52 protein-coding genes (2 of these 52 only partly in view) are annotated in these 57,671 nt (G+C 43.5%); 29 read left to right on the top strand and 23 right to left on the bottom strand.

Annotation, left to right across the window (positions count from 1 at the left end; genetic code table 11):
- From H8Z77_RS06955 to H8Z77_RS06815, 29 genes are all read left to right on the top strand, one after another.
- Nucleotides 1-275, top strand: the end of a protein-coding gene (locus tag H8Z77_RS06955; protein WP_186996586.1) for a PD-(D/E)XK nuclease family protein. The gene continues 3,103 nt to the left of window position 1, outside the view; only the last 275 of its 3,378 coding nucleotides appear in the window; its start codon lies off the left edge, out of view; the stop codon is at nucleotides 273-275.
- Entirely contained in the window at nucleotides 268-3,843 is a 3,576-nt protein-coding gene (gene addA, locus H8Z77_RS06950) for a helicase-exonuclease AddAB subunit AddA (RefSeq protein WP_186996585.1), read from the top strand. Before H8Z77_RS06955 ends, addA begins: the two co-directional genes overlap by 8 nt.
- A gap of 19 nt (nucleotides 3,844-3,862) precedes the next feature.
- On the top strand, nucleotides 3,863-4,381 hold the full coding sequence (locus tag H8Z77_RS06945; protein WP_186996584.1) for a hypothetical protein: 519 nt from the start codon (nucleotides 3,863-3,865) through the stop codon (nucleotides 4,379-4,381).
- Nucleotides 4,382-4,648: 267 nt separating this feature from the next.
- Nucleotides 4,649-5,173: a translation initiation factor IF-3 gene (infC, locus tag H8Z77_RS06940; protein WP_069987224.1), complete on the top strand. Its 525-nt coding sequence runs from the start codon at nucleotides 4,649-4,651 to the stop codon at nucleotides 5,171-5,173.
- 19 nt (nucleotides 5,174-5,192) lie between these two features.
- Nucleotides 5,193-5,390: a 50S ribosomal protein L35 gene (gene rpmI, locus H8Z77_RS06935; RefSeq protein ID WP_069987223.1), complete on the top strand. Its 198-nt coding sequence runs from the start codon at nucleotides 5,193-5,195 to the stop codon at nucleotides 5,388-5,390.
- Between the two features lie 65 nt (nucleotides 5,391-5,455).
- The gene (gene rplT, locus H8Z77_RS06930) at nucleotides 5,456-5,809 is read left to right on the top strand and encodes a 50S ribosomal protein L20 (protein WP_069987222.1); all 354 of its coding nucleotides are present in this window, start codon (nucleotides 5,456-5,458) and stop codon (nucleotides 5,807-5,809) included.
- A gap of 137 nt (nucleotides 5,810-5,946) precedes the next feature.
- Entirely contained in the window at nucleotides 5,947-6,732 is a 786-nt protein-coding gene (locus H8Z77_RS06925; RefSeq protein ID WP_186996583.1) for a TrmH family RNA methyltransferase, read from the top strand.
- A 4-nt stretch (nucleotides 6,733-6,736) separates the two neighbouring features.
- Complete coding sequence (gene dprA / locus H8Z77_RS06920; protein ID WP_186996582.1) at nucleotides 6,737-7,867, top strand: DNA-processing protein DprA; 1,131 nt, start codon at nucleotides 6,737-6,739, stop codon at nucleotides 7,865-7,867.
- Between the two features lie 43 nt (nucleotides 7,868-7,910).
- On the top strand, nucleotides 7,911-9,992 hold the full coding sequence (gene topA / locus H8Z77_RS06915; RefSeq protein WP_186996581.1) for a type I DNA topoisomerase: 2,082 nt from the start codon (nucleotides 7,911-7,913) through the stop codon (nucleotides 9,990-9,992).
- Nucleotides 9,989-11,299, top strand: a complete 1,311-nt coding sequence (trmFO, locus tag H8Z77_RS06910; protein ID WP_186996580.1) for a methylenetetrahydrofolate--tRNA-(uracil(54)-C(5))-methyltransferase (FADH(2)-oxidizing) TrmFO — start codon at nucleotides 9,989-9,991, stop codon at nucleotides 11,297-11,299. The genes topA and trmFO overlap by 4 nt, the downstream gene beginning before the upstream one ends.
- Nucleotides 11,296-12,279 (top strand): phosphate acyltransferase PlsX, encoded by a 984-nt coding sequence (gene plsX / locus H8Z77_RS06905; protein WP_186996579.1) that lies wholly within the window; start codon nucleotides 11,296-11,298, stop codon nucleotides 12,277-12,279. Before trmFO ends, plsX begins: the two co-directional genes overlap by 4 nt.
- A 29-nt stretch (nucleotides 12,280-12,308) precedes the next feature.
- Nucleotides 12,309-12,992, top strand: coding sequence for a ribonuclease III (gene rnc, locus H8Z77_RS06900; protein WP_186997121.1), 684 nt, complete (start codon nucleotides 12,309-12,311; stop codon nucleotides 12,990-12,992).
- Complete coding sequence (locus tag H8Z77_RS06895) at nucleotides 12,979-13,992, top strand: elongator complex protein 3 (protein WP_186996578.1); 1,014 nt, start codon at nucleotides 12,979-12,981, stop codon at nucleotides 13,990-13,992. Before rnc ends, H8Z77_RS06895 begins: the two co-directional genes overlap by 14 nt.
- Entirely contained in the window at nucleotides 13,983-17,555 is a 3,573-nt protein-coding gene (gene smc, locus H8Z77_RS06890; RefSeq protein WP_186996577.1) for a chromosome segregation protein SMC, read from the top strand. Before H8Z77_RS06895 ends, smc begins: the two co-directional genes overlap by 10 nt.
- A gap of 13 nt (nucleotides 17,556-17,568) precedes the next feature.
- Nucleotides 17,569-18,477, top strand: coding sequence for a signal recognition particle-docking protein FtsY (gene ftsY, locus H8Z77_RS06885; protein WP_186996576.1), 909 nt, complete (start codon nucleotides 17,569-17,571; stop codon nucleotides 18,475-18,477).
- 11 nt (nucleotides 18,478-18,488) lie between these two features.
- A complete protein-coding gene (gene rdgB / locus H8Z77_RS06880; protein ID WP_186996575.1) occupies nucleotides 18,489-19,091 on the top strand; it encodes an RdgB/HAM1 family non-canonical purine NTP pyrophosphatase in 603 nt (200 codons plus the stop codon).
- Nucleotides 19,078-19,365 carry a YhbY family RNA-binding protein gene (locus tag H8Z77_RS06875; RefSeq protein WP_069987212.1) on the top strand — a complete coding sequence of 96 codons (288 nt, stop codon included), beginning with the start codon at nucleotides 19,078-19,080 and terminating at the stop codon, nucleotides 19,363-19,365. Before rdgB ends, H8Z77_RS06875 begins: the two co-directional genes overlap by 14 nt.
- A complete protein-coding gene (nadD, locus tag H8Z77_RS06870; RefSeq protein ID WP_069987211.1) occupies nucleotides 19,365-20,540 on the top strand; it encodes a nicotinate (nicotinamide) nucleotide adenylyltransferase in 1,176 nt (391 codons plus the stop codon). The genes H8Z77_RS06875 and nadD overlap by 1 nt, the downstream gene beginning before the upstream one ends.
- Nucleotides 20,540-21,694: an LCP family protein gene (locus tag H8Z77_RS06865; protein WP_069987210.1), complete on the top strand. Its 1,155-nt coding sequence runs from the start codon at nucleotides 20,540-20,542 to the stop codon at nucleotides 21,692-21,694. Before nadD ends, H8Z77_RS06865 begins: the two co-directional genes overlap by 1 nt.
- Entirely contained in the window at nucleotides 21,691-22,056 is a 366-nt protein-coding gene (gene rsfS, locus H8Z77_RS06860; protein ID WP_186996574.1) for a ribosome silencing factor, read from the top strand. Before H8Z77_RS06865 ends, rsfS begins: the two co-directional genes overlap by 4 nt.
- A 48-nt stretch (nucleotides 22,057-22,104) precedes the next feature.
- Nucleotides 22,105-24,510, top strand: coding sequence for a leucine--tRNA ligase (gene leuS / locus H8Z77_RS06855; protein ID WP_069987208.1), 2,406 nt, complete (start codon nucleotides 22,105-22,107; stop codon nucleotides 24,508-24,510).
- Between the two features lie 161 nt (nucleotides 24,511-24,671).
- Nucleotides 24,672-24,848 (top strand): 30S ribosomal protein S21, encoded by a 177-nt coding sequence (rpsU, locus tag H8Z77_RS06850; RefSeq protein WP_069987207.1) that lies wholly within the window; start codon nucleotides 24,672-24,674, stop codon nucleotides 24,846-24,848.
- 155 nt (nucleotides 24,849-25,003) lie between these two features.
- Complete coding sequence (locus H8Z77_RS06845) at nucleotides 25,004-25,501, top strand: YqeG family HAD IIIA-type phosphatase (RefSeq protein WP_186996573.1); 498 nt, start codon at nucleotides 25,004-25,006, stop codon at nucleotides 25,499-25,501.
- A gap of 3 nt (nucleotides 25,502-25,504) precedes the next feature.
- Nucleotides 25,505-26,362, top strand: coding sequence for a TIM barrel protein (locus H8Z77_RS06840; protein ID WP_186996572.1), 858 nt, complete (start codon nucleotides 25,505-25,507; stop codon nucleotides 26,360-26,362).
- Nucleotides 26,363-26,379: 17 nt separating this feature from the next.
- Nucleotides 26,380-26,814, top strand: coding sequence for a type II 3-dehydroquinate dehydratase (aroQ, locus tag H8Z77_RS06835; RefSeq protein WP_186996571.1), 435 nt, complete (start codon nucleotides 26,380-26,382; stop codon nucleotides 26,812-26,814).
- Between the two features lie 13 nt (nucleotides 26,815-26,827).
- On the top strand, nucleotides 26,828-27,895 hold the full coding sequence (locus H8Z77_RS06830; protein ID WP_186996570.1) for a M24 family metallopeptidase: 1,068 nt from the start codon (nucleotides 26,828-26,830) through the stop codon (nucleotides 27,893-27,895).
- Nucleotides 27,896-27,963: 68 nt separating this feature from the next.
- Entirely contained in the window at nucleotides 27,964-28,521 is a 558-nt protein-coding gene (efp, locus tag H8Z77_RS06825; protein ID WP_069987202.1) for an elongation factor P, read from the top strand.
- A gap of 107 nt (nucleotides 28,522-28,628) precedes the next feature.
- Nucleotides 28,629-29,060, top strand: a complete 432-nt coding sequence (locus H8Z77_RS06820; protein ID WP_186996569.1) for a CD1247 N-terminal domain-containing protein — start codon at nucleotides 28,629-28,631, stop codon at nucleotides 29,058-29,060.
- A gap of 683 nt (nucleotides 29,061-29,743) precedes the next feature.
- The gene (locus H8Z77_RS06815; RefSeq protein ID WP_186996568.1) at nucleotides 29,744-34,357 is read left to right on the top strand and encodes a family 78 glycoside hydrolase catalytic domain; all 4,614 of its coding nucleotides are present in this window, start codon (nucleotides 29,744-29,746) and stop codon (nucleotides 34,355-34,357) included.
- 301 nt (nucleotides 34,358-34,658) lie between these two features.
- Here H8Z77_RS06815 and H8Z77_RS06810 read toward each other — a convergent pair whose 3' ends face one another.
- From H8Z77_RS06810 to H8Z77_RS06700, 23 genes are all read right to left on the bottom strand, one after another.
- The gene (locus H8Z77_RS06810; RefSeq protein ID WP_186996567.1) at nucleotides 34,659-35,420 is read right to left on the bottom strand and encodes an RES family NAD+ phosphorylase; all 762 of its coding nucleotides are present in this window, start codon (nucleotides 35,418-35,420) and stop codon (nucleotides 34,659-34,661) included.
- Between the two features lie 253 nt (nucleotides 35,421-35,673).
- Nucleotides 35,674-35,865, bottom strand: coding sequence for a hypothetical protein (locus H8Z77_RS06805; RefSeq protein ID WP_186996566.1), 192 nt, complete (start codon nucleotides 35,863-35,865; stop codon nucleotides 35,674-35,676).
- Between the two features lie 208 nt (nucleotides 35,866-36,073).
- Nucleotides 36,074-37,705, bottom strand: a complete 1,632-nt coding sequence (locus tag H8Z77_RS06800) for a recombinase family protein (protein ID WP_186996565.1) — start codon at nucleotides 37,703-37,705, stop codon at nucleotides 36,074-36,076.
- Entirely contained in the window at nucleotides 37,677-38,570 is an 894-nt protein-coding gene (locus tag H8Z77_RS06795; protein WP_186996564.1) for a recombinase family protein, read from the bottom strand. The genes H8Z77_RS06800 and H8Z77_RS06795 overlap by 29 nt, the downstream gene beginning before the upstream one ends.
- Nucleotides 38,567-40,126, bottom strand: coding sequence for a recombinase family protein (locus H8Z77_RS06790; protein WP_186996563.1), 1,560 nt, complete (start codon nucleotides 40,124-40,126; stop codon nucleotides 38,567-38,569). Before H8Z77_RS06790 ends, H8Z77_RS06795 begins: the two co-directional genes overlap by 4 nt.
- A 113-nt stretch (nucleotides 40,127-40,239) precedes the next feature.
- Nucleotides 40,240-40,383 carry a hypothetical protein gene (locus H8Z77_RS06785; protein WP_186996562.1) on the bottom strand — a complete coding sequence of 48 codons (144 nt, stop codon included), beginning with the start codon at nucleotides 40,381-40,383 and terminating at the stop codon, nucleotides 40,240-40,242.
- On the bottom strand, nucleotides 40,376-40,738 hold the full coding sequence (locus tag H8Z77_RS06780; protein WP_186996561.1) for a type II toxin-antitoxin system PemK/MazF family toxin: 363 nt from the start codon (nucleotides 40,736-40,738) through the stop codon (nucleotides 40,376-40,378). The genes H8Z77_RS06785 and H8Z77_RS06780 overlap by 8 nt, the downstream gene beginning before the upstream one ends.
- 839 nt (nucleotides 40,739-41,577) lie before the next feature.
- Nucleotides 41,578-41,820, bottom strand: a complete 243-nt coding sequence (locus H8Z77_RS06775) for a hypothetical protein (RefSeq protein ID WP_286165501.1) — start codon at nucleotides 41,818-41,820, stop codon at nucleotides 41,578-41,580.
- A gap of 32 nt (nucleotides 41,821-41,852) precedes the next feature.
- Complete coding sequence (locus tag H8Z77_RS06770; RefSeq protein WP_186996560.1) at nucleotides 41,853-42,593, bottom strand: YjfB family protein; 741 nt, start codon at nucleotides 42,591-42,593, stop codon at nucleotides 41,853-41,855.
- Nucleotides 42,580-42,933 carry a hypothetical protein gene (locus tag H8Z77_RS06765; protein WP_186996559.1) on the bottom strand — a complete coding sequence of 118 codons (354 nt, stop codon included), beginning with the start codon at nucleotides 42,931-42,933 and terminating at the stop codon, nucleotides 42,580-42,582. The genes H8Z77_RS06770 and H8Z77_RS06765 overlap by 14 nt, the downstream gene beginning before the upstream one ends.
- A 72-nt stretch (nucleotides 42,934-43,005) precedes the next feature.
- A complete protein-coding gene (locus H8Z77_RS06760; RefSeq protein WP_186996558.1) occupies nucleotides 43,006-43,869 on the bottom strand; it encodes a CbrC family protein in 864 nt (287 codons plus the stop codon).
- A gap of 16 nt (nucleotides 43,870-43,885) precedes the next feature.
- The gene (locus tag H8Z77_RS06755; RefSeq protein WP_186996557.1) at nucleotides 43,886-48,319 is read right to left on the bottom strand and encodes a suppressor of fused domain protein; all 4,434 of its coding nucleotides are present in this window, start codon (nucleotides 48,317-48,319) and stop codon (nucleotides 43,886-43,888) included.
- 40 nt (nucleotides 48,320-48,359) lie between these two features.
- Complete coding sequence (locus H8Z77_RS06750; RefSeq protein WP_186996556.1) at nucleotides 48,360-48,929, bottom strand: hypothetical protein; 570 nt, start codon at nucleotides 48,927-48,929, stop codon at nucleotides 48,360-48,362.
- 14 nt (nucleotides 48,930-48,943) lie between these two features.
- Complete coding sequence (locus tag H8Z77_RS06745; RefSeq protein ID WP_186996555.1) at nucleotides 48,944-49,903, bottom strand: NTF2 fold immunity protein; 960 nt, start codon at nucleotides 49,901-49,903, stop codon at nucleotides 48,944-48,946.
- 58 nt (nucleotides 49,904-49,961) lie between these two features.
- The gene (locus H8Z77_RS06740) at nucleotides 49,962-50,210 is read right to left on the bottom strand and encodes a hypothetical protein (RefSeq protein ID WP_186996554.1); all 249 of its coding nucleotides are present in this window, start codon (nucleotides 50,208-50,210) and stop codon (nucleotides 49,962-49,964) included.
- Between the two features lie 9 nt (nucleotides 50,211-50,219).
- A complete protein-coding gene (locus tag H8Z77_RS06735; protein WP_186996553.1) occupies nucleotides 50,220-51,224 on the bottom strand; it encodes a hypothetical protein in 1,005 nt (334 codons plus the stop codon).
- Nucleotides 51,225-51,265: 41 nt separating this feature from the next.
- Nucleotides 51,266-51,643, bottom strand: a complete 378-nt coding sequence (locus H8Z77_RS06730) for a hypothetical protein (RefSeq protein WP_286165500.1) — start codon at nucleotides 51,641-51,643, stop codon at nucleotides 51,266-51,268.
- Nucleotides 51,644-51,652: 9 nt separating this feature from the next.
- Complete coding sequence (ybiA, locus tag H8Z77_RS06725; protein ID WP_186996551.1) at nucleotides 51,653-52,513, bottom strand: riboflavin biosynthesis intermediates N-glycosidase; 861 nt, start codon at nucleotides 52,511-52,513, stop codon at nucleotides 51,653-51,655.
- A 41-nt stretch (nucleotides 52,514-52,554) separates the two neighbouring features.
- A complete protein-coding gene (locus H8Z77_RS06720) occupies nucleotides 52,555-53,178 on the bottom strand; it encodes a hypothetical protein (protein WP_186996550.1) in 624 nt (207 codons plus the stop codon).
- 15 nt (nucleotides 53,179-53,193) lie between these two features.
- A complete protein-coding gene (locus tag H8Z77_RS06715; RefSeq protein WP_186996549.1) occupies nucleotides 53,194-54,219 on the bottom strand; it encodes a hypothetical protein in 1,026 nt (341 codons plus the stop codon).
- 9 nt (nucleotides 54,220-54,228) lie between these two features.
- Nucleotides 54,229-56,661 carry a DUF6892 domain-containing protein gene (locus H8Z77_RS06710; RefSeq protein WP_186996548.1) on the bottom strand — a complete coding sequence of 811 codons (2,433 nt, stop codon included), beginning with the start codon at nucleotides 56,659-56,661 and terminating at the stop codon, nucleotides 54,229-54,231.
- A 23-nt stretch (nucleotides 56,662-56,684) separates the two neighbouring features.
- Nucleotides 56,685-57,359 carry a hypothetical protein gene (locus H8Z77_RS06705; RefSeq protein ID WP_025543808.1) on the bottom strand — a complete coding sequence of 225 codons (675 nt, stop codon included), beginning with the start codon at nucleotides 57,357-57,359 and terminating at the stop codon, nucleotides 56,685-56,687.
- Nucleotides 57,360-57,378: 19 nt separating this feature from the next.
- Nucleotides 57,379-57,671 carry the 3' portion of a hypothetical protein gene (locus H8Z77_RS06700; RefSeq protein ID WP_186996547.1) on the bottom strand. It continues 172 nt past the right edge of the window, so the window shows 293 of its 465 coding nt (coding positions 173-465); its start codon lies beyond the right edge, outside the window — the gene reads right to left on this strand; its stop codon occupies nucleotides 57,379-57,381.

Genomic DNA, 57,671 nt, shown 5'->3' with positions numbered 1-57,671 from the left:
AGTCTTTGGAGTTTCTTGTGACAATGGATGAAATGGCGGAAGTAAAAGATTTTGTTCGTTCGGAAATTCTTTCCCTTTGCGAGCGGCTTTTGGATGGGGATATTCAACCTGTGCCGTTGAAAGGATATGGAGAACAAAAAAATGGTTATGCTTGTACGTACTGTGCCTATCAGTCGGTATGTGGACATCAGGACAATGATCCATGCAACGAAGTGAAAACCACCAAAAAGAAAGAATTTTTAGAACAGATTCGAGAGGAGGGGGAGCATGAATGAGTTGACTCAACAGCAGCTGGATGAAATCTTATTGCCGGAATACCTCACCCCAGAGCAGCGTGCAGCAATTGTCAGCGACCAGGGCAGCCTATTGCTCTCTGCTTCCGCTGGTAGTGGGAAAACTTTTGTATTGGCAACCCGTGTGGTGTATCAGCTCTCCCACCGGGAAAAGAATATTTGGGCAGATCAACTATTAGTAGTTACTTTTACTCGTGCCGCTGCCAAGGAGATGAGGAAAAGGATTTCCGATCAATTGAATGGTTTAGTGGCAAAATTTCCAGAGGATGAAAAACTTCAAAGACAAAAATTGTTATTGCAACGGGCGAAAATTACCACGATTGACGCTGTTTGTTCGGATTTTGTCAAAGACCACTTTGAGGAACTGGGGCTTTCCCCTGATTTTTATATTGGGGATGAAATCGCTTTAAAACAGCAGGAAGACCAGGTGCTCTCTGATTTGTTTGAGGAACAATACGCGGTGCAAGACCAGGAGTTTTTGCGGTTGTCCGCTTATTTCCATCCGAAAAATGATCAGAAATTACATCAGGCAATTATTGAGATTTACCACTATATGCGTACTTATCCATTCCCCTTACAATGGTTACAGAACAATCTGCAAAATTATGAACGGGAGAGTTGTTTGGCAGATAGTCCATGGGGAAAGAAAATTTTAGAATATGCTGATCAGACTATAGAATATTGCATTTCTCTGTTTCAGGATGGGTATCAGGCATTGCAACAGAGTCCGGTAACCTATCAATTTATGGAGGGATACTGCCAACAAACTATTTTCGCTTTGCAGGCGTTAAACCAGCAATTACAGCAGTCAGATTGGGATACTTGTTGCTCCCTGATTTCCAGATTTAAATTTCCTGCAAAATCCCGTAAAAAGAAGCCAGAAGGATTTGAGGCGAACTTGGTGTCCAATCAGGATAAGTTTTATTGGGAAGTGGCAAGAAAACAACTAAAAGAGCTGAAAGATGCCTATTTTTGCTGTACTGAAGCGGAATTTCAGCAGGATTGCAAGGAACAGCTTCCTTATCTCCAAAAGTTGTTTGGGATGGTGGAAGAATTCTATCACCGGATGAACCAGTCAAAATTAGAACGGAACATGCTGGATTTTACCGATTTAGGGCTGTATACCATCTCATTGTTGTTTGAAAAAAAGGATGGCAGCTACCAACGGACAGAGGTTGGGGACCGCATTGCTGCCCAATTCCGTGAAATTTTAGTGGATGAAGTACAGGATATCAATCCATTACAGGATATGTTGTTTCAGGCTCTCTCCTTCCATGGGGATAATCTATTTATGGTAGGGGATGTAAAACAGAGCATCTACCGGTTCCGTTTGGCAGACCCTTCTATTTTTATTAGACGGAAACAGGAATATTACCCTTATGGGCAAGGAAAATTTCCTGCTACCATCCTGTTGGCGGAAAATTTTCGTAGTAGGAAAGAGGTTACCAATACGGTCAACTATCTATTTGAGCAGTGGATGACTCCTGGAATTGGAGGATTGGACTATACTCAGGAACCGTTGCGAGCTTCCGCTATGTATCCTGAAAATCCCCAAAGTTGTGCCGAACTTCATTTTGTTGACCTATCCAAATTGGAAAAGACGGAACGGATAGAGGAAGAAGCGGAATACATCGCAGGCTTAATTCATCGGATGTACCGGGATGGATATCAGGTGAAAGGGGAAGATGGAACCTTACGTCCCTGCAAATTAAGCGATTTTGCTATCCTGTTGCGAAACTCTAAAGGGAATGCCAGTGTTTTTGCCAACAAGCTGGCAGAATATCAACTGGATTGTAGGACCGAAAACAGCCAGGGGTATCTCCAAACCAGAGAGATTTCTTTGCTGTTAAACCTGTTACGTGTAATTGATAATCCATTACAGGATGTTCCTCTGCTTTCTATTTTATTATCTCCGGTATTTGGGTTTACGCCGGATGATCTGGCAGAAATCCGGGCAGTGGACAAAAAAATCCCCCTTTACCGATGTGTTGTATTACTGGCGGAACAAAAACAAAAATGTAAAGAGTTTTTAGATCAGCTATCTGAATTGCGCCAAGCAGCGTCTTTGTTAAGTGTAGAAAAACTGATTCAAAAGATTTATGATGAAACTTTGTTTTATTCCCTGTTTGGGGCGGAGGATTCCAGTGAGCAAAGGCTGGCAAATTTACGGTTAATGCTTTACTATGCTTCTCATTATCATAATAGCCATGGGCAGGGGCTGTCCGGATTTTTGCGCTATATGGATACTGCGGAACAATCCCAAAAGGAGTTGAAATCTGCCAATATGTTGACCGAGGAGAGTTCTGCTGTGCAGATTATGAGCATCCATAAAAGCAAAGGGCTGGAATTTCCCATCTGTATTTTGGCCAACTGTGTGGGAAAATTTAATTTTCAGGATATGAAGCAAAGCTTTTACATCGACCATGATTTGGGATTTACCATGAAACATGCTGAGCCGGAATTATTAAAGCAATATGAAACAATCCCATTTTTAGCATCCTGCCTTTCTGGAAAACAGGCGGTTTTAAGCGAGGAATTGAGGATATTATATGTTGCTATGACCAGGGCAAAGGAAAAATTGATCCTTACAGTTACCTCAAAATACTTGAACAGCTTGGTTTCTAAAGCCGTGGCGCAAGCGGGAAGGTCATCTACTATTCCGGTACCTTCTATGTTACAGGCGAACAGTTTCGCAGATTGGATTTGTATGGGATTCGTCCGCCATCCATCCTTGGATGGGTTACGGAATTTCGCGGGACAGCATTGCGAAGTGTTGGAATGTTCAGATAATAGCAAAAGCCAGATCAAATTTGTAGTAGCCCATCCTATTTCTCAGAAAGAGCAACAGGAAGAGGCAGAAAAAGAGTGGGAAGAACTTCACCCCGATCCACAGATATTGGAGCAAATCAAACAACAGCTTTCCTGGCAGTATTCAGATGCCGCTTTAACCCAAATACCAGCCAAATTATCAGTCACCCAGATTGTAAAATCCCAGGGGGAAAATCGAAAGTTAAAATTGCGCCGTCCGGATTTTGTAGCAAAGAAGGGGCTGACTCCAGCGGAAAAAGGGACGGCTACCCATTTATTTGTGCAGTTTGCGGATTTTGAACGAGCAAAGCAGGATTTATCCCAAGAGATTAATCGGATGGTGGAACAGGGATTTTTGACCCAATTACAGGCAGATAATCTGGATATTACTGGCTTGAATCGTTTATTCCACTCTGAATTATGTAAACGGATGGAGCAAGCTATATTTTGTTACCGTGAGCTGGATTTCTTTTATGAAATTGATAGTACCGAAGTGTTTTCAGATAGTGGCGTAGCAGGGGAAAATATCCTCATTCAAGGAATTGCTGATTGTGTTATAGAGGAATCAGACGGTCTTGTGCTGGTAGACTATAAGACAGACCATGCCACGAAACAGCAGATAAAAGAGAGGTATACCCCACAATTGGAGTTGTATCGTAGGGCAATCCAGGAAAAGTTAGGCAAACCGATAAAAGAATGTATTCTATACGCTATCTCCTTAGGGGAAGAAATCAAACTATAATGGATTAGGAGACATAACAATGGCTTCGTACGAAAAATTACATGATATATTGGACCACGTGGAATTAGAAGATGAGGATTTACTGACACATGTGGAAGAAGAAACAGAATCCATGCTGGAACCCTCCGATGATTTGTTTTACCAAGAAGAGTTAGAGGATTTGGGAACAGGGATTATTGTTGAGTCGATGCAGAGCCAACCTTCTACAAAGCAGCAATCCAGTACGTTGCAGGATGCAGAATCCATGGTAACTGCAATTGCAGGGGATGGCATGCCAGATTTTAACCATTATGAATCCGATATCACTCCAAAAGTAAAAGGTAGGACGGTAGTCCTGCTTTGGGGTTTGACAGTGATAGTTTTTGTACTTATTTGTCTTTTTGTAGCTTGGATACAGCCGATGGGTGCCATTGGAGCATTTTTGGGAATGAATTTGGTTTTCAACTTGCCGTGTTTGATTGCAGCAATCACCCAGACAAGGCGGTATAAGGAGTATAGAATGGTGCAGAAATGGAAAGAAGAAAAAAAGAAAAAATAAGGGGTTGACAGAGCTGCTGCTTTCTGGTAAACTATATGAGAAAACAAAGTAGAACACACCGTTCTCACCCTGTTGCAAAGGTATTCAGGGTCAATACATTCCCCCTTTTCTGGATGGAAAAAGGTTATTTTGTATTGAAAGCGTAGACGGTTGTCTGCGCTTTGTTTGGTTTTAAAAGAAATAGTATGGAAAACAATACTATTTATCTTATCCATGTACACCTATGAGTGTAACACAATAAAAAATTTCTATATGGGTCGGAGGTGCTTGACCATTAGCAACAAAGAACTGCTCATTAACGAGGAGATCCGCGACAAAGAAGTGCGCGTAATCAATGACGATGGGAGCCAGCTTGGCGTACTAACCGTAAAAGAGGCTCTGGAAATCGCCTATTCCAAAGATTTGGATTTAGTAAAAATTGCCCCTCAGGGGAATCCGCCAGTTTGCCGTATTATGAACTATGGTAAATATAAGTTTGAACAGGCAAAGCGGGAAAAAGAAGCCAAAAAGAACCAAAAGACAATCGAAGTAAAAGAAGTTAGAATGTCTTTGAATATTGATACCCACGATTTTAATACAAAAGTAAATAACGCGATTAAGTTTTTAAAATCTGGGAATAAGGTAAAGGTTTCTGTAAGATTCCGCGGCCGTGAAATGGCGCATACCAACTTGGGTAACGATTTGCTGGATCGTTTTAAAGATGCTTGTGAAGAGTATGGTTCTGTTGACAAGATGCCTAAAATGGAAGGCAGAAGTATGGTCATGTTCATTTCTTCCAAACCCAAGAAATAATTTATAGGAGGAACAAACAATGCCAAAGCAAAAAACGCACAGTGGAGCAAAAAAACGTTTTAACCTCACCAAAAACGGTAAAGTAAAACGCGCTCATGCTTTTAAATCCCACATTTTGAACAAAAAGTCTACAAAACGCAAAAGAGGCTTGAGAAAAGGCACATATGCTGATGTATCCAATGCACCAGTAATCAAAAAACTCATCCCTTATAAATAAGAAATTTACTGCCATCCCCGATTTTATGTGGGATGTAACATCATAAATGTTGGAGGTTGTATACTATGGCTCGTGTAAAAAGAGCGATGATGACTCGTAAGAGAAGAAAAAAAGTCCTCAAATTAGCAAAAGGCTATTTTGGTGGTAAGAGTAAATTATTCCGTACAGCAAAAGAAGCTGTTATGAAATCCGGCCAATACGCTTATATTGGACGTAGACAGAAAAAACGTGACTTCAGACGTCTGTGGATTACAAGAATTTCTGCTGGCTGCAAAATGAACGGCATGAACTATTCTACATTCATGAATGGCCTGAAAAAAGCAGGCATCACATTAAACCGTAAAATGTTGTCTGAGATTGCAATCAACGATCCTGCTGCATTTACTACTTTGTGTGAGAAAGCAAAAGCTGCTTTATAATTGTAAGAAAAACGCCCTTTTGTTATTCTTGTCAAAGAATGGCATAGGGCATTTTTAATTCTAGAAGAGGTAGACAACCTTGCCTGATCTTATGATCGGACAAGGTTGTCTGCTCCTGCTGAAAAGGAGGGTTCTTATTGGTCATTACAAGCCGGGAGAATGAATTAGTCAAACAATATTGTAAAATTTCTTCTCAAAAAAAATATCGGGAACATACTGGATTGTTTTGTCTGGAGGGTGTCCGTTTAGTATGCGATGCCATAAAAAGTGGTGTGGTTCCAGAAAAAATTTTAATTACGGAAAAATGTTTACAAAAATATCATGATGAGCTCGGAAATTTATTGAAAACCCATGATATGATAATGATATCGGATGCGGTAGCGCAAAAAATGGCCAGTGTTGAACATACCCAGGGTGTCTTTGCGTTGGTCAAAATGCTTGACAAAACGCTGGACATTGATACAATAAGGAAAGGTGGCCAATTTCTCTGCCTATGCCAGTTACAAGATCCAGGTAACTTAGGAACGATTATTCGGACAGCGGAAGCCTTTGGAATCAATGGGATGATTTTGCATCAAACCTGTGACCTTTATAGTCCAAAAGTGGTGCGTTCTACTATGGGTTCTTTATTCAGGATGCCATTTATGGTTTGCCCTGACTTGATTTCTTTTACAAAGGAATTACAGCAAAATAGAGTAAAAACATTTGCAACCGTGGTGAATCCTAAAGCCAATTCTCTGGTAAACTGCGATTTTTCAGGAGCCTCTGTTTTGTATATTGGAAATGAAGGCAATGGTTTGCCAGAACAGATTGTAGCTGCATGTGATTTCCCAGTGACTATTCGAATGAAAGGAAATGCGGAATCTTTGAATGCAGCAGTAGCCGCTCAGATTTGTATGTGGGAGATGACGAAAGAAGGATAAAAGAATGGAAGAATTGCTGACTTGGATTTGGTTTGCAGAATGTTTTCCATATGGCAGTATCAAACCGGTACAGGTATTATCCCAATTTCCTGATTTGGAAGAATTTTATCAAAATAGGAAAGAATGGAGCAGGGAGCTTTCTTTTTTGACCTCTGCGGACCGAAAACGGATACTTGCCTACCAAAGGGAGGAGTATCTTCCTTTAGTGGAGGAATGTCAGCGGAAAAAGATTCATATTGTAACATATCAGGAGGAAGCATATCCAGTCCGTCTAAAACATATGGATGATCCCCCAATGGTGCTATACTATTGTGGTAATTTGGATTGCCTTAGAAAAAAATTGTGTATTTCCATTGTAGGGACCAGGAAGTGTTCTACCTATTCCCAAAAGGTTGCGATGGTGTTGTCTAGAGATTTATCTTTACACGGTACTGTGGTGATCAGTGGCTGTGCTATTGGGATTGACAGTTGCGCCCACCGTGGTGCATTAGAGGGAAACAGCCCCACTGTAGCTGTATTAGGAACGCCATTGGATGTGGATTATCCTGCCTCCAACCATGGGTTGAAACAAAAAATCCTGTCCCAGAGTGGGCTTTTACTTTCAGAATATCCTCCTGGTACGCCGGTACAGAAAAACCTGTTTCCCATCCGGAACCGATTGATTTCCGGCTTGTCCGACGGTACAGTGATTGTAGAGGCAGCAGAAAAAAGTGGTTCTTTACACACTGCAAATAGCGCGATAGAACAAGGAAAAGAATTGTTTTGCGTACCCCCAGCAGATTTATTTGATTCAAGGTATTATGGGGTAAAAAAATTGATTCGGGATGGTGCGACTGTTGTTTTTTCTTCTTGGGATATTGTAGAAGCATTTCGGTTTTCTCCTCCAGTACAGGAGTTTACCCAGCTGGATTTTAATACAGTTTCCATCAAAAACTTTACACCGCAACAACCAGAAGGTTTAACAGATGAGGAGCTACAAATCTGGAAAAGTTTAAAAGAACAACCTATAACAGTAACAGAATTAGCACAAAAAGCGAACCTACCCATCTATCAGTTAATGTCCTCGCTGACAAAATTAGAACTGTCAGGTATGATTCAAAAGGTAGAGGGAAATAAATATGAAATAAAACGATGATCCATTGGGATTATTTTAAGATAGAGTATTAGGAGGAAATAAATTGTCTAAATTGGTAATTGTGGAATCTCCGGCAAAAGCGAAAACAATTAAAAAGTATTTGGGGAGGGGCTATGACGTGGTTGCTTCTGTTGGCCATGTCCGTGACCTTCCAAAATCCAAAATGGGGATTGATATTGAAAATAATTTCGAGCCGCAGTATATCAATATTAAAGGAAAAGGCCCATTAATTAAAGAACTAAAAAAAGCGGCGGCAAAATCAGATAAAGTGTACCTTGCAACTGACCCTGACCGGGAGGGAGAGGCGATTTCTTGGCATCTTGCCTATATTTTAGGGTTGGATTTAAAAGATGAAAACCGTGTTACTTTTAATGAGATTACTAAAACTGGAGTAAAATCTGGGATGTCTCATCCTCGTGCTATTAACATTGATTTGGTGGACGCACAGCAAGCTCGCCGTGTGTTAGATCGCCTTGTAGGCTATAAACTCAGCCCATTTTTATGGAAAAAAATTAAGCCAGGTCTTTCCGCTGGACGTGTACAGTCTGTAGCAGTCCGCTTGATTGTAGACCGAGAAGCGGAGATTAAAGCGTTTGTTCCAAAAGAGTACTGGAGTATTGATGCGGTATTCCATAAAGAAGGGAATCCAAAGACATTTAGCGCGAAACTGCACAGCAAAAATGGCGAGAAATTAGAAATTGTAAACAAAGAACAGTCCGATCAGATTTTAGCGGATTTGGATGGTGCTTCTTATATTGTTGGGGATGTGAAAAAGGGTACCCGGCAGAAATCTCCGTCTGCTCCATTTACCACTTCCACCATGCAACAGGAAGCTTCTCGGAAACTTGGATTCCAGGCTTACCGCACCATGAAAGCCGCTCAGGAACTTTATGAAGGTGTCACAGTGGAAGGCTTAGGGGCTGTTGGTCTGATTACTTATATGAGAACAGATTCCACGAGGATTTCTGATGAGGCAAAACAGGCAGCAGCGGAGTTTATCACTAACCGTTATGGGGAGAAATATTTGCCAGAAAAACCACGGGTTTATAAAAGTAAATCTAGCTCCCAGGATGGGCATGAGGCAATTCGCCCAACCATGCCAAACGTTGTCCCACAGGATATTAAAGCGAGCTTGACATCGGACCAGTATAAACTGTATAAGCTGGTTTGGGAACGTTTTATCGCCAGCCAGATGGCAAATGCTATTTTAGATACTGTATCTGCTGATATTAACGCAAAAGAATATACCTTTAAAGCGTCTGGATATACCGTAAGGTTTCCAGGTTATACGGTGTTGTACGAAGAAAGCAAAGATGAGGAAACTGAAAAACAGGGCAGTTTACCAGATTTGAAAAAACAAGATCCTGTACAGCTGGACTCTTTGTCTGGAAACCAGCACTTTACCCAACCTCCTGCACGATATACCGAAGCTTCTTTAATTAAATCTCTAGAAGAATTAGGAATTGGACGTCCAAGTACTTATGCTCCAACCATTACTACTATTGTGATGAGGAATTATGTGGAACGGGATAACAAACAGTTAAAACCCACCTTTTTAGGGGAAGTGACCACCCAGTTGATGAAAGACCATTTTTCTAATATTGTGGATGTGGATTTTACTGCGAATATGGAAGAAGATTTGGACGAAATTGAGGAAGGAAAACATCCTTGGAAGGACACCATTGTGAATTTCTATGGTGGTTTTGAAAAGAATCTGGAGAAAGCCGAAAAGGCAATGGAAGGTCAGAGAATCCATATTCCAGATGAGCCAACCGATGAGGTATGTGAAAAGTGTGGAAAACCGATGGTCATCAAAATGGGGCGTTTTGGCAAGTTTATGGCTTGCAGCGGCTACCCGGATTGTAAAAACACCAAAAAGATTGTTGTCACCACACCGGGAATCTGCCCAACTTGTGGTGGAAAAATCCTTCAGAAAAAATCCGCAAAAGGGAAAATTTATTATGGTTGTGAACACAATCCAGAATGTGGCTTTATGAGTTGGGATGAACCGGTAAAAGATGTTTGTCCAAAGTGTGGTAAAACCATGTTTAAGAAAAAAGGTAAATCTGGAAAGATTTACTGTGCAACCGAAAACTGTGGCTATGTGAAAGGGAAAGAGGAATGAATCCAGTTTCCGTAATTGGCGCAGGATTAGCAGGCTGTGAGGCTGCTTGGCAGTTGGCGCAGGCTGGTATCCCTGTAAATTTATATGAAATGAAGCCGGAACGCTATACCCCGGCACATAAATATCAGGGCTTTGCAGAATTGGTTTGTTCCAATTCCTTAAAAGCCGCTAGAATTGGTTCCGCTGCTGGAATGTTGAAAGAAGAAATGCGGATTTTAGGTTCATTGACCATGGCATGCGCAGCAAAATCTTCGGTTGGCGCTGGCGGTGCGTTAGCAGTAGACCGAAAATTATTTTCCGATTTGGTGACTGAACAGATTACTTCCCATCCCAATATTCAAGTCATTACAGGGGAAGTAACTCAAATACCAGAAGGATATGTGATCATTGCCACAGGACCATTGACATCCGATGATTTTGCGGATTGTATTTTTCAACTAGTTGGAGGAAAGCGGTTGAGTTTTTACGATGCCGCTGCTCCAATTGTAACCGCGGAAAGCATTGATATGGAAAAAGCTTACTTTGCTGCCCGATATGGGAGAGGGGATGCGGATTATATCAATTGCGGTATGAATGAACAGGAATATAAAGCATTCTATCAAGAATTAATCCACGGGGAAGTTGCTCCGTTGCATGAGTTTGACCGACGGGATTTTAAAGTATACGAAGGATGTATGCCAGTAGAAGTGATGGCAAAGCGTGGGGAGGATACCCTGCGTTTTGGTCCATTAAAACCGGTAGGATTGAATCATCCAGAAACTGGACAAAAATACTATGCTGTTTTGCAACTGAGGAAAGAAAATACCCAGGGTAGTATGTATAATCTGGTTGGATTCCAGACGAACCTGAAGTTTGGGGAACAAAAGCGTATTTTTTCTATGATACCCGGTTTGGAAAACGCGGAGTTTGTTCGGTATGGGGTAATGCACCGGAATACCTTTTTGGATAGTCCCCGACTATTGGACAACCATTTTCGTTTGAAGCAGAATCCACGTATTTTATTTGCAGGGCAGATTACCGGTGTAGAAGGCTATGTGGAATCTGCTGCGTCTGGTATTTATGCAGGACTTACCTTGGCGAACCAGCTGAACCACAAGTCGGAAATTACTCTGCCTCAGGATACCATGTTAGGGGCGTTATCCGCCTATATCAGTAATCCTATGGTAGAGGACTTTCAACCAATGGGGGCAAATATGGGAATTTTACCGCCATTAACGGAAAGAATTAAAAATAAGCAGTTGCGGTATGAAACAATTGCAGCAAGAGGCTTAGAATCTTTACATAGATGTTTGGAGGAATCAGTTTGAGAGTAATTGTAGACGCGTTTGGAGGAGATGATGCTCCATTAGCAGTGCTGCAGGGATGTGAACTGGCACTGAAAGAATATGATGGAGTAGAGATTACATTGGTGGGAGATATTCCTACTATGAAAAAAGTGGCTTCTGAACATCAAATTGACCTATCGCAAATGGAACTAATCCAAGCGGATGATATTTTTGATATCCATACTGATCCAGTTGAAATCCGCCGTTCCATGTCTAATAGTTCTATGGCAGTTGGCTTAAAAGAACTGGCAGCAGGTAATGGAGATGCCTTTTTAAGCGCAGGAAGTACAGGGGCTTTATTGGTAGGAGCCACCGCTTTTGTCAAACGGATTAAAGGGGTAAAACGTGCAGCTTTGGCGCCGATTATGCCCTCTGCCACTGGTTGTTTTATGCTGATTGATGGCGGAGCAAATTTGGACTGTCGTCCAGAAATGTTGCAACAGTTCGGACTAATGGGTTCTATTTATATCAATAAAATTATGGAAGTACCTTCCCCTAGGGTCGGCCTTGCTAATATTGGCGCTGAGGAAACCAAAGGTGGGGAATTGCAGCTAGAAGCGTACCAATTGTTAAAACAAAGCAATATCAACTTTATTGGCAATGTAGAAGCAAGGGACATTCCTTTGGGTGCTTGTGATGTTGTGGTAGCAGATGGTTTTGCTGGAAATATGATTTTAAAATCAGTAGAAGGCATGGGTGCGTTGATGATTAAAGAGCTAAAGGATATGTTTTTTGCTTCTACCAAAACAAAAATAGCGGCATTATTATTAAAAGGCCAATTAAAGCAGTTTAAAAAGCGAATGGATTACACAGAATATGGTGGGGCGCCTTTGATGGGAATTGCGAAACCTGTGATTAAAGCCCATGGCAGTTCCAACCCAAATGCATTTAAAAATGCTATCCGACAGGCAAAAGAATTTGTACAGAAAGAAGTTATTCATGAAATTATAGCCAATTTATAATGGAGGTAAAATCAACATTGGAACATACCATGAAAGATTTTCAACAAATAATTGGATATCAGTTTAAAAAAGAACATTTATTACGGGAGGCTCTAACCCATTCCTCCTATACCAATGAAGGAAGAAAGAGACATAAGAACAACGAACGCCTAGAGTTTTTAGGGGATTCTGTTTTATCCGTTATTGTGGCTAACTATTTATTCCTTCAATTTCCAGATCTTCCAGAAGGAGAACTGACTAAAACCAGGGCTGCTTTGGTTTGCAGCCGAAGTTTGGCAAAATTTGCCCAATCTATCCATTTGGGGGATTATTTGCTCATGGGCTGTGGAGAAGAGAACTCCGGTGGCCGGGAACGGATCTCCAATTTGGAGGATGCTTTTGAAGCCCTGGTTGGAGCGATTTATTTGGATAGTGGCTTGGAGCAGGCAAGGGTATTTGTCTTAAAATTTATACCAGAAAATTTAGACCCTTCTAAAATCAGGGTAACCAGTGATTTTAAAACGACCCTGCAGGAAATTATCCAAAAAAATCCAGAAGAAAAGCTAACTTATGTGTTGGTAAGCGAGAGTGGTCCTGACCATGATAAATCCTTTGAAGTTGAAGTCCATCTCAATTCCAATATTATTGGAACAGGGATTGGAAAAAGCAAAAAGCAGGCGGAGCAAGCTGCCGCACAAAAGGCGCTGGAATTGATGGGCTATGAAACATGCTAATATTTCGATTTTCGTCCCCCACCTGGGATGTCCTTACCAGTGTAGCTTTTGTGACCAACATGTGATTTCTGCTACCCATGTAGAGCCAGATGGGACAACTGTGCAAAAGGTTTGTGAACAAGCATGTAGGGAAATACCAAAATCACAGTGGGCAAAGACTGAGATCGCGTTTTTTGGGGGAAGCTTTACGGCCATTCCGCAGCCGAAAATGCTGGCATTATTGCAGGCAGCACAGCCCTTTCTTGGAAAAGATGGTTTTTCTGGAATCCGGATTTCCACCCGTCCAGACTGTGTGCCGGATGATATGTTGCAACTGTTACAGCAATACAGTGTAACGGCAATTGAGTTAGGCGCACAAAGTATGGATGACAACGTGCTGGCACTCAATGGGCGTGGTCATACCGCCCAGCAGGTGCGGGATGCCAGCAGTCGGATTCGTTTTTATGGATTTTCTTTGGGTCTTCAGATGATGGTAGGATTATATGGAGAATCGGAAGAAAGTGCATATAAAACAGCGGAGCAACTCATTGCGTGTAGGCCTGACACAGTTCGGATTTATCCAACAGTGGTATTGCCCAACACCCGTTTGGCGGAATTGTTGCAGCAGGGGGAATACCATCCTTTCTCTCTGGAAAAGGCGGTGGATATCTGTGCTGATTTGTTGGGAATGTTTGAGGACAACCATATCCGTGTTATTCGTCTGGGACTACATGCCCAGGATGAAATGCAACAAAAAATGGTTGGTGGGATATATCATCCTGCTTTCCGAGAATTATGTGAAAGCAAACGGATGCTCAAAAAGGTATTGCGCCAATTGGAAACAATGCAATCGAAACAGATTACCATTGAGGTAAACCCTAGATGGGTATCCCAGCTGATTGGACAGAAAAAAAGCAATATACATATTTTAGAGCAGATGGGATATCAAGTTACCGTAGTACAAAATAAACAAATTGAAGGAAATGAGATTATAGTAAAGGATGTGTCGGGTTGCTGTTAAAATCTTTGGAAATGCAAGGCTTTAAGTCGTTTCCAGATAAGACAAAACTGGACTTCCATCAGGGCGTGACTGCGGTTGTAGGCCCAAACGGAAGTGGAAAAAGCAATATCAGTGACGCGGTGCGTTGGGTATTGGGAGAAACCTCCTCGAAAAGTTTGCGTGGCAGCAAAATGGAGGATGTTATTTTTGGCGGTACGCAGGACCGCAAGCCACAGGGATTTGCACAGGTCTCGTTGGCGTTTGATAATACTACCCATCTATTGGATTGGGAAGGGGACGAAGTAGTTGTTACCAGAAAGTATTACCGTTCTGGTGAGAGTGAGTATTTCATTAATGGAAAACCTGTTTTACTAAAAAATATTGTAGAACTTTTTATGGATACTGGACTTGGCAGAGATGGATATTCCATCATTGGACAAGGGCGTATTGATGAAATTGTTTCTGCCCGTTCCGGTGACCGCCGTGAAATTTTTGAGGAAGCAGCTGGAATTACAAAATACCGTTACCGCAAACAGGAATCCGAACGGAAATTGCAAAAGGCAGAAGAAAACTTGGTGCGTTTGAGGGATATTTTAGGGGAATTGGAATCCCGTATTGGACCGTTAAAAGAGCAGTCTGAAAAAGCAAAACAGTTTTTGGAGTTGGCAGACCAGAAAAAAACACTGGAAATCTCTTTATGGGTGCATACATTGGAATCCTCCAAACAAAACCTGCGCCAACAGGAAGATGAGCTATTATTGGCACGCCAAAATTATGATACTGTTGTACGGGAATTGAACACAATCGAAGAACAAACCCAAAAGGTATATGAGCAAATCCAGCAGTTGCAAATGCAAACAGAACAATTACGTTTGCAAAAAGAACAGAATGAACAAACAAGTTCCCAGCGCATTGCCAAAATAGCGGTATTGCACAACGATATTGAACATAACCAGGAGACGATACAACGTTTCCAAGAGGAAATTCGGGCGTTTTCCGCAACATCGGAACAGTTGGAACAACAAAAACTGCAAAAAGCAGAAGAAATCCAAACCTTGCAAACCGCAATGGAAGAACTACAAATAAAGCTGGAGCAATTAGAACAACAGTTATTGCAGTTGTCTCAACAGGGTTCTGATTTTTCTGATTATTATGAGCAATTAAACCAGCGTTTAAACCATTTAGTATTGGAACGCTCTAAAAATAAATTGGGGATTGTTACAAAACAGGACCAGCTTCAACAGCAGTATCATCAACAGGAATTATTACAACAGAGCTATTCCCGTGGACAGTCTGAAGCCAATGCCAATCAGGAAGAACTGATGGAAGTAAAACAGCTGTTGGAACAGTTGGAAGAAAACCGAGGTAGTTTGTCCAATTCCAAACAAGGATACCAGTTAAAACTGGAAAGCCGTAAGAAAAAACAGCAGGAATTAAACGATTATCTCGACAGGCTGAATACAGAGATATCTAGCTATCAACAGCGGATTAAAATCCTTTCTGATTTGGAAAATAGCCTAGAAGGATTTGCCTACAGTGTAAAAACAATTATGAAGGAAAGCCAACATGGGCAGCTCCCTGGAATTCATGGGACAATTGCCCAGTTGATTGAGCTTCCTTCTAAATATGCCATTGCGATCGAAACCGCTTTGGGCGGTTCGTTGCAACATGTTGTTGTGGAAAATGAAAACGCGGCAAAACGGGCAATCCGTTTTTTAAAGGAAAAAAAAGCGGGGCGTGCAACCTTTTTACCATTGACATCAATAAGAGGCAACAAGTTACAGCAGAATTTACAGAATGAAGAGGGATATTTGGGGCTTGCTTCGGATTTGGTCCATTATGACCCTGCTTATGAACAGATTATCTTAAATGCGTTAGGACGCACTGTTGTGGTAGAGGATTTGGATGACGCCACAGTAATTGCGAAGAAATACCAATATAAATTCCGGATTGTCACATTAGATGGACAATTGGTAAACGCAGGCGGTTCGTTTACAGGCGGTTCCCAAAACAAAAACGCAGGCTTGCTCAATCGAAAAAATGAAATTTCAGAGCTGCAACAAGGGGTAGAACGCTTGGTTGAAAAACAGGAAAGTTATCAAGGAACCAAACAGCAGTTAGATTCCCAGGTGTCCCAACTGGAAGCACAGCTACAGGGCATTGACAGTGAAATGACCGTCTTGAATGAGGATATGATCCGTTATACTGGGGAGCAAAAACGTCTTTCTCAATTGGAGGAACAACAACAACAGCGTTTGCGGGACATACAATCACAAACTGATCGGTGCGCTTTGGAAATCGAACGTTTCCAGCAGGAAATCAAGCAGGCGGAGCAGGTTGTGGAACAGTCGGAAACCGAGATGAAAGCGGTGGAACAGGAGCTTTCTGGCTTGAAGGAATCCCGTGATGACCTGGTCGGACAACGAAAAGAACTGGATGACCAGATGAACCAATTGCGGATTCAACGTGCGGAACGTGGAAAAGAGCTGGAAAACGCCCAGATGTTTTTGCAGGAGTTGGAAAACCGTTCCCGTTCTGCTCAGGACCGTTTAGGGGATTTAGAGCAAAACATCCAAACCCACCAACAGCAAATCAAACAGTTAGAGCAGCAAATTGTCCTGTTGGAAGAAGAATCCAACAATTTTACAGAACAGCAGGCTATTTTAACCTCTAAAATCGAACAGTCTATTCTGGATAAAAATCAATTGGAACAACAGACAACCGAGTTGCGTCGGAAAGAGCAAGAACAAACCTCTTCCCGTGAAAAAATCGGACAAAATCTAGCACGCTTAGAGGAACGGAAAACTTCTATGCAAAAAGAGTATGATTCGATTATTTCTAGGATGTGGGAGGAATATCAGGTTGCCCCAACAGAAGCACAAGAAATCGCGGTGTCATTTGATGACCCATTCCAATTCCAAAAAGAACTGAATTTGGTAAAATCGAAAATTAAAGGGTTGGGTTCAGTCAATGTTGGCGCGATTGAAGAATATCAGGAAGTATCAGAACGGTATGAATTTATGAACAGCCAAGTTCAGGATGTGGAACATTCCAAACAGGAACTGGAACGTTTAATCCGGGATTTGACTAGCGATATGACCATGATGTTCCGGGCTACCTTTGACCAAATCAACCATCATTTTCGTGAAATTTTTGTAGAATTATTTGGTGGCGGTACAGCTAGTTTAAACCTAGATGATGAGGAAAATATTCTGGAATGTGGGATCGAGATTCAGGTACAACCTCCAGGGAAGATTATTAAAAATCTATCTGCTCTATCCGGTGGTGAAAAGGCGTTGGTAGCGATTGCTATTTACTTTGCCATCCTGAAAGTAAATCCATCTCCATTCTGTATTTTGGATGAGATTGAAGCGGCACTGGATGATGTTAACGTTGCAAAATTTGCGTCCTATTTAAAAACAATAGATGATAAAACCCAATTTATTGTTATTACCCACCGTCGTGGTACTATGGAACAGGCTGATGTTTTATATGGCGTTACCATGCAGGAGCAGGGGGTTTCTAAATTGCTGGAGTTAAAAGTGACAGAGATTGAACAAAAAATGCAGTTGCAGAATGCTTAGGAGGGAGATTTCCGTGGGCTTTTTTGATAAGATTAAAAACGGATTAAAAAAGACAAAAGAGAACATGGTAAAACAGATGGAACATGTTTTCCATTCTTTTACCAAGATTGATGAAGAACTATTTGAAGAACTGGAAGAAATTTTGATCATGTCCGATGTTGGGGTAAATACCTCTATGCGGATTTGTGAACAACTCCGCAAAACCGTAAAAGAACGTGGAATAAAAGACCCTGCACAAGTAAGGGAGCTGTTAAAAGAAATTATGATTGATATGCTTTCCGGTGGGGAAGAATTGAATATTTCCACACAGCCATCCATGATATTAGTCATTGGTGTAAACGGGGTAGGCAAAACAACAACGATTGGTAAATTGGCAGCCCATTTAAAATCACAGGGGAAAAAGGTAATTTTAGGTGCAGCAGATACTTTCCGTGCAGCAGCTATCGACCAGTTAGAAATCTGGGCGGAACGCAGTGGGGTACAAATGGTGCGCCATGATGAAGGATCTGACCCAGCAGCTGTGGTATTTGATACTATTGCAGCAGCGAAAAGCAGAAATATGGATGTTGCCATTTGTGATACTGCTGGGAGGTTGCATAACAAGAAAAATTTGATGAACGAGCTGAACAAAATCTCCCGTGTCATTGAACGGGAGGCAGAAGGCTGCGATAAAGAAGTATTGCTAGTAGTAGACGCTACTACAGGGCAAAACGGTGTCAACCAGGCAAGGGAATTTAAAGAAGCAGCTGGTATCACTGGAATTATTTTAACCAAATTGGATGGTACTGCTAAAGGTGGTGTTGTGATTGCCATCAAGGAAGACCTTGGCTTACCAATTAAATACATTGGCGTTGGGGAACAGATTGATGATTTACAGCCATTTAATCCAACCGATTTTGTCAATGCACTGTTTGAAGAATAGGAGGGTTAGCTGTGAAAGTTATCATTGCAACAGGAAATCCAGGAAAGTTACGGGAATTTTCTCGCATTTTAAATCCATTAGGGTTTGAAGTCTGTTCCCAATCCGAAGCGGGTTTTACCGGTTCGGTAGAAGAAACAGGCACAACCTTTGCAGAAAATGCTTTTTTAAAAGCGGATGCTATCTATCAACAATTTCACTGCCCTACCATTGCGGATGATAGCGGATTGGAAGTAATGGCTTTAGATAACCGTCCAGGCGTCTATTCTGCCAGATATTCGGGGGAACATGCTACCGATGAACAGAACAATGATAAATTGTTGGAAGAATTACAGGGAAAATCCAACCGTGAAGCCCAGTATGTCTGCTGTATCTGTTATCTTGACCAACAGGGACAAGCCCATTATTTTACTGGAACCTGTAAGGGAGAAATTGGATTTGAGCGGAAAGGGACAGAAGGCTTTGGTTATGACCCTCTGTTTATGATTGGCGACCGAAGCTTTGGACAATATACGGCGGAGGAAAAAGACGCTATTAGCCACCGTGGTAAAGCGTTGCGGGCAATGGCGGAATATATCCAACAAAATGAAAAGGAGAACCATCATGCTGACAAGTAAACAACGAGCAAAATTGCGGGGAATGGCAAACCAGCTGCCAACCTTATTTCAAATTGGAAAAAACGGTATTACTCCAGAGGTAGTGGCACAAGTAGAAGAAGCGCTGTTGCCAAAAGAGTTGATTAAGCTGAGTGTATTGGAAACTGCCCCTGTCTTTGCCAGGGAAGCGGCACAGCAACTGGCTGAGGCGTTAAATGCGGATGTTGTTCAGGTCATTGGAATGCGATTTGTGCTATACCGTCCAAATCCAGAGGAGCCGGTGATTGAATTATAATGGCTAAGATTGGAATTTTTGGCGGCACATTTAATCCTGTCCATTTAGGGCACCAGCAGATGGTCCAACAAATCAAGGAGAAAAAAGGACTGGACCAAATTTTGGTTATTCCCACGAATCGTCCCCCACATAAAACAGCAGAGGATTTGGTGGATAACCATCATAGGCTTGCCATGTGTCAACTGGTCTTTCCTGAAACAGAAGGCTATACTGTTTCGGATGTGGAGTTTCAACTGGGTGGGCAGAGCTATACCATCCGCACCTTGGAATATTTAAAACGGCAATATCCAAACGACCAGTTGTTTTTAATTGTGGGAAGCGATATGATTCTTACCTTTGACCAGTGGAAGGATTACCAAAAAATATTACAGCAAGTGATTGTTTTCGCTGGAGCTAGAGGAGAAAACGAATACCAAGCCATGCAGCAAAAAGCTAAGGAGTTAATGCGGGTGGCTGGTACTGTAGAAATTATATCCACAGATATATTGCCAATGTCTTCTACAGAAATTCGTAGAAAAATAAAATCAGGAGAATCTTGTGAAAAGTTATTGGACGTAAAAGTTCAGGAGTATATTCAGCATCACCATTTATATCAAACAATATCCTTTCCCGAATTACAGGATATTGTGCAACATGAACTGACGCCGGAGCGTTACCATCATACATTATGTGTTGTAAAAAAAGCAGTAGAGTTGGCGGAAATCCATCATGGCGATAAACAAAAAGCAAAACTGGCTGCATTATTGCATGATGTGATGAAAAATAAGGAACCAAATTATTTATTGCAATATTTTTTAACAAATGGTATAATACTAACTGATATTGAAAGAAATAGTCCTCCATTATGGCATTCCATTGCTGGTGCGGCATATATCCAAACCGAGCTACAAATCCATGACCAGGATGTGATCAATGCGGTGCGTTATCATACTACTGCCCGGAAAGGCATGTCTTTACTGGAAAAAATCATTTATATTGCGGATTGTACCAGTGAAGAACGTAATTATGATGGAGTGGAGGTTCAACGGAAGTTAGCAGAAAAAAATTTGGATTACGCTATACTATACAGTTTAAAATATAATTTGGGGATGCTCATACAAAAGCAGAAGCCACTTCATCCTGACAGTGTACAAGCTTATCATGATTTGATCAAGAAGATACCGGAGGTTTTATAATGGCAAAAGATATTTACAGCAATTCAAGACGTGTAAGAAAACAAGCGGCTTCCCCTACAAAAGGAAAAAAACAATATAAAAAGAAAAGGCGGAAAAGCCCTTTAATCGCAATTTGTATCGTCCTAATTGTGATTTCCGCTTTATCGATTGCGGGGATGGCATTTTGGAATTCCAGCTTGTTTGCCAATAATACGGATACTAATGGAGCAGGATTGGATGATTCCATCAAAAACGTGGAAGAGGATGTTATCAACTTTTTAGTGGTGGGGATTGACCAGGATGATGGACGGGAAACTAACCAATTGACGGATACTATTTTGGTGGTTAGTTTCCATGTAAAAGATAAAAATGTGACGGTATTGCAAATTCCAAGGGATACCTATATTGGAGAAGAATATACTAGTACAGGTAAAATCAATGCCCTATATGCCTCTTCTCATGTTGAGGAATATAAAGGGATTGAGGGGTTAGCACAGTTTATTTATGATAAGCTGAATATCCCAATTGACCATTATGCTACTATTACGATGAAAGGTTTCCGCCAGGTAATTGACCAAATTGGCGGCGTTGAAGTAGATGTTCCAAATCCAATTAATTTGGATGGGGTAGAATTAGACCCTGGTAAACAAGTGCTAAATGGAGACCAGGCAGAAAAATTTGTACGTCAACGACATGGGGAAGGCTATAGTAACGGTGATATTGACCGTTTGGAAATGCAACGTCTGTTTATGGCCTCTTTGGTAAATAAATTGCTTAGTACCAGCAAAACACAGTTAGTTACCATGCTTCCTGGTTTGGCAAAAGAAATGACAACTGATATGACAGTAGGAGATATGGCTTCAATTGGGTCAGAAGTATTGAAATTAAATTCTTCTAATATCACATTTACTATGGTACCAGGGGAAAGCGCTACGGTAAAAACCAGCTCTTATGGCAATCAGTCGGTATATAGTATCCATGCTCAACTGTTGGTAGACTTAATTAACCAGAATTTCCGTTATGGCTTGGCTCCAATTACGGTGGATGATTTGGGACTTGAGGAAATTGCGAATACGGTTAGCTATTTGGATAATGTTGGAGGAAGTGCAAATGAGTTGACCGGAGGAACGGATGATACATCTTCCGGAACTACAGAAGGGGGTAGTGACGAATGACTACTTTAGAATTAGTAAAAAAGGTTGTAAAAACCTTAGATGATAAAAAAGCAGAGGATATTCAGGTAATCCGTGTAGGGGATCTTACAATTTTAGGGGAATACTTTATCATTGCGGATGGTACGAACAGCACCCATGTAAAATCTTTGGTAGACGAAGTAGAATACCAAACCAAACAGGTGGGAAAAACACCAACTCGAATTGAACGGGATACTTCTGCCAACTGGATTATTTTGGATTACACCGATGTAGTAGTACATGTGTTCTACAAAGAAGCACGGGAATTTTATGACTTAGAACGTCTCTGGAAAGATGGCGAACAGATTTCTGTATCAGAATTATTAGAAGAAACAAAAGATTGATTAAGAAACATTTGGTTTTTACCAAAATAAATATGGGAGTTGAAAAAATTGACGTACGATTTTGCGAAAATCGAAAAAAAGTGGCAGGATATTTGGGATAAAGAAAATACCTTTGCCGCAAAAAATGACTATTCTTTGAAAAAATATTATGCTCTGGTAGAGTTCCCTTATCCATCTGGACAAGGTCTACATGTAGGGCATCCACGTTCTTACACCGCTTTGGATATTGTTGCGAGAAAACGCCGTTTGGAAGGTTACAATGTGCTGTATCCAATGGGCTGGGATGCTTTTGGTTTGCCAACCGAAAACTTTGCGATTAAAAACCACATCCATCCGGAAATTGTAACAGAAAAAAACGTAGCCCGTTTTAAATCCCAGTTAAAATCTTTGGGATTGTCCTTTGACTGGAACCGGGAAATTAATACAACAGATCCAGGCTATTACCATTGGACCCAGTGGATTTTCCTCCAGCTGTTTAAAAAAGGTTTGGCTTATAAAAAAGAAATGGCTGTTAACTGGTGTACTTCCTGTAAATGCGTGTTGGCGAATGAAGAAGTAGTCAATGGTGTTTGTGAACGCTGTGGCAGTGAAGTGGTACATAAGAAAAAATCTCAGTGGATGTTGAAAATTACCGCTTATGCGGACCGTTTGATTGACGATTTAGACGATGTGGATTATATTAACCCAGTTAAAATTCAGCAACGCAATTGGATTGGGCGTTCCCACGGTGCGGAAGTGACCTTTACCACTACTCAAGGGGATGACCTGGTGATTTATACCACTCGTCCAGATACCCTGTTTGGTGCTACCTATATGGTTATTGCTCCAGAACATCCTATTATTGAAAAATATAAAGATGTCCTCACTAATTATGACGAAGTAAAATCTTATCAGGATGCTGCTGCTAAAAAATCTGATTTTGAACGTGCAGAAGTCAATAAAGATAAAACTGGCGTACAACTACAGGGTGTACGTGCTATCAATCCAGTAAACAATAAAGAAATTCCTATTTTCGTGTCCGATTATGTATTGATGAGCTATGGTACTGGTGCAATCATGGCAGTACCTGCCCATGATACCCGTGACTATGAGTTCGCAAAAACCTTTGATCTGCCAATTATTGAAGTAGTCGCTGGTGGTGATATTACCAAAGAAGCCTTTACCGATTGTGCAACTGGCACAATGGTAAACTCCGGTATGTTGGACGGCTTAAGTGTAGAAGAAGCTAAAGTGAAAATTGTGGACTGGTTAAAAGAAAACGGAAAAGGCGAACCAAAAGTAAACTTTAAGCTGCGTGACTGGGTATTTGCCCGTCAGCGTTATTGGGGGGAACCAATTCCAATTGTTCACTGTGAACATTGTGGTGCTGTTCCAATCCCAGAAGACCAATTGCCTTTGAAATTGCCTGAAGTAGAATCTTATGAACCTACTCAAGATGGAGAATCCCCACTGGCAAACCTTCCGGAATTTGTGAATACAACCTGTCCAGTTTGTGGAAGACCTGCAAAACGTGAAACCGATACCATGCCACAGTGGGCTGGTTCTTCCTGGTATTTCCTCCGTTATTGTGATCCACACAATGTCAATGCCTTGGCAGCAAAAGAAGCGTTGGATTACTGGTTGCCGGTTGACTGGTATAATGGTGGTATGGAGCACACTACCTTGCACTTGCTTTATTCTCGTTTCTGGCATAAATTCCTGTATGATATCGGCGTGGTAAGCTGCAAGGAACCATACCAAAAACGTACTAGTCATGGTATGATTTTAGGTGAAAACGGCGAGAAAATGAGTAAATCCCGCGGCAATGTGGTAAATCCAGATGATATTGTGAAAGAATATGGTGCAGACACCATGCGTCTGTATGAAATGTTCATCGGTGATTTTGAAAAGGCAGCTCCATGGAGTTCTGCCAGCATCAAAGGATGTAAACGTTTTCTGGACCGTGTTTGGAACCTACAAAACAGCGTGATTGACCAGGATGGTTATCGCAAAGAAGTAGAAAGTGAAATGCACAAAACCATCAAAAAAGTATCTGAAGATATTGAAAACTTAAAATTCAATACTGCTTTGGCTGCTATGATGTCCTTGTTAAATGTAATTACTGCTACAGATGGCATTACCAAAGGGGAATTAAAAGCATTTTTGATTATGCTGAATCCATTTGCACCTCATATTACAGAGGAAATCTATCAGCAAGTAGGATTTGAAGGAATGTTGAACCAGCAGAGCTGGGTGACTTATGATGAAGCAAAATGTAAAGATTCCCAGGTAGAAATTGCTGTACAGGTAAATGGTAAAATCCGTGATAAGATTGTCATTGATGCGGAATCTTCCAAAGAGGACGCCTTAAACGCTGCAAAATCTTCCGAAAAGGTAGCAGCATCAATGGACGGCAAACAGATTGTAAAAGAAATTTATGTTTCAGGTAAACTAGTAAACATCGTAGTAAAATAATCTGGATAAATTTTGTATCTTTTTTTGTATAAAATGTCAATTGTCAGATTTGAACTTGACTTATTGATGGTAATAAGATATAATATACCTATGCTTTTTATTGGCATGTCTTTCTTGATAAAATAACACCTCTGTCTGTGTGGCAAAGGGAGGGAAATAAATTGGCAGAAATTCGTGTAAAAGAAAACGAGTCTTTGGACAGTGCGTTAAGAAGATTTAAAAGATCTTGTGCAAAATCCGGAATTATCTCCGAAGTTCGCAAAAGAGAACACTACGAAAAACCTTCTGTAAAACGTAAAAAGAAATCCGAAGCAGCACGTAAACGCAAATACAGATAATATTTGCACACAGAACCGTGTAATACTAAAAGCCCGATTTTTTCGGGCTTTTGTGTTTTTATGGGCTGACAAAAAGCCAAAGGTAGAAAAATTGTTTTGCCTTTGGCTTTTTTGTTGTGGTATAATAATAAAATAGATGGATAAGGAGGGATGGTATGTCTTTATTTTTACCTGAAATCGCAGTAAAGCATGTAATGGATATCGATTATAATCTATTGCAGCGTTTTGGCATTAAAGGGCTGATTTTGGATGTGGATAATACATTAACCACACATGGCCATCCGGAGCCGTCTCAAGGTGTGATAGAATGGTTGGAGCAGATGAGGCGGGACGGTATACAGTTGATGATTCTTTCCAACAATACTACCGAACGGGTTCAGCCCTTTGCAAAAAAACTTGGTTTAGAATTTATTTCTAGGGCATGTAAGCCCATCCCAATTGGATTAAACAAGGCAGTAAAGAGATTTGGCTTACAAAAAGACCAGGTTGCCTTGGTGGGAGACCAGATTTATACAGATATTTTAGGTGCAAATCTGGGAAAAACCCACAGTATTTTAGTGGAACCATTTTTACTGGAAGATGGAATCTTATTCCGTATTAAAAGAAAGTTGGAACAACCTTGGTTAAATAAATATAAAAAGAAAGGAAATTGATATATGCCTGCTCTATTTGGACCTGCTGGGAACAGCGAGAGTTTTAAAGCACGAGGACATAAACATCTGCACGAAGTGCCTGATTATTTACTTTCGTTTGGCTTGGATTGTTTTGAATACCAATGTGGACGTGGTGTAAAAATTTCGGAGGAAAAGGCAAAAGCGTTTGGGGAACTGGCAAAGGAAAAAGGTATCCGTTTATCCATCCACGCCCCCTACTATATTTCGCTGTCCAGTGTTGAGGAAGAAAAACGAGACAATAGCATCCGTTATTTGGTAGACAGTGCGAAAGCAGCCAAAGCGATGGGCGCAACCCGGATTATAGCCCATTCTGGTTCCTGTGGAAAAATCACAAGGGAACACGCTTTAGAGTTGGCAAAAGATACTTTGTCTAGGGCGCTGGTTACCTTGGATGAACTGGGGCTTGGAGAAATTACAGTTTGCCCTGAAACTATGGGAAAAGTAAACCAACTTGGAAATTTAGAGGAAGTGCTGGAACTTTGCTCGTTGGATGAAAGGTTGGTTCCCTGCATTGATTTTGGCCACTTAAATGCCAGGACTTTTGGTGGAATCGCAACCCAACAGGATTACGTAGCTATTTTGGATGCCATTCAAAACAAATTAGGAAACGACCGTGCAAAAAGATTTCATTCTCATTTCAGCAAGATTGAATATACCTTAAAAGGAGGAGAAAAGGCACATTTAACCTTTGAAGACCAAACTTTTGGACCAGAATTCGAGCCTTTGGCAGAATTGATTGCTCAGCGGGATTTGTCCCCCACCTTTATCTGTGAATCCGCTGGTACACAGGCGGAAGATGCCAGCAGTATGAAACAAATGTATCAAAAATATTTAAAATAAATGGAAGGAAGTCAAACATGAAGAAAAAAATTATTGTCATCCATGGGCCAAACATCAACCTGATTGGCGTACGTGAAACTGGGATTTATGGAAAAGAAAGCTTTCAAAGTATTAATGAGCAGATTTCCGCAAAAGCTGCTGAATTGGGTTTGGATTGTTCCATTTATCAATCCAACCATGAGGGGGATCTGATTGACACCATCCAACAGGCTAGGGAACAATTTGATGGTGTTATCATCAACGCAGGTGCTTATACCCATTACAGTTATGCTATTCGAGATGCCATTGCTGCCATTAAAATTCCTTGTGTAGAAGTACATTGTTCCAATATTCACGCCCGGGAAGAATTTCGTCACAATTCTGTTATTGCACCTGTTTGTGTTGGACAGATTGCGGGGTTTGGAAAATACAGCTACATTCTTGCGTTGTACGCAATTAAAGAATTAATTTAGGAAGTGATGAATAATGTTGCGTTTAAACCAATTGATGCAACAATTGCCACGAGAAATTGACTGTGGGGTCATTATGTCTCCTACCAATCGGCAGTATTTTACTGGATTTTCGTCCAGTGCGGGGATGCTAGTAGTAACCAAAGAGCAAGCTTATTTGATTATTGATTTTCGGTATTATGAAAAAGCCGCCCGTGAAATCCAAGGGTGCCAGGTGGTTTTACTGGAAGACTACAATAAACAATTGGAAGAAATTTTGAAAAAACACCAGTGTAAAACTATTGCGGTGGAGATCGAACGGGTTACATTGGCGGAATATCTCCGTTTAAAGGATTATTTTACCGACTATGCTTTTGATACTACATCCGCTTTTAGTGATTTAATTAATCAGCTACGGATGGTCAAAACACCGGATGAAATTTATGAGATTTTAGCGGCGCAGGAAATTACTGAAAAGGCTTTTGACCATATTTTGAATTTTATCAAACCAGGGGTTACAGAAAAACAGGTTGCATTTGAGCTTGATCAATATATGCGTTCTCATGGAGCAGATGATATCTCGTTTGAAACAATCGCAGTATCGGGAAAAAATTCCTCTTCCCCTCATGGTACCCCAACCGAAAAGCCTTTGGAATCCGGTGATTTCCTCACCATGGATTTTGGGGCTATGGTTCACGGATACCATAGTGATATGACCAGAACTGTAGTAATTGATAAACCCACTGAGGAAATGGAACATTTGTACCAAACTGTCTTGGAAGGTCAAAAAATGGGGTTGGAAGCAGTCTGCGCTGGAAAGAAAGGTCAGGAAGTGGATAATGTAGTTCGGGAATATTTTGATCAGCAAGGTTACCAAGGAGCTTTTGGACATAGTTTAGGGCATGGCGTTGGAATGGAAATCCATGAACAGCCCAATTTAAGCCCCCGTTCTCAAACTATCTTACAAAAAGGGATGGTAGTAACAGTGGAACCAGGTCTATATCTCCCGGGAAAATTTGGTGTAAGAATTGAAGATATGGTTGTTGTAACCGAAAATGGATGCCGTAACCTTACAAATTGTAAAAAAGAATTGATTTGTTTATAAATAGGGGTTGCAAATTGTTTGATTTTAAGATAAAATGGTTAAAGATAAGAACATTATGGAGGTAGTATATGATTTCAGCTGGCGATTTTAAAAATGGTGTTACTTTTGACATGGACGGCAACGTTCTTCAAGTTGTTGAGTTCCAACATGTAAAACCAGGGAAAGGTGCTGCTTTCGTTCGTGCTAAAGTAAAAAATGTTATTACAGGTAGCGTAATCGAAAGAACCTTTAACCCAACAGAAAAATTCCCAACAGCATATATTGAACGCCGTAACATGCAATATGTGTATGCGGATGGTTCCCTGTATTACTTTATGGATATGGAAACCTACGAACAGGAACCTATTGATGAAAGCAAACTGGGTCCAGCGTTCAAATTTGTAAAAGAAGAAATGGAAGTAAAAGTATTGTCCTACAAAGGCAATGTGTTTGGGGTAGAACCTCCAAACTTTGTAGAACTGGAAGTTACTGAAACTGACCCAGGCTTTAAAGGCAATACTGCAACAAACGCAACCAAACCAGCTACACTGGAAACTGGTGCGGAAATTAAAGTTCCTCTGTTTATTGAACCAGGCGATAAAATCCGCATTGATACAAGAACAGGCGAATATATGGAAAGAGCATAATCTTTTCTTAAAATATCCGTCATAAGGGGCTTTTATCAGGGGAATAATAACACAGGTAAAAGTTTTAGATACCATGCAGGTTTTTCTGCATAAGGGAGGTAAAAGGTATGAATTTAACAGAAAAAGTGGCATACATTAAAGGCCTGAGCGATGGCTTGAAATTAGATGACAATAAAGATGAAGTAAAAGTACTCAAAGCAATTACCGATTTGCTGGAAGACCTGGCATTGACTGTGGCGGATTTAGAAGACGCTGCTGATGAAACAACAGAACTGTTGGATGTTCTGGATGAAGATTTGGGTGCAGTAGAAGAAGTTGTCTATGGCGAAGATTGTGGTTGTGGCTGTGAAGAGGACGACTGTGATTGTTGTGATGATGACGAAGATTTATATGAAGTAACCTGCCCAACTTGCGGTGATACAATCTGTGTCAACGAAGAAATGTTGGATGAAGGTGCAATTGCATGCCCAAATTGCGGCGAAAATTTAGAGTTTGATTTCGGTCCTGATCTGGATATGGAAGAAGAACCAGCAGAATAATGTTTGTAATGAATAGGCCTTGCGAAATTAGCAAGGCCTATTTTTCTATTTATTCCATTATGGATCATGATTTATCTGATATATAAGCATAAAAATTCGATTTGAATATAATAAGCCAAAGGAAATTATATCAACTTATTATTGGGATTAAGGTTTTCATTCGGTGTGCTAACATAGCAGATATTCATTAATAGGTACGATTCTCCTATAAAATAAAAACAAATGGTCTGATTGTAATATAGAATTTTCTTTTATTCTCATTTAAAATAGAATTATTCCAATTACTGTTTATTTCATAATAGGTTTGGATTTTTCTTCTTTTCTCTTTTCCTTTTTAATAGAGCCTTTTAGTAGTGTCAATAAGGCACTCATGGAGTAAAACTCTTGTTACGTCAAAAATAATAGAACGTAACAAGGGTTTTACTTTTTGGTTTTTCAAATTGATAAAACGATTATCTTCAGTAAAAAAGTACGATTTGCCTATAAATGAGGAATTTCTAATACGATATTATTATATTTTTCGCATCAAAATCATGCTAAAATTTAACTATGCTCAACAAAGTTAAGTTGAGAGAGGAGATTGATATCAGCAAATATAACGAAAGGAGGAAAGTAATTATGGGTTCTGCTGATACAATCAAAATAAAAATCAAAAGATGAAGATAATTGAGGAGAGTATGACCATGAAATCAAAATTATTCATGAAAATTGCTGCGGTATGCGTCTCCACAGCCTTACTGGCAACAGTGGCTGTCCCTGTTGCATCAGCGGTAAATGCTGCTGCTGTTTCCAGTACATACAGCAGGGCAACCGAGATTTTAAACCTTAAAACCAATGATTATGATGTTCCTTTAGCTGTGGAAGATGAAAAACCTGTTTTTAGTTGGGAAATGGATTCTACTGTTATTGGGCAACAGCAAACCGCTTATCAAATTATAGTTACCAGGGATTCTGATGGTGCTACTATGTGGGACAGTGGTAAGGTTGAGAGCAATGAAAGCACTGATATTTACTACGAAGGGGAAGCATTAACAGCGGAAACAGCTTACAGTTGGGATTTGACTGTTTGGGATGCTTTTGGACAAAGCTATACCCAGGAAAGCAAATTTGAAACAGGTTTGATGAATCCAGACATCAGCGCTTGGGGTGAAAACGCTCAGTTTATCGGTACCAATGAAATGACATTGGATGCCGCAAGCGCTTGTGTATATGCGATTAACGCTGATGTTGAATTGACACAGGGTACAAAAGCAAGCTTGGTATTTGGTGCGGACGATTACCGTTTGAACGATCAATTCCAGAATGTATGGAACGCAGAAGGTGAGAACTGGGTTCGCCTGGAATTGGATGTAGACGGTGTACAGGCTGATGGTACCGGCGCTAAACTGAATGTTTATAAACAAGGTTATGATTATAAAGAAAACGATGGTACTGAAATTTTAGACCAAACCATTGATATTAAAGCTGGTATCTTTACTCCAGAAAATATGTATGGACCACATAACATCAATATTGATGTTTCCACAGGTTCTATTACTGTAAAAATTGATGGCCAAGCGATTAAAGAAGGATCTGGCAGAAATAGTTCCTTCTCTATCAGTGCAATGAGTACAGGCAACAACTACAATACTTTCCCAAACTTGGCATCTGTTGGTTTTGCCGCGAATCCAGGGGAAGAATTTGAAGTTACCAACTATGTAATTCATACTACTGGGAAAACGGATGAAGCGCATAAAGTAGTATTTGGCAAAGATACTGGTGCTACCTATGATATTTTTAGAGGCTTGAATGGTGTCAGCATTACTAATAATAAGGCGATCCGTGTATCCGGCGGTGCGGAAGGGATCTTGTCCTATGCGGATCCAAGTTATGGCTCTTTGAATATGGTTCGTACTACATTTAGTACAGATACTAGCAAAAAAGTAAAGAGCGCTAAAATGTATGCTACTGCAATGGGAATTTATGAAATGTACATCAATGGTGGACGTATGGGAGAAGATTGGTTTAATCCAGCGGATAGCCAATACCGTGATACTTTGACTTACCATGCTTACGATGTTACCGATATGATCCAGGATGGGGAAAATGCGATGGGCGCTATCCTTGCAGGCGGATGGTACACTGGCTATATGACATTCTCTCCTGGTAATATGAACTTCTTTGGTGATACAGAAGGACTATTATCCAAACTGGTTATTACTTATGAAGATGGTTCCACTCAGGTAGTATCCTCCAATCCTGACGATTGGAAAATGTTCAACGACGGACCAATTGAGTATTCTAGTTTCTTCCAAGGAGAAAGATACAATGCAAACAAAGAAGCTGCCATTTCTGTAAATGGAGATACCAATGGTTGGTCTACAACAGCTTATGATGATTCCGCCTGGGAACCATGTGAAGTAGTAGAACAACGGGATTGGATTGATTTTGACATTGTTGCCAGATACGATACGCCAATCCGGGAGTTTGAACGTTTGGATACAACTCGTATCTTAAATACCCACAGCAATGATAATGATACTTGGACCTATGATATGGGTGTTGCGATGGTAGGGGTTCCTTCCGTTACAATCCCAGCAGGTACCCTGAAAGAGGGAGATACCGTTATTTTCCGCTATGGTGAAGATATCTATCCAGGAAACGAAGATTCTCAAAATACAAATGAAGAATATACTAACCTATATGGACCGGATGGAGAATACCGTCCAAATGTAGCGGGTCGTGTCCTTCATGACACTTATCGTGCAGCTATGGCAACTGATTTTTACACCGCAACCAAAGAAGATGAAACCCGTGATGTAGTAATTCAGCCAAGCTTTACCTTCCGTGGATATCGTTATATTCAAATTACTGTTCCTGGTTTAGGGAAAGCCTTACCAGCAGAGAATGTAAAAGGCGTTGTAATATCTTCGATTGACGAATTATCTGGTACCTATGACGCTACCACAACTGATGATACGATTACAGGTTATGTTAACCAATTGTTTAAAAATATCCAGCGTAGTCAACTAGGTAACTTTATGTCTATCCCAACTGACTGTCCACAAAGAAATGAACGTATGGGTTGGACAGGGGATGCCCAGGCATTCTCTAGAACCTCCACTTATAATGCGAACACCTTGAACTTCTTCCGTCAGTGGATGGTAGCCCTCCGTGATGACCAGTACGGAAATGGTTCTATCGGTGATACTGTTCCAGAGTACAGCTCCAGTGATCCAAAACAAGAATTTGATAGCTTTGCGAACAGTACCACGTGGGGCGGCGCTGTTTGTATGGTTCCATGGCAGATGTATATCCAGTATGGTGATACCCGCATTATTGAAGAAAACATGGATGCCATGAAACTTTGGTTAGATGGTATGGATAGCTATGACTTAGAAGCAAAAGGCAAAACCTATACGGGCTTATCTAGCATGACAAACGGTAAAGCAGACTGGTTAGCAGTAGACGGCAGTACAGATTCTGATTTATTAAACAATGCAATTTATATTTACTTGATGGAAGCTACTGCTGAAATGGCACGTGTCATTGGTAGAACTGACATTGCGGATGAAATTCAATCCCGCCATGATTTAGCAAAACAAGAATGGAATGAAGTTTACTTTAATTCCGAATTAGGTATGACTACAGACAAAAATGGTGAAATTATGGATACTCAGGCATCCTATGCAGCACCATTGAACTTTAACTGTGTAAGTGATGAAAACTTAAAAGCGGCAAATGCACGTTTGTCTGTATTGGCACAGGATCCTAACCAGAGCAGCAATGGCGCAGGTGTTGTTCAAGGAAACAGTGGCCCTGGAGGAAGCAGTGGACAAAAATTGGATTGCCCAGCATATTCTATTACAACTGGATTTAATGCAACACCAAATATCTTACCAGCATTAACCCGAGGCGGTAATATTGATGACGCATATAATATGTTTACTTGTACAGAATACGCTTCTTGGCTGTATCCTGTAACAAAAGGCGCAACTACCATGTGGGAACGTTGGAACTCCTATGAATTAGCATTCCAAATGAACGGAAATAGCGCTATGAACTCCTTTAACCACTTTGCGTTGGGTGCTGTGGGCTCCTGGATGTATGAATACCAGATGGGTATTACAACTGACCACGCAAACGGTGATGCTGGCTACCAAGATTTTGTATTGCAGCCATTGGCTGGCGGTATTTATACTGGTTTGGAAGGTTCCTATGAATCCAACTATGGTACAATTGAAAGTGATTGGACCGCAACAGAAGGCACTATTGACACATATAGTGCAACTGTTCCTGCAAACACAACCGCAACCTTATATCTGCCTGTAGAAGATGAATCTGTAGTAGCAGATTTTGAAAACATCGCAGGTGTTACCTATACAGGTATGACAATCCGTAATAACGTACAAGTTGCAACATTTAGTTTAGCATCTGGTTCTTATGATTTTGCTGTAAAAGATGGCAAGTTGACAGCCTCTATCGCAGATGGTTATATTGTTGCTAGCACAGCCGATAAGACCATCCTGAACAAAGTAATCGCATATGCTGAAGATGAAATGGCGGACGAAAACTTTAATCAGGTAATTCCATCTGTACAGGAAAGCTTCAAAGCAGTATTACAGGAAGCAAAAGAAGTAGCAGCAGATATTACAGCAACCGAAACGGATGTTTACAATGCTTGGACAAAACTGTTGAACGAAATCCATAAACTTGGATTTGTGCAAGGGGATAAATCTAGCTTGGAATCCTTGATCGCAGCGGCTGGAACCATCGAAGCTAATCTTGATAAATACGTTGATGAAGGGAAAGAAGTATTTACCACTGCTTTAGCAAATGCACGTGCTATTTTCAATGATGGTGATGCAATGCAAGCAGAAATTGACGAAGTATCTACAGCATTACTGCAAGCAATGTTGAATTTGAGATTTAAAGCTGATAAGACGATCCTTGACCAAGTAATCCAGAATGGTAAAGCGGTAGATGCAAATTCATATACAGCGGAAAGCTATGCGGTATTGACAGCAGCTTTGGCAACAGCTGAAGAAGTATACAATAACGATAACGCAACTCAGGACGAAGTAGATACAGCAGTAGAAAATGTGCAGGCTGCAATTAAGGGATTGGTGGCAGTGGACGGAGCAACAAATGGAGGAACATCTGCTACCGATAATAATGCAACACAAACCGGACAGGAGACGACTACTCCAAAAGCAAATGCAAGTAAGACTGGCGATGTTGCAGCTCCAGTAGCAGCAGTTGCTATGATTGCTCTAGCTGGTGCAGCTCTTGTAGCTACCAAAAAGCACAAAAAATAAAAACAATGTCTCTAATTTGCACGCATAAAAAGTGTTTCACTAGAGATGAAAACCACCATCCTTTTAATAGGATGGTGGTTTTTTATGGTATATTTAGACGTAGAAAAAGTAATAACGATGAGATTTATGCGAGTTGAAAAGTGAAAGGCACGAAAAAAATAGCGACTTAAAATAGTACTATGGAGCACAGCATTGCTTGATACTTTTATTTTTGGCAATAGATTGGAATAAAAAAGCCGTATCAAAGCGAAAGCTGAGGTACGACAATCTTCTTCCAATAATTATTTGCAATAAAAAAATATTATAAAGCTATTAATTGCTCTAGAACATAGCAATCAGTGTTCAATTTATCTAAATCATTATCAATTTGATGAAATTCAGAATGATTAGCTTCTAAACATATAACATTAGATTTAATAGCAGAACATTTTTGATAATTAAATATAACCACATTAAAACGTTCTAAATTTGTATTATTTATTTCTGGTGCTAGAGAACTTGTAAAAGCTATACCATCATATCCAAGATTTTTCGCATACTCCGCTATAAATTGAGTAGGAATATAGTCTAATGTATCGTCATCATTTGCTATTGGTTTAGAATATAAATTAGATAATTCTACAAATAGATTATATTTGGTTTCCGACATCTTCGTAGGTTTATTTTGGATAGTAAAATCTAATAGATTAATGTTTTGATTTACCAAAATAGTTGCAATGCTAATTTTAGCTCCTATTCGAGGTCGAACCTCTATCAATGATATATATGGATGATTAGAACAATACAAATAAGGAATGTACCGATAATTTGCTCGAAGATCACGGGTTATTCTCCATGGCGGTATAAAACTTTGTTCTGCATCATATCCATAGAATCCTGTTTTTTTATTAATTTCTTCTTCATTTAAAATAATTCGGCTACGATATAATTTTTCTCCCTGTTGAAATATTCTTTCCGGATTTGTAGATATATCATCTAATAATGCAAGAACTCTTGTTTCATTTGGATTGCGATTTTTAAATTGTATTTCTTGAATAAAGTTTTTAAGAAGTCTAGATTTCACTGAACACCTCCAAAATTATTTGCACAAAATATTTTTTATTTAGAAAAAACAGAACAACCCTCAAACCACTATAGCTTGAGGGTTGTTCGCTTTAGTCTGACTGTTACGAAATAGATATCCACCGCAAATGCGCATACAAAACTTCAAAATAGAAAAACCCGTTGTGCATGCGTTACAAGCGAGTGCAACTCATGTTGACGTGTAATATCCCGTCACTACAGCTGCCGTTTATGGAATTTGCGGATTGCGGTTCTTATTCTGAAATGTTGTCCAGAGAATCCTCATCGTCATCAGGACTGGAAATAAACATTTCCTCTGTACTCTGTTGCGCCAGTTTCAGCTTTTCAGTAATGTCAACCAACGCATTGGTGGTAGCTTCCAGCGCATCAATAGCAGTCGCCATGCGCCCTGCCAAGTGATAATACATAGCTTTATAGTCTGGCATACAGATCTCTCCTAAGTAAATTTTGAATAATGGGCACTGCTTCATGAAGCAGTGCCCATTATTGTTTGTAACTATGGACTAAAAAAGATGCCACGCATTTTTTTGTCTTGGGACTTGAACCCACACAGTTTTTATACTGAAAATATTGTACCATATAATTAAGCCAAACACAACTCATAATATAAATCATCTTCGTTTTCTTTTTGTTTTACAGATCTGCCGTCATCTCAGTACCGTCTTTGAAGAGGATAAGGATTTGTTCTGCAGAGACTACCTTGATACTGCTAATAAGCTGACGAACGATTTGCTCATCATATTCTACCGGATGGTTTTTCAGGCCATACATAACAGTGGTCATTTCATCTATCCGGTTCACCGCTGCATCCAGCTTCGCGTTTGTCTTTTCCGCATCTTCAAGTTCATCTTTTATGGCGTACATTTCTGTGTACAGGCTTTCAAACAGTTCGTCAAAATCTCCGTTTTGCGCAGATTCGCTGTCCATGCTGGTTAACTCATCAATCCTTTGTCTCAGAGATACCAGCCGTTCCTGCTTTTCTTTAAGATCCGAATTGCCTTTTCTGTTCAGGTACATTTCAATGTGTTCCCTGATACGCTGAACATTCGCCCCTTCCGTTTGTGCTTTCCGGGTGATAGCAGCAGCGATCGCATTCTGCAGAACTCCTTCTTCTATTGAAGGTGAGTTTTTGCAGTATTTCGTGCCGTAATCCAATCGGCTGATGCAGCGCCAAACGATTTTTTTCTTGCCGTTCTTTGCCCATGTTGTTCTGCGGTACGGTGTTCCGCAGTTCCCGCAGAAGAGCAGCTCGGTTAGAGCGTATTTACTTGAATATTTGCCAAGCTCGGTTTTTGTACCGACATCTTTGACCTTGCGTTTACTGTTGCGCCGTGATACTTCCTCCTGAACCCGGTCGAACACCGCCCGTTCTATAATCGCAGGGTGATTATTCTCTACATAGTACATCGGCAATTCACCGGTATTCTTTTTTGACTTTTTGCTGATGCAGTCTACAATGTAGGTCTTTTGCAGCAGTGCGTCACCTTTATATTTTTCGTTGGTCAGTATTGAGAGGACACCTTTTGTTGTCCAGTTGGTTTTTCCTCTTGGGGTGAGGATACCGTCTCTTATCAGACCATTAGCGATATCTGAAAGGCTTGCTCCTGCAAGATACTCTGCATAGATTCGTTTAATGATTTCTGCTTCTTCCGGAACGATTTCAGGTTTGCCGTCTGTACCTTTCCGATATCCGAGGAAGGAACTGTAGCAGAACGGCACATTGCCGTTTTTGATGCTTTGCCGTTTTCCCATTTTAACATTCATACTGATGGATTCGCTCTCAGCCTGTGACAGACCGCTGAAGAGCGTTATCAGAAGTTCGCTGGATACCTGCAGTGTGTTGATGCCTTCTTTTTCGAACAGAATGGGAATTCCGCGTTCTTTCAGTTCGCGTACATACTGCAGGCAATCAAGATTGTTTCTTGAGAACCGGGAAACCGATTTGGTAATAACCATATCAATTTTTCCCTTGTGGCAGTCTTCAATCATGCGCATGAAGTCGGGGCGTTTTTTGGCGATTGTTCCGGTGATTCCTTCATCTGCATAGATCCCCGCCATCTGCCAGTTGGGTTTCATCATGATCATATTGGTGTACATTTCTTTTTGTGTTTCAAAGCTGTGTTCCTGTTCTTCCTTGTCTGTAGATACACGGCAGTATGCTGCGACACGCTTTGGTCGAAAGTCCGCATTGCTTTTTCCGCTGTATTCCGGCTTTGCAGGAATCACTCTGACTGCTTTAGGCATTGTCACTGCTTGCGTTGACATCTTTGTTTTTCTCCTTTCCGATAATATTTCCGTTTTTCAGAAGCAAGCTGACTGCACCGTTTTTCGTGAGAAGTACGGCAGTCACTGTTTTGCTGAAAAACTCTGCATTGAATACAGAAAGCGGACTTGATTTCTCAAAATGCGCTTTCAGCCGATCCGTAATGTGTTTTTGACTTTTCTCTTTCTCATACCGTTTGGAAGCACACTGCAGAATTAAGTTCTGAATGGTTTCTTTATCAAAGTCAATCTGTCCGAGCGCCCGTTCTATTTCATTCTCCATGCGTTTGACTTCGATCGGTGTTTCACTTTTGGGTGAGATGTATTCCTTTCCGGCAAGATCGGGATTTTGAATGACAGAGTTGAGAAGCTCTGTTATCTCATCTTCCAGTACGGCAACAGTCTTTCTGACGACTGTCTTGCAGTCTTTATTTTTGCAGTACCAGCTTTCTGTATTTTTTCGGGAATTGTCGGTTCTGTGAATCAGCCTGTCGCCGCATTCGGCACAGCGGACGGTATCTATCACTTCTTTGTTTTCTGAATGCACTACACAGTTGTCGGTTGTACATCTGTCTGATTTGATTGTATTTGCTTCCTGCAAGATGCTCTCCTGCAGTATTTGAGGATAGGTGCTGTCTCCGAGGTAGCGCTTGTCTTCAATCATCCGCTTGATCCGGCTTTTGTTCCAATTGCTTTCGCCGGGGAGATATTCCACTTTCAGAGCTGTAAGTTTTTCGGCAATATCTTTCAGTCCTTTGCCGGCAACATAGTCACGGAATATGGTTTGGACAATATCCGCTTCTGTTTGGCAGATTACGATTTCACCGTCTCTCATTTCGTAGCCATACGGGAATCTTCTGTTTTTCACTTTCTTCTGCACCTCCTTTGTTCAGGAATTTTTTCCGTCAGGTTAAGACCGCCGATCAGATGGAAGCAGATGCTTGTATGCGAAGGTGCGGTGATCTGCTGCACAATCTCTTGAAAAATCGTCTCATCGAACGCTGTGACGGGTTCGGTCAATTCTGCAAAAACAGCATGCAGCCTTCGCAATCCGCACAGAATACTGTCATCATCCTGTTCTCTCAGAAGGCGGCAGCGTTCACTGCGCAGACCGTTTACCATGCTTCGTATTCCGTTGCTCTGCTCGGAATATTCTGCTGCCCGCAGGATACCCTTGCTGTTTAAGCGGGCAAGTACGAGGTTCTTGTTGTTGAGATCGGCTATTTCTTTATCAATTTGTTTGACCCGTATTTCCAGCCCGTCCGCTTTCATCTGCAGGCGTTCTGTCTGTGCAATAGCAGGCGGCAGGATTTCCTCATAGCAGTTTCGAAGTTTGTTGACCATTGTGATAAAGGCTTCATAGATATCCGTTTCCGGTATCCGTCTCGAACTGCATTTTTGGGAATCAAAGTTGTGCATCCTGCATTCCCAATAGATTTTTCCGTTTACCGTTATGGGCTTGTATATATGTCCGCATCCGCATTTAATTTTTTCTCTCAGCGGGCGTTCCTGAACGCTGAACCGTTCTTCTGTGGTGGATTTGGCTTTTAATTTTTGTGCTGCTTCAAAGACTTCTTTTGTAATAATAGGCGGATTCATATCTTCCACATAGTATTGCGGTTTCTGTCCTCGATTGACTTTCAACTTGAACGGAAGTGTGTCTGTCGTATACCGTTTCTGAAACAGCGCATCCCCGATGTATCGCTCGTTTGATAGGATGTAGTTGATTGTACTGATCCTCCATGTCGTATATCCGAACCGCTTGGGCGCATCCATTCTGTTGAGCATATCTGCGATTGCTTTCTTTCCCATACCTGACAGATAGCTTTTGAAAATCAGGCGGACAATTTCCGCTTCTGTTTCTACGACTTTGAATTCTCCTTCTTCCAATTTGTACCCATACGGTGTTGAGCTGGAGAGGTATGTGCCGCTTTTCATTCTTCGTTCAACGCTCCATCTCATGTTTTTGGATATGGAGATGGATTCTTCCTGTGCCTGCGCTCCTGACAGAGCCAGCAGCAGTTCGCTGTACATATATGCCGTATCAATGTTTTCCTTTTCAAACAGGATGCTGACGCCGTATTCTTTCAGCATTCGGGCATATATAAGAGAATCGACCGTGTTTCTTGCAAATCGGGATACCGATTTCGTAAGTACACGGTCGATTTTTCCTTTGCGGCAATCGGCTATCAGCCTGTTGAAATCATCACGCTTATCTGTCTTGATTCCTGTCAGTCCTTCGTCTGCATAGATATCGGCAAGTTCCATACTCGGATTTTGACTGATCGCTTTTGTATAGTGCTGCACCTGTGCGGCGAAGGAATGAAGCTGATCAAGGGAATCGCTGGACACACGGCAGTATGCCGCTGTTCTGAGTATTTTCTTTTGCTGTTTTGTGCCTGCGATCTCTGTGATAGTTGCCATTCGGATCACTCCTTTCTTTATTTTTCTGCCTTTCGGCGCAACACAACAATACTGCAAAGGTTCGAATATATCCAGTGCAAACTGCGATATTTATCATTTTAGACACAAAGTTTTCAGCCAAGATACAAGGTTGCTTTTAGGTCATCTTTCGCAAGGCTGACAATAGCATGATAGTCCGTTTCGCTGATGTATCCTTCCCGCAGCAGTATCTGTAAAAGATTCACTTCGTAGTAAAACACACAGTTCATATTATCCACTTGAAAGCACCTCCGAATTTTTTATACTTAAGCTCTCTGTAAGAGCGCGGTCTATCTTTTTCATATCTTTATCTCCAAGTCTTCCGATGTACTGCATCAGCCGAACTTTGTCTATTGTTCTGATCTGTTCCAAAAGAACAAGGGATTCTTTTTTCAGCCCGTGTCCGCTGACTTTTACATGAGTTTGCAGATTGTTTTTTATTTGACTGGTTATGGCTGCTACAATTGTGGTTGTACTGTTTTGATTTGTTTTATCGTTCTGTAAAATGAGGACAGGTCGGATACCGCCCTGTTCGCTTCCCACAACAGGAGAGAGGTCTGCATAGTAGAGTTCACCTCTTTTGACTTCATCCATTTTATTTCCTCCGCATAAATGTAAAAAGGCGGTCGCTTAAAAATCAAACGACCGCCTTGTGATATCAATCGTTTTGTAGTTAACCGATATTCGATCCACGCCGCCCCTCGGTTTCGGGAACGCATCTTCCGGCTGTGCATTCAGCCTCATTGGAATCTCACCACCCCGTGGTTCTCACCGGGCCGCCCTCCATTGTTGCGACGGTTCTATCACGCTCGACTTTAGGACTGGACGGAAGTATCATTATTGCTTCTGCTTGTCATCGCCGTCGGTACGGTTGCGCCGTACCGTCTGAGCTTTTAGCTCATGTGGCTTGCCGGTTTTTTCCCGACAACAGAAGGAAGGTAAAAGATGCGCTGTACTATTCAGTTTTCAAGGAACAGCCCGTTTTTCTGAAATAGGAGAAAACGGGGAGGAAAATTTATCTCCTCATGTGGTAGGCTGCGAAAAGCCGTTTTTTATACCCTTTTGCGTAATTTTTTTAATTCTCGGAATTTTTTACTGATGTTTTTGAAATATCCCTTAAAACTCAGCAAAGTTAGACTATGATAAGAAAAAAGTTTGCTGTCGCCAGCATAGTTTCGAAAAACTGTTTAACAGGACAAAAAAGCACCGTAAAAGAGAATCACTGACAGCGGTTTATCCTATCAGTAATTTCGCTTTTACGGTGCTGAGACATTCACAATCTTGGGATCAGTTTCGCACACGCAATTGAAAGTCGTTATTTAGTTTTCATTTTTTATAGAAAACTGTACCTGTGATATTTTAAGGCAAACAAGTGTTTCTTATCTGTTTTGTCAATATTTCCTAGTGAGAAAAAGCTCATCAAACAGATAGTGCTACACAAGATGGATAGGTTTAACCATCACATCGTCCTGATACCAGCCGCCATGAGCACAAGAAATTAGTTCCTGATAACGCTTTTCCGAAATCCACTTCTGTGCCATCATCTTACTTCCTTGCATCCATGCATCCAGCCTGGTTTGAGTAACTTCAGAACTATCATAGGCTGTTCTATAACAGGGCAGCCTATTGGCTTTCAGCCATTTGGTTACTTCCTTGCTGAATTTTGTGTAGCTCAATGTGCACCCCCTTGATAAATGTCGCCAACTGCTTATGTTCGTCCTTCGTTTTTTTCAATCGCATCCGCTAATTGACCACCAACAGTATCTATGTAGAGATATACCCCGTCCCGATCACAATGGTACAGATTGGAGTAGCTTGTGCTCTCATTCGGACTGATGGGGTTGGGCTCTACCACTTCAGTGGCCTCCAACAGACCAGCTCCTGATTTTGCAGCAGCAGAAAGTGCTTTTTTCAGCACAGCGATCTGTCCATTGCTCCAAAGCCTCTCCAGATCTTCAAGCACTTTTGGGTCCTGCTCCATGTCTTTGAGAAGCTGCACAACCTGATCTGGAGACAGATATACACCGGAGCAGTAGTTTTCGATGATTCGGTTCTGCATGGGGTTTGGAAAGGAAACAGGAGTGACTTGTTCCCATGAGGTGAAGTACCGCGTATATTCTGGCTTCTGGTCAACCAGGAATGAAAAGGCACTGCCTCTGGTGTAATAGTAATCCCGGAAAAAACCTTGGATCACTGCAATATAGAAGCCATGGCTTTTGTCAAACAGCTCGTTAGATTCCGTTTCAGCCCCAACGCGCAAAGTATTCAGATATTTTTCGGCATAGAAATCCTCCATTCCATGCTGCGCGGCAAGGGCCAGCACTTTTTCCTCCTGTCCCTGCTGTATCCAGGTTAAGGGAGTAAAATACCATTCCCGCATTTCCTCTGGTGAAATCGGGTGAAAACTTACATCGTATCCCATTCGATCCGTCCTTTCACTCCCACTCAAAAGGCTCTTTCAAGTGGTGTTTTTCCATAATTTGATTTTCTAAAGCAAAATAGGCATCCATGTCCTTTGGTTGCGCTGGAATACCCCTTTTCCACCAATAACCGTTCCCATAGTAGAAAAACATTGCCCAGTAATAAGGCAGGTCATGGCTGAATATCGCTACTCCCATAACATTGGCCACTGGCGCTGCCAGCGGTGAGCGTTCCACTATCTGGGAGGCTTCCTCATAGGAGATCCCCACCAGCTCCACCAGCAGGTGCTTCACCAGTTCGCAGAAGCTGTACTGGTTGAATATGACCTGACCATCCTCATCTTTGAACAAAAGTCCATCACGCAACATTTTGGAACAACACCTCTTGATAATTGCATTTCTGCTTTTTGAAGATACAACTGTGTGGTCATAAAAAACACCTCAATCGAAGTCCATCCAGACCAGGTGCTTTCCGCAGTGAAGGCACTGGAACAGATAGCATTGAAGATGTCCTCCGTTAACGGATTCCTGAATCATTTCTTTATGCTCATCGTCCCACATGGGGTCATCCAAAACTTCTTCAAGCACATCCAGCGCCCGCAGTTCGCTGGCTCCCACATTACCCAAATAGGCGCAATAGTCACCACAATGGGCGCGCCAGTATTCCTGCTGCCAACCAGAATAGCCAGGAGTGCGGTGGATAAGTTCATCCAGCTTCTCTGGATCGTCTACACCATCATCCAAAGAACAATCATCCTGAAAGCTGCCGTTGTATTTCCGGGCTGCCTCGCCGCTGGCAATGCACTCTGTGCACAAATACTCAATATCTTCCACGGTATAGAAGGGGTCGGTATAGTAAATATGAGTATTCTTGCCACAGCAATCACAAACCACACTCTCCTCAGACTGCTCAAAAGCCCCGGTATCCAAAGGGTCGGGATGATACCGGAAAGAAGGGAGACCAAGTTTGTCTCGCTTTTCTTTGTCTTTTTGTTTCTCCGCTTTGGTTTTAGGCTTGCGGAGGGCAAAGGAGTCTCCCCAGTCATCGGCATATTCTTTCATAATCGCCAGACGCCGGAAAATTTTTGGATTCGACCGATCTCCAATTTTAGAAAGCAATTCATAGGCACTCTTTTTGAAGTCCAATAGATCATAAACATACACCAATACTTCTTTAGCTTGTGTATCTTCGCTCTGCTCTAATTCTTCTTTGAACGCATAAAGCGCACGAACACTATCCGCTTTTCCTTTTGTCTCTAGAAACTGCTTTTGGAGTTCAATATATTGCTTTAGGTATTCGTTCATAGACACATCCTCCTGCTCAATCCCACCAGAAGTACCAAACAGTGGACTGCCGCAGCACATCGGCCAGAGCGCCCACGGTGGCGTCCTCCGGTCCCTGGTCAATCACATCGGGACAGAAGCCATACAGTTCCACTGCTGCATCCATAGCCTTCTCCTGGGAAACAAAAGTCGGGAGCAGGAACTCCAGTTCATCGTGGGTCATAACTGCGGGCACCGCGCCATATTGCTCAAACCAGTATTTCGCCACTGCCATCAGCGACTGCGTGTCAGGACATTCATTCCAGCCACCAAAGGGCAGATAGGCAAAAATCTCCCAAGGGTTCTTTACGGGGATTTTAGCCAGAATGAGAGGATAGGTCATATTATTATCGGAGTTCCAGTAGCTTGAAAAACGACGGTTATCATATCCGCCCTCCATCTCGCCCAGGATCTCCTCATCCCAGTCCATATCGTCATCCTCGGCTTCTTCCTTGCGCTGCCCAATCATTTCCTCCAGGACTGCCTTACTGTTCTTGATGGGGGCGGAGAGCATTTTCTTCCGGTATGCGGCAACTTTGTCCGGGTCGAAAGCATAGTCGTCCTCGCCATCGCTGTCCGGGTCGGAATTCATAATCAGGCATTCCCACAGGATTTCGTCATCCGCCTTAATCAGAACCGGCACAAAGCCCTCTTTGACACTTTCTCGTTTGGCATAGTTGTATGCCGACATGATGGGGTCATCATCCGTCATTGAGGGGAAATAGGTACATTCACAGTCCAGATATTCCATCATGGCTTCCGCAAGGTCCGAAGGCTCCAGAGTCTCCTCATCAAAACTCTGTCCCTGCCAGTTGACGAACCGCTTTTCCATGACTTTTGCCATAGCCTGATAATAGTTCTCATCAAATGGGATGAACAGATAGGCTTCATCCTGGAACTTATCGGAATAATATTGTTCTGAGCCGAAATATTCCAAGGCATAGTTATCAATGTCACCGGGGAAGTATGGGCTGTCCGACTCCCCATAGTAGTATCCGGCAAAGGCTGCGCCCTCCTTGTTGAACAGCGCCCCAAAGAGCTGTCCTTTCAGCTGGTCCCGGATAAAGCCACGCAGATCGGCGCGGCTCAGATCTGCCATAAACGGCTGCACCTGTTCCCAGTACCGCTCCATAAATTCTGCGCTCATCAGATCATGCTCCATGCACCAGCGCAGATAGATCGCCATGTGGTTATAAGCGCTCAACTCGTCCACTGACAGCCCCTTTTCCTGAATGGATTCCAGGTGCCGGGCGGCATCGTCCATATCGCCGGTGAATTCCTCATCCGCAAGCGTTCCTCTGGTGATGGCATTCTGGCGTGTGGGATTGACCACAAAACTGATGCCTGCCATCTTTTCAAGCAGAGCGTCCGCATCATGCTCCATCTTATACTCCATCTCATTATGATAGAGCGGGATCACCTGATAGAAGTTGACCTCCTCGCCGCTCGGCAAAGTGCAGACTTCGCCTCCGTTCCAGACAACATCCTGCGGACCTACCAGAAGTGCGGCGCAGAGTTCCGTATCCTCTGCAAACGGCGATTGCTTATCCATTGTGTGGCCAAAGCCCAGCCAGGTATTGTTGGAAATAGGCAGGCGTGCCAACACTTTCAAGAGACCAATCGGCCAGTACCACCGCTCATCCTTCAGGGATTCCTCATCCAGTTTCCAATCCGGTGGCAGAGCGATGGCCAGCTCTGCTCGTTCCAGCTTGTATTCCGCCAGTTCCTCCGGCACATTCATCCGGTGAGCACCCATGCCCATCGTTACCAGTGTGTAATAGTTGCACTCCTCAGAGGGAGGAACAACGCAGATGTCCACATGGATGTCAGGGGAAACCAGCTCATGGAACACATTCTCAAACTCACCAAAGGTGTTTTTGATGTGCTGCTCTATCGCAGACATCTCATCCTCCGAATAAACCTCCGGCTCGCTGTTTTTTCTTGAGGACCAGAAGGCATCCGCCTTCGTGCCGTCCGGGTTCAGGAAAATCTGAAAATACTGATCGTCTCCCGGCTGTTGATAGACAAGACCAATGCGGCGGGTCTGGTCCACAAACACACCTGTTAGAATGCCCTCTGGTTCTCCTTCAGGGGTGTGGGTCAGCCATTCACCGCTGTCCAGCCGTTCCTTGAACTGCCGCAGCCAGTCGGTTCCCATCTTGGAGAGTCCGGCTTCGTTCATGCGGAACGAGAGCTCCACAAGATGTTCCTGCACCGGATACTGGATTTCACAGCAAGGGGAATTTTTCTTGTAGCCATACCGTTCCGGGCGGAACAGCTCGTAAAATTCGGCAAGTCCTGCTTCGTCCACCCGAATGCAGGCTATGGCGCATTGTTTATCATCCGCATTCTCGTCCAGTCCCTGCTGAAGCATTTGGTCGGCGTCGGGGTCGATCCAATGGTTTTCCATCTGTTCCAGGGTAGCTCCGGCTTTGATCTCTTTTTTTAAGGTCAGAAACTCATAATCTCCCGGTTCCAGTTTTAATCCTTGCTTGACGGCATCCAGCGCGCCTGCTGTATCACCAAAATGCGCCCGCAGCTTGCCCAGATGGAGCCAGATCCAGGGGTAGTCTGGCTCCTCTTTTGCGCCCCGCTCCGCATATTCCAGCGCTTCTTCCAGCCTGCCGCAATACATCAGTGCCACAGAATACCGGTAGTACCAGGTAGCGCAGCCCGTGGCGTTTTTCTCCGAATCCTTCATCCATTCCGCAGCGCGGTAGTAGTGGATGTAATCGTCCAGGTTAAGGCAGGCAAAGGCATACCAGAGGGCAATCTGTAAATCCTGGTGAGCCTGTTTTTCGCTGAATCGTCCTTCTTCTACGCCGCTTTTGATAAAATTCTCCAGCCAGTCGAGCATTTTTCCAAAGTAAGCGGCAGTTCCTTCGTCAAAGGACTCCAGTATTTCAATATCCTCTGTCGAGAGCAGGGGGCCAGTTTCCTCATGAATATCAGGCTCCGGTTCTTTCTCGTCCAGCAGCGGCACACCGCCCACATCCCGCCGAAATGCGTGGAAGTGAGCATAGGGCAGGTCGCTTTTTTCCAAGAACGCCTGTGCCGCTGTCAGTACAGCAGGCAGATCCCAGGCAATGAAATCCAGATAACCGCAATATAGGCCAGTGGCCCCACCCAGGAAGGTCACGGCTTCCTCTCCTGCATCCCGTAGGATGGCATCCCGCAGGTTATCCCGGAAATCCAGAATAGCTTTCACTCGTTCCTCACCGGTAAAACCGGACAGCGGGTACAGGAGGAATCCAGCGGCAATGCCATCCTTGTGGTACTCATCCACCATATCACTGCGGGCAGTCAGGTAGTCGTTGATGAGCACCGGCAGGCGGCAGCTTCCAGTATAAACATCCAGCCGCCAGTCAGCCTCAGGATCTTCCACCGGTTCCAGTTCATAGGCAAGATAACTGTTTTCCAGATAGTCGCTGCCATCCCTCCAAAGGGAGAGTCCCATGCTTTGCAGCAACTCCGGCAGTTCGGAAAGCAGCTTGGCCGGTTCGTCTTTCGGCTCTGCATAAACATCAAACCCAGCAACAAAGGCGATAGCGGAAACTTCTCCGATGGTTTGATCCACCAGCATAGAGAGTGCCCACCAGACCTTGTCTGTGTCCTCTTTCAAGATCGGGGTCAGCTTTTCACAGTAAAGGACCAGACTTACCTGATGATTCTCTGTTTCCTCTGCCCACATCTGCACATCCTCAGCCCGAACTTCAATCTCTCCAGCTCGCAGCTCGAAACCCTCGCAGGGCTGACGACCTACCCAGATATTCCAATGCTCAAGTACCGATTCCGGGGCTTGCTTCTGGAAGTACACCAACGGGAACAGGCGGGAGCGAAGCCCTTCTGGACTGAGGATCAATTCATACTTTTCGCCATTAAAGCCCAGCTCAAAGGAAGTATCACGCAGGGCCGTCTTGAGTGCATTCCCGCATTTTTCAATCAGTTCTTCGCTGCGCCGATGCGTTTTGTCGGTATCCATGATTTCACGCAACTCCGCCTCAATCTGAGAAAAGGCTGCCCATGCTTCCTGCGTCCTTTCATGGAAGTTCTTTTCAAACCGGGGCAGGGACAAACGACGGCGGCAATCGTCTATGTACTCCTGGGTATCTTTGTCTCCGGGGCGGGCTTCCAGGGCTTTTTTAAAGTAACGCAGGGCGGGACCTTCCTCATCCAAGTAATAATAAGCGGAAGCAATCCGATAATTCCAGCAGTGATCTCCAGCAAAATGCTCCTCATGGGGAGCGAGAAGTTCCAGCGCTTTTTCAAAAGGCTCCCGTTCTCCTATATCTGCAATGGCGATATATGCCTTGGCCAATTCGCTGTCCAGTTCCGGGGTGCGTTCCTCGGCGGGAATCGCTTCCAGGGTGTCGATTACCTTCTGCGCTTCATCCTGTTCAAACCATTGCTGGCATTGTTTCAATAAATCCATATCATGATCTCCTTTTCATCTTTGGTAGGTATAGGTTTCTCTAATAAGCAGAGCTTGTAATTTCAAAGCTAAAATTCATATCTGCATTTATGGTGGCTTCTTCATTTGTGGCTGGTTGTATCACAAACTCAAATGTAGGTTCATAGTCCCCGTCCTGCAAGGTTTCTCCACCCAAAATCTCGATATGATACCAGCCATTTGCAAGCTCAATCATCGGCTTCTTATGCACTCTATAGTAAGAAATCAGATCTTTCACCTTTTCAGGCGTAAACTGTTCCAATATTGGCCATGTAAAAAGCATCAGCATATTATGATCTACTTTGAGGGAATAGCCACTTTTTCTAAGCTGCAATCGGTTTCTTTCTTTGCACAGCTCCGGTCTATCACCAGAGAGATTGAACAATATGGTATAGGGATAGTTTTCAATACCGGCCATTGGGATTACAATTCCTTCGGCAAATACCCTGTCGCCGCTTTCGTTTGTGGTAAACTCCATCGCTAAATCATCTGAAAGATGATTTGCCTGCTTCCAGTCCTCCAGCAACAAAATGTCACCAAGGAGAAAATAATTAACAAGATCGTTTAATACTTCCGTAAACCTATATATCATCCATTATGCCTCCCTTACAATCCTGTCCGCTGCCAGCCGTTCAGCCGCTCCTGCACCGCGTCAATCATCCAACCCTCGCCCACGCGCTTCATGAGAAAGCGGCGGTCAATGCCGGTGCTTTTCTCTCTGGTGTAGATGTAGAGCTTGTTCCGGGTGATCTGCTCCGCATCAAGGAATTCTTCCCCGTTGTAGGTACCCTGGGCGCTGTACGAGAGTCCCAGAGGCCGGTAGCCCGGACGGGGCTTTTCGCTTACATACTTCTCCCAGATCGCCAGCAGGCGGGGCACAGCCTCGGCATCTTCAAACCCAGCCTGCTCCATGTACTGCTCCCATTCTGTCATTTCGGCAAAGAAAGCGGACAACACACTGCGGCATTCCGACGCTGCCTGCTCATCCAGCTGGACGGGCTTTTTGGCCTTTTCCCGCTGGAGCTGGGAGAAGTGTTCCATCTGCTCCTTGGTAAATTGCACATGGGCCACCGGCTTGATGTAGTTGTTGCCGGCGACAGCCAGCAAGCCCTCATAGGTGACAGCGGTATGGTCGATCTGAATATGGGAGAGTTTTGACATAGAAGCTGCCTGCATAAGCCCTGTGTCATTCAGTCCGGTATGGTTTAACGTCAAAAGGTCTATCTTGCATTCCTGCAGGGTGGAAAGACCGCTTCCGTTGATTTGGGCATTACCATCCAGCAGCAAAATCCGCAGCTTGGGCATAGCGGAAAAAACGGGGAAACAGGCGTCTGTGAGTGAGCCGTTCTCCACACCAAAATTGACCATGCTTTTATGTGCGGTAAACGGGATGAGCATTTCATCCGTTACCGGATACCCTTTCACATGGAAGCCCACCAGGGTGTAACCAGCCAGCTGTTCCATGATCTCTGCGGTCAGCTCCGGAATATCAAATTTCTTTTCTCCATCTAAGGTTAGGACACCGTTTTCCCAATCCGCTGTTCGTGCTCGTTTTGGCCATTCCATAGTTTACCTCCTTACTCCTGTGCTCTATACTGTAACCATTTTATCGAAAAATCTCTTTTCAAATATCCCAGTCTATGAAATCTTCATGGTTCAATATAAAGTGCTGATATAAACATTTCAGATTTTTCTGTTCATTCTGTGAGAGCTTTGCTCCGTTTTCATAGCGCAAGGTGTCGGCATACAGGATAAACCCATCCACCTTTCCTGATGAAGCCCGAAACTCACCGTTTCCAATAATTTCAACACCGTTACAATCAAATGTTACCGATGAAGAATTTGTATAGATTCTTGTAATTGCTTCGATCATTTGCAAATATCACCTCTCATTTTCGGGCGATACCATTCTCCACCCGGATGTCTGCACCCGGATAACAGGACGGAAAAAGTCATAGTCATTGTGGATCTCATTATCCTCCCGAACCTCCGGTTTACAGTGAGGGGAACAGGGCAAGTATCCAAGCAAAGGTCCCATACCACCGCAGATATTGCCTCCGCCGTCGCCGCCGCAGATGGTCAATGTTTTCCCGTCTACCAGCTCCCGTTTATAGGGATCGTAGGCGATAGATAGGCCGAAGAAGTTGGACTGCTCCATGTCGTATGGCTTGCCCTGATCTTCCTCGCTTTCAAAGTGGTGCAGATGCATGGAATAATCCAGTCCATCTCCCCAGGGAAACAGGGTGCGGCATCCGCCTCCGCACAGATAGGCCCACTCATCCGGCGTAGGAAGGCTGGCTGCCAGCTCCCACAACAGGGACCGCTGAAACTCCGGGTAGGTCATTGGATGGCACAGCCACGCTCGCCAGCTATCACCATTGCGTTCAAAGCGGACAGTTTCGTGTATTTCAAAGCTCTGGCTGTCCTGACCCGCCCACTTCTGCAAGTTCTCCAGCCAGTCAGGGTGGGCAGTGATGCGAGGGTCGCTTATGGAAACGCTTTCCCAGCCAATCTTCTCCAGTTTTCTGCCCACGAACATGGGACCGATGGTTACCTGGCGTACCGGGGTCATGCCCTGCCGGAGAAATTCCTCCGCAGTGCCCTCATATTCGATTTCCGCAAAAATATCCGCCAGCTCCTCTTGGTTGATCTTGTCCATCCCTTGGACAAAGCTCTCCCAGCCAAGAATCACGGTATCGCCCGGGACAAAGACAAACTCCCGACCACCTTTTTCAAATATACCAGTCGTGCAGCTTTGTCCCCAGCGGGTAAAGGCGTATAGTTCCTTAAATGTCAAATTATAACGAGTCGCCAGCGTCTGCATCAGCCAGAGCTTTTCGGTCAGTTTCAATGTATCAAATTGTGGGCGAAATAAATTCTCATTCATAGCCATTCCCTCTTTCTGATTCAGGGTAATCCTGTCTCAAATTAAAAAAGCAGTTCACCGAAAAACAGCCTGAGAGTCACGGCAGATAATGATTCAAGCTGTGGCTTGCTGAGAGGAGTGTAGTGAAGAACGATTTCTCCATACAACTCCGTGTTGATGTGGTGTTCTTCCAGATACCGCAGAACCTTTCGGTTGTTCCGCACGATATTTAGACGAAACCTGGTATGATCAATGGCATATTCAAAACAGTCCGAGTCAATCAACTGACCATTGGCTGGATCATTCATTTCCAAGCGGAGTGCTTCCGCGCCGGTCTTGCGGGAGAGTGTAAAGTAACCATCCTCCAGTTCAAAGAACAGGCAGGACAGCCCTTCCTCATTGTCCAGCTCCCAAGTCATTCTTTTTGCAAATAATTCCATCATTTTACCTCAGACTGCGTTCCAGTCGCACAACATTTCATTCTGCGTGACCCGGCGCAGTTCGTCCCGTACCTCCATTAGAGCAAAACCCAGCAGGTTTTGCCCCCGCCACTTCATCGGGTCCTGCGCCTCCAGGGAGTTGGCTGAAAGCCGAATGCCCCAGATGTTATCGTAGGGACTGGCCTCCGCCAGCACACTATCTCCGGTGGAGAGGAGAAATTCCCGCAGGTTGCGGTTCTGGCTGAATTTGCACCAGTTGCCATTCAATACAATGGCGTATTTGAACTTGTCCCATACCTTCTGGTCAAAACCCCGCACCTTGCGGCCCAGGGCCTTGATCTGTTTCGGGTCGCTGCATTTCAAAATTTGCTCCCGAATCTCCTGATCGCCGAACAGTTCCGCCTTGCCTGCCATCATATACTGCTCCATACAAAGATAGGTATTGGCAACGGACCAGAAATCCTCCATCCACCACTGGCTGAGACAGCTTTTTGTCAGCTGGCCGTCCTCGGCAGGCTGATGGCCCCAGAACAGACACAGTTCCCGCTTTCTCCCCATGGAAAATTCCTGCTGGAGCCACTGGCGAGTGTACTTAGGGCTTCCTTCCGGCTGCCACGCATTCACCCAGAAGTCCCCATGTTCCAGCACTTCACTGCTATTTTCGTCATCCCACCAGCCCTTCCAGGTGATTGGTTCAGGAAAAAGAGCGCGGTATTTTGCCTTTTCTTCTGGTGAGAGTGTGTCCAGCCAATCGCCAAATCGGTATATGTAATCCTCCCCATAGCCCATGCGCCAGCCAATAGAGTATCGTTCGATCTCACGGTGAGCCAGCCAAGGGGGAGGCATTATTTTCTTTTCCTGTAGTGCCATATCATTTTCCCTCGTCTCACAGCAATTAAGTTCTTGTTTTCCTACCATATAATCAAACTTCCGTCTGTTGGTAAGATTGGGGTTCTGTTTTCATTTTCCAGATTCGTTTCATGCGATGCAAATCTTCCATTCCAGCCGAGCACGATATGCCCATCCTTGTAAATATCAATGATCCGGCTGAAAAATAGAGGGAACTGAGGAAACCTTTCAAAGAAGTATTGTTCAACCAGCAAATATTGCGCCATTCGGCACAACTGAAGATCTATGCTGTCAGGAAAGCCACAATCACGCAGGAATCTTTTTTCCACCGAGTTTAGATCAGGGCCATTTGCCTTCGATGCTCTTTTTTCATAAGTGCGCCAACTGGCCTCCACACATGGCATGAATTCATTCTGGTAAAACTTCCACCCAGCCGTTTGCAGAATAAAGGTATCTGCACGACAAATGCCTTCTTTGAACAAATTCGTAAGGCAGACGGTTCCTGAGTAGTTCTTTGTATGCAGCAGTAGTTTTTCTGCTCGTTTTGGGTCCTTTTCCTGAAGATATGGGTAATACGATGGTTTATCATACGGAACGCCACAACAGGAAAACCAGGGTATTTCATCGAAAGAACAAAGGGTTTCATTCATTCCTTCCGTAAATACAATCTTTTTCTTGAAAAACATACTCAGCCCCCATAACTACTCCAAAGTCATTTCACAAAGAACCAGCTTGTCTTTCTCATCGCTGAGAAATGCCCGGTTTCCCCATACATCCAGCACATGGAAGGAAGCGTATCCACGGGGCATGGCAAGGTCGATCAGCACCAAATCCGAAAGGCGCAGCACCTTTTGTTTACCTTTCCAGTCATCATTCTTAAAAATGGGAGATAGGATCAGGTAAGTCCTGTCACCGGAGAATTTTCCGCGCATCCCGTGTTTTCCGGGCAGGCGGCTTAAATTATCTTTGCCCCACAGTTTCTTTTTGAATAGTCCGTTTTCCTCCAGTTCCAGATACCAATAGTAGCCCATGAGAGAAAGACCCGCCGGATTGATGGTGCTGCTTTCCAAAAAGGCATAAAACTGTCCGTTCTGTTCCAGTATGGAGCCAATCATAGGATAGTTGTAGTGAAAGTCTGCCTGGGCAAAATTGCCGCCAGCTCGCTCTATCGCCGCCAAATGGGTCTGTCGGGTCCCTGCTTTGCTGTATACGCAAGAGCCGCTTTCTGCCCAGTGTGCAGTCATGGTTTCAAAGTCTACCGTCAGGCTGGTAAAACTGTTGGTCGCATCAGCAGAGTTGTCCACTCGGCACACAATAGGGAAAACGCTCTGGCTTCCTGTGACTGCCACCGGCTTGGGAATACCCTGGGCACACCAGTTATCCATGGGGATCGGAATCCACTTTCCATCCATCTGCGGCATCCACCAAAGGGATTTACTGGCCGGGCAAACCAACAGTATTCCTCTGTCGCATGAGAGCAAGACAGGAACTTCCCAAACATCTTGCTGCTCTTTCGGCTCTGGGCTTAGAATCCACCTGGAAACTTCGCCTTTGACCCACAAAACGCCGCTGCACTTTTGCGTGAGATGATAGGTCCAAAACACAATTTCATCCTCGCTGCGGGCTACCATACCTTTGCATCCAGTTGGGCTGTATTTGAAGGAAGTTCCCGTCAGTTCGAATTCCTCGAACTCCCAGTTCTTTATCACTTTTAGTTTCGCTTTCATACTTTCACCTCACAGCAAGTCTACCTTGATACTGTACCGTTCCAGAACCGGCAGCACCTGTTCCGGCTTGGAGGACATGAGAGTAATATGTTTGAGATTGGGGAACTGGCGCAGTTCCGCCTCAGTAATAGTATTAAGATCAAAGGCTCCATCCTCGCCATCCCAGAACGGACAGAGCTGGGTATAAATCTCGCTGCCGCCATCCATCTCGATTTCTGTGACCGCCGGGGCCAGCCGCTCCGGGATCGGGTATTTTGTAAGCCACTTCCGAATCTCTGGGATGGGTTCATATCCTTCCGCGTCAATGTCGATCTTGCGTCGGCTATACTCTCTGGCAAACTCATGGGCATCCAGTTTAGGAGCCAGTAAGCCTTTTTCGTACATCAGGACTTCCATGACCGCCAGCTTGAAGTTGAAGGTATCAAAGTGCAGCACTGGTTCCGTCGGCTTGGATAACTTGTATTTCTGCGCTTTCACCGCCTTATTTTCTGGCTCTTTCCAGCTGATCTGTACCATAGCGGAAAGGGCCTCCAGCTTGGCTTTCTGCGCTGACTGCTCCTCTGGAACAGGACCCGGCAGACGGGTATAAACGGTAAAGCCGCCTAATTTGAGGGTATGGGCAAATCCGGCGAAATCCTTCCAGCTGGCCTCCCGGTAGTCCTTGGACCCGATCCAAACCGCTCCGTCAAATGTCCGCCGGACCGCATAATCTCCCTGTGCCGCTACCCGGACACCAAGGGTTTTGATGGTCTGCTCATCTTCGTCCAACCAGCCCTGTAGTCCAAGCTCGTCCCATAAAGCAAGTGCCTGGGTATAGGAACTCTCTCGGCCAGTCATGGGGCTTTTCCGTGTTCCATTTTGCAGGACAATGCGGGCAGGCCCCAACTTTTCCGCCAGCTGCGACAGGGTAAACGGCGGCGTAAATACCGACCCCAGGATGGTCAGGCTGTCTTTTTTGAGAATGATTTTTCGCTCCGTGGCCTTGGGCGGAAGATAGATTGGCAGATTCGGGTACACTTCTTTGTACTCCCGCCATTCCAGCTTTTTGGGCTTGTTTGCCGTCCGCAGAAAGCCCCAGAAGTCGATGGGATAACGAAATACCGGTCCAACCATATGCCGCCGGGTGACGATGACCACCGTGCCATCGGTGAGAATTCCAATGTGCTGCATTTTCTCCCCGCCGAACATTCCCGGGCGGATACGCAGCACTTCACGGGTGTTCCTATTGATGAGCTGGGCAAAGTCATCGGAGAGGATTTCGCCGTTTCCCTGCACCAGCAGCCAGTCCCCGGTAAACCAGCGAAGTTTCAGCCCCTCGCCCATTCCAGGCAGGAGGGCAATTCGACACCGCCCGGTGTCCATGTCCAGTTCCAGCAGGCATTCTTCCATCCGCCCCTTGCCACTAACTGCGTGGATCATGGTAATGCGGCCTGTGCCGGGAACGGGAACGGCCTCGGAGAGATGGTCGTATCCATCCAGTGAGAAGGTGTGTTTTGTTACCTTGCCGTTTTCCCAGCGGTAAATCTGCCCCTTGTACCACTCGTTGGAAAAGTAGACCCGGCCCAGACCGTCTGTCGTAATGCCGCAATGGTATTTGGTGCTCCATCCATCTTCCGGCAGAGTCCAGTTTTTCACATCCTGGCAGGTGCCCCGGTCTGTCAGTTCAATCCGTGTAGCGTTGGTGGGATCACCCACCCAGAGGGAATGGTCAGCCCAGCACAGGGTCTGGGGTGGACCGTCATATCCAATGGGGGACGGTTCGGCCCAGTTAAGCGTGGCTGGATTCTTGCTCAATAATGCTCGGCCAATAGTCCCGCTGCCAGCGGCCCTGGACGCGGCATAGAGTCCATTTTCTGCGGAATAAGTGAGGCACCCAAGATGCGGCAAACTGTGGGCGCGGGTCACCTGGGGCGGACGCTGGCGCAGGTCGGCCACACAGCCGTTTTTCCATTCTTCTGCATCCTGGTTTTTCCATTCGCCCGCCGCAAAATCACCCGCCAGGGAGTTGAAGAAATAATCGTACTCATCCTGAAGTATGTATTCCTCGCAGGGCATTAGCTTTCCAGGGTCCTGCTCCTTGGCATGGTCGCCCCATTTTCGTCCTTGCTGTTTCATCAGGTGACAATATTGCCCCTGCTTTTTGCAGTAGCGTTCCCATTCGCTGCGTTCTTCCTCTGGGATCAAGGCAAACAGATACTCGTCCTCATCGTCCAGGTTATACAGTGCCCAGCCGAAGGCAGACAGCTCCTGCCCCAACGCCGCCGCCCCTTTTTCATGGGATAGTTTCATATATTGGACGCCAACGGCATCAAAGCGTTCATCCAGCAGCGCCGGGACCTGTGTGCCCCATTTTTCTCGAAGTTCCGCCAGAGTGTCCTGTACGGCTCCGTCAAATTTCAGAATGTCTAAGGCATCAGATATGATTTGTGCCCAGCCTGGCATAAAAGTACCCCCTTTTTAGTGCCTCAAAGTTTGCTGCTCAGCCGCTTGACTGGCGCAGACATTACATCTGGAAAATGCTTACACAGAATCTCTGTGAATAAGGTCATTGCAAGAAACGGCTTGAGATTACCTGCTGCAATCTCAAAATATTGAGAATAGCCCCAATCCAACTCATCTTCTCCGCACCAAAAGTTGAGAAGTTCTGCCCCCAGATCCATCCGCTGACTGGATAGGGATTTCCATGGAATCTGTGACCGCAGATACTCCTGAACCTCTCTGAGCTGTTCTGCGGCAATGCGCTGATGGGCATAATCCCACACATTCTTAAAATAGGTATCCAGTTCTACATAGCCAGAAAAGAGGATGCCGCAATCAATCTTGGAAAATATCTCCACCATACAAAGGATGCGCCGCCGGTGAAAAGCCTCCATTTCCCGTTCCAAGGCCTCAGCCTGAATCATTTCGTGTTTCTCTATACAGGCATAAGCTTCATTTTCTGGTATCTGGAACGCTTCATCTACTTTTTTGGCTATGGTAAACATCTGGATTTCATCGGCATTCTTGCGCTTGCGTAGGTCATCCCAACTGCCTCGCTCCCATTTATCCTCTTTTGAATAACAAGCAGAGCATATCGCCTGTGCCGGGTCAATTTCTCTCGTCAAACAGTAAGGACAAAGAATTTTCGCATTCTCACACAATCTGATCGGCTCCTTTATATTATTCCATGTCCGCTTCTATTTCTTCCGCTTCCGACAAGCCATATACATCCGTTGGCGTATCCCCTGAAAACTCAACCATAAGTCCAAATGGCTCCCCCACAGGAAGGGTACAAATCTCAAAGTGCAGGCCCCATTCTGTCTCATCATAAAACAGAAATTGCGGCTGCTCGGCGGGAATCTCCGTTTCAGGGAATGGAGCGCGCTGCAATCCAAACTTCTCAGGGCTTTTACCAATCTGCGCCTGAACCTCATGCTCCGCTTTTGAAAGATACTCCCGCCAGTTTTGAAGCA

Source organism: Clostridium facile, assembly GCF_014297275.1.
GTDB classification, from domain to species: Bacteria; Bacillota; Clostridia; order Oscillospirales; family Ruminococcaceae; genus Massilioclostridium; species Massilioclostridium facile.
This window is presented reverse-complemented; position numbering and strand designations above follow the sequence as displayed.

Excerpts from the sequence above, each read along its gene's own strand:
- addA (WP_186996585.1), top strand. The coding sequence starts at position 268 with ATGAATGAGTTGACTCAACAGCAGCTGGATGAAATCTTATTGCCGGAA.
- H8Z77_RS06945 (WP_186996584.1), top strand. The coding sequence starts at position 3,863 with ATGGCTTCGTACGAAAAATTACATGATATATTGGACCACGTGGAATTA.
- rpmI (WP_069987223.1), top strand. The coding sequence starts at position 5,193 with ATGCCAAAGCAAAAAACGCACAGTGGAGCAAAAAAACGTTTTAACCTC.
- rplT (WP_069987222.1), top strand. The coding sequence starts at position 5,456 with ATGGCTCGTGTAAAAAGAGCGATGATGACTCGTAAGAGAAGAAAAAAA.
- dprA (WP_186996582.1), top strand. The coding sequence starts at position 6,737 with ATGGAAGAATTGCTGACTTGGATTTGGTTTGCAGAATGTTTTCCATAT.
- trmFO (WP_186996580.1), top strand. The coding sequence starts at position 9,989 with ATGAATCCAGTTTCCGTAATTGGCGCAGGATTAGCAGGCTGTGAGGCT.
- rnc (WP_186997121.1), top strand. The coding sequence starts at position 12,309 with ATGAAAGATTTTCAACAAATAATTGGATATCAGTTTAAAAAAGAACAT.
- H8Z77_RS06895 (WP_186996578.1), top strand. The coding sequence starts at position 12,979 with ATGAAACATGCTAATATTTCGATTTTCGTCCCCCACCTGGGATGTCCT.
- H8Z77_RS06875 (WP_069987212.1), top strand. The coding sequence starts at position 19,078 with ATGCTGACAAGTAAACAACGAGCAAAATTGCGGGGAATGGCAAACCAG.
- nadD (WP_069987211.1), top strand. The coding sequence starts at position 19,365 with ATGGCTAAGATTGGAATTTTTGGCGGCACATTTAATCCTGTCCATTTA.
- H8Z77_RS06865 (WP_069987210.1), top strand. The coding sequence starts at position 20,540 with ATGGCAAAAGATATTTACAGCAATTCAAGACGTGTAAGAAAACAAGCG.
- rsfS (WP_186996574.1), top strand. The coding sequence starts at position 21,691 with ATGACTACTTTAGAATTAGTAAAAAAGGTTGTAAAAACCTTAGATGAT.
- H8Z77_RS06845 (WP_186996573.1), top strand. The coding sequence starts at position 25,004 with ATGTCTTTATTTTTACCTGAAATCGCAGTAAAGCATGTAATGGATATC.
- H8Z77_RS06840 (WP_186996572.1), top strand. The coding sequence starts at position 25,505 with ATGCCTGCTCTATTTGGACCTGCTGGGAACAGCGAGAGTTTTAAAGCA.
- aroQ (WP_186996571.1), top strand. The coding sequence starts at position 26,380 with ATGAAGAAAAAAATTATTGTCATCCATGGGCCAAACATCAACCTGATT.
- H8Z77_RS06830 (WP_186996570.1), top strand. The coding sequence starts at position 26,828 with ATGTTGCGTTTAAACCAATTGATGCAACAATTGCCACGAGAAATTGAC.
- efp (WP_069987202.1), top strand. The coding sequence starts at position 27,964 with ATGATTTCAGCTGGCGATTTTAAAAATGGTGTTACTTTTGACATGGAC.
- H8Z77_RS06820 (WP_186996569.1), top strand. The coding sequence starts at position 28,629 with ATGAATTTAACAGAAAAAGTGGCATACATTAAAGGCCTGAGCGATGGC.
- H8Z77_RS06815 (WP_186996568.1), top strand. The coding sequence starts at position 29,744 with ATGAAATCAAAATTATTCATGAAAATTGCTGCGGTATGCGTCTCCACA.
- H8Z77_RS06805 (WP_186996566.1), bottom strand. The coding sequence starts at position 35,865 with ATGCCAGACTATAAAGCTATGTATTATCACTTGGCAGGGCGCATGGCG.
- H8Z77_RS06800 (WP_186996565.1), bottom strand. The coding sequence starts at position 37,705 with ATGTCAACGCAAGCAGTGACAATGCCTAAAGCAGTCAGAGTGATTCCT.
- H8Z77_RS06790 (WP_186996563.1), bottom strand. The coding sequence starts at position 40,126 with ATGGCAACTATCACAGAGATCGCAGGCACAAAACAGCAAAAGAAAATA.
- H8Z77_RS06780 (WP_186996561.1), bottom strand. The coding sequence starts at position 40,738 with ATGGATGAAGTCAAAAGAGGTGAACTCTACTATGCAGACCTCTCTCCT.
- H8Z77_RS06765 (WP_186996559.1), bottom strand. The coding sequence starts at position 42,933 with ATGTTGCGTGATGGACTTTTGTTCAAAGATGAGGATGGTCAGGTCATA.
- H8Z77_RS06760 (WP_186996558.1), bottom strand. The coding sequence starts at position 43,869 with ATGAACGAATACCTAAAGCAATATATTGAACTCCAAAAGCAGTTTCTA.
- H8Z77_RS06755 (WP_186996557.1), bottom strand. The coding sequence starts at position 48,319 with ATGGATTTATTGAAACAATGCCAGCAATGGTTTGAACAGGATGAAGCG.
- H8Z77_RS06750 (WP_186996556.1), bottom strand. The coding sequence starts at position 48,929 with ATGATATATAGGTTTACGGAAGTATTAAACGATCTTGTTAATTATTTT.
- H8Z77_RS06745 (WP_186996555.1), bottom strand. The coding sequence starts at position 49,903 with ATGGAATGGCCAAAACGAGCACGAACAGCGGATTGGGAAAACGGTGTC.
- H8Z77_RS06740 (WP_186996554.1), bottom strand. The coding sequence starts at position 50,210 with ATGATCGAAGCAATTACAAGAATCTATACAAATTCTTCATCGGTAACA.
- H8Z77_RS06735 (WP_186996553.1), bottom strand. The coding sequence starts at position 51,224 with ATGAATGAGAATTTATTTCGCCCACAATTTGATACATTGAAACTGACC.
- H8Z77_RS06730 (WP_286165500.1), bottom strand. The coding sequence starts at position 51,643 with ATGGAATTATTTGCAAAAAGAATGACTTGGGAGCTGGACAATGAGGAA.
- ybiA (WP_186996551.1), bottom strand. The coding sequence starts at position 52,513 with ATGGCACTACAGGAAAAGAAAATAATGCCTCCCCCTTGGCTGGCTCAC.
- H8Z77_RS06720 (WP_186996550.1), bottom strand. The coding sequence starts at position 53,178 with ATGTTTTTCAAGAAAAAGATTGTATTTACGGAAGGAATGAATGAAACC.
- H8Z77_RS06715 (WP_186996549.1), bottom strand. The coding sequence starts at position 54,219 with ATGAAAGCGAAACTAAAAGTGATAAAGAACTGGGAGTTCGAGGAATTC.
- H8Z77_RS06710 (WP_186996548.1), bottom strand. The coding sequence starts at position 56,661 with ATGCCAGGCTGGGCACAAATCATATCTGATGCCTTAGACATTCTGAAA.